The organism is Bacillus sp. FSL K6-3431 (genome assembly GCF_038002605.1).
Classification (GTDB): Bacteria; Bacillota; Bacilli; order Bacillales; family Bacillaceae_C; genus Lederbergia.
In genome coordinates, this window is record NZ_JBBOCT010000001.1 from 1,727,673 (window position 1) to 1,785,343 (window position 57,671).

At 35.5% G+C, this 57,671-nt stretch carries 54 protein-coding genes, 8 tRNA genes and 3 pseudogenes; 16 read left to right on the forward strand and 49 right to left on the reverse strand.

What is annotated here, in order from left to right; all coding sequences use genetic code 11:
• Positions 1–180 precede the first annotated feature (180 nt).
• The gene (locus MHB53_RS08800) at positions 181–324 is read left to right on the forward strand and encodes a hypothetical protein (RefSeq protein WP_340917317.1); all 144 of its coding nucleotides are present in this window, start codon (positions 181–183) and stop codon (positions 322–324) included.
• Positions 325–604: 280 nt separating this feature from the next.
• Here MHB53_RS08800 and MHB53_RS08805 read toward each other — a convergent pair.
• From MHB53_RS08805 to MHB53_RS08815, 4 genes and pseudogenes are all read right to left on the reverse strand, one after another.
• Positions 605–1,035 (reverse strand): annotated as a pseudogene (locus MHB53_RS08805) (IS200/IS605 family accessory protein TnpB-related protein); the annotation flags it as partial.
• A gap of 224 nt (positions 1,036–1,259) precedes the next feature.
• A complete protein-coding gene (locus MHB53_RS26325; RefSeq protein ID WP_445661509.1) occupies positions 1,260–2,213 on the reverse strand; it encodes a methyl-accepting chemotaxis protein in 954 nt (317 codons plus the stop codon).
• A pseudogene (locus MHB53_RS26330) lies at positions 2,205–2,972 on the reverse strand (HAMP domain-containing protein); the annotation flags it as partial. The gene MHB53_RS26325 and the pseudogene MHB53_RS26330, both read right to left, overlap by 9 nt.
• A 109-nt stretch (positions 2,973–3,081) precedes the next feature.
• Positions 3,082–4,008, reverse strand: coding sequence for a dipeptidase (locus tag MHB53_RS08815; protein ID WP_340917321.1), 927 nt, complete (start codon positions 4,006–4,008; stop codon positions 3,082–3,084).
• A 97-nt stretch (positions 4,009–4,105) separates the two neighbouring features.
• On the opposite strand from MHB53_RS08815, the gene MHB53_RS08820 reads away from it, so the two are divergent.
• From MHB53_RS08820 to MHB53_RS08835, 4 genes are all read left to right on the forward strand, one after another.
• Positions 4,106–4,429: a hypothetical protein gene (locus MHB53_RS08820; RefSeq protein ID WP_340917323.1), complete on the forward strand. Its 324-nt coding sequence runs from the start codon at positions 4,106–4,108 to the stop codon at positions 4,427–4,429.
• A gap of 164 nt (positions 4,430–4,593) precedes the next feature.
• The gene (locus MHB53_RS08825) at positions 4,594–5,490 is read left to right on the forward strand and encodes a DUF2628 domain-containing protein (protein WP_340917325.1); all 897 of its coding nucleotides are present in this window, start codon (positions 4,594–4,596) and stop codon (positions 5,488–5,490) included.
• A gap of 73 nt (positions 5,491–5,563) precedes the next feature.
• Positions 5,564–5,662 carry a YjcZ family sporulation protein gene (locus MHB53_RS08830; RefSeq protein ID WP_340917327.1) on the forward strand — a complete coding sequence of 33 codons (99 nt, stop codon included), beginning with the start codon at positions 5,564–5,566 and terminating at the stop codon, positions 5,660–5,662.
• Positions 5,663–5,767: 105 nt separating this feature from the next.
• Positions 5,768–6,067: a hypothetical protein gene (locus MHB53_RS08835; protein WP_340917329.1), complete on the forward strand. Its 300-nt coding sequence runs from the start codon at positions 5,768–5,770 to the stop codon at positions 6,065–6,067.
• A 305-nt stretch (positions 6,068–6,372) separates the two neighbouring features.
• Here MHB53_RS08835 and MHB53_RS08840 read toward each other — a convergent pair whose 3' ends face one another.
• Positions 6,373–7,782 carry a SpoVR family protein gene (locus MHB53_RS08840; protein ID WP_340917331.1) on the reverse strand — a complete coding sequence of 470 codons (1,410 nt, stop codon included), beginning with the start codon at positions 7,780–7,782 and terminating at the stop codon, positions 6,373–6,375.
• Positions 7,783–7,989: 207 nt separating this feature from the next.
• On the opposite strand from MHB53_RS08840, the gene MHB53_RS08845 reads away from it, so the two are divergent.
• On the forward strand, positions 7,990–8,247 hold the full coding sequence (locus tag MHB53_RS08845; protein ID WP_340917333.1) for a YhdB family protein: 258 nt from the start codon (positions 7,990–7,992) through the stop codon (positions 8,245–8,247).
• A 57-nt stretch (positions 8,248–8,304) separates the two neighbouring features.
• Here the strand turns inward: MHB53_RS08845 and MHB53_RS08850 are convergent, their stop codons facing one another.
• A complete protein-coding gene (locus MHB53_RS08850; RefSeq protein WP_340917335.1) occupies positions 8,305–9,843 on the reverse strand; it encodes a GNAT family N-acetyltransferase in 1,539 nt (512 codons plus the stop codon).
• A 137-nt stretch (positions 9,844–9,980) separates the two neighbouring features.
• On the opposite strand from MHB53_RS08850, the gene MHB53_RS08855 reads away from it, so the two are divergent.
• Positions 9,981–10,412: a disulfide oxidoreductase gene (locus MHB53_RS08855; protein ID WP_340917337.1), complete on the forward strand. Its 432-nt coding sequence runs from the start codon at positions 9,981–9,983 to the stop codon at positions 10,410–10,412.
• A gap of 3 nt (positions 10,413–10,415) precedes the next feature.
• Positions 10,416–10,883: a thioredoxin family protein gene (locus MHB53_RS08860; protein ID WP_340917339.1), complete on the forward strand. Its 468-nt coding sequence runs from the start codon at positions 10,416–10,418 to the stop codon at positions 10,881–10,883.
• Between the two features lie 35 nt (positions 10,884–10,918).
• On the opposite strand, the gene MHB53_RS08865 is transcribed toward MHB53_RS08860, so the two are convergent.
• Complete coding sequence (locus tag MHB53_RS08865) at positions 10,919–11,329, reverse strand: DUF5365 family protein (protein WP_340917341.1); 411 nt, start codon at positions 11,327–11,329, stop codon at positions 10,919–10,921.
• Positions 11,330–11,432: 103 nt separating this feature from the next.
• On the opposite strand from MHB53_RS08865, the gene MHB53_RS08870 reads away from it, so the two are divergent.
• Positions 11,433–12,344 carry an RluA family pseudouridine synthase gene (locus MHB53_RS08870; protein ID WP_340917343.1) on the forward strand — a complete coding sequence of 304 codons (912 nt, stop codon included), beginning with the start codon at positions 11,433–11,435 and terminating at the stop codon, positions 12,342–12,344.
• 41 nt (positions 12,345–12,385) lie between these two features.
• Here MHB53_RS08870 and MHB53_RS08875 read toward each other — a convergent pair whose 3' ends face one another.
• The gene (locus MHB53_RS08875) at positions 12,386–13,216 is read right to left on the reverse strand and encodes an aldo/keto reductase (protein ID WP_340917345.1); all 831 of its coding nucleotides are present in this window, start codon (positions 13,214–13,216) and stop codon (positions 12,386–12,388) included.
• A 161-nt stretch (positions 13,217–13,377) separates the two neighbouring features.
• Here MHB53_RS08875 and MHB53_RS08880 point away from each other — a divergent pair, with 161 nt between their 5' ends.
• From MHB53_RS08880 to MHB53_RS08895, 4 genes are all read left to right on the forward strand, one after another.
• Entirely contained in the window at positions 13,378–14,001 is a 624-nt protein-coding gene (locus MHB53_RS08880; RefSeq protein WP_340917347.1) for a DUF47 domain-containing protein, read from the forward strand.
• 14 nt (positions 14,002–14,015) lie between these two features.
• Entirely contained in the window at positions 14,016–15,020 is a 1,005-nt protein-coding gene (locus MHB53_RS08885) for an anion permease (RefSeq protein ID WP_445661412.1), read from the forward strand.
• A gap of 349 nt (positions 15,021–15,369) precedes the next feature.
• Positions 15,370–15,762, forward strand: a complete 393-nt coding sequence (locus MHB53_RS08890; RefSeq protein WP_340917349.1) for a thiol-disulfide oxidoreductase DCC family protein — start codon at positions 15,370–15,372, stop codon at positions 15,760–15,762.
• Between the two features lie 90 nt (positions 15,763–15,852).
• Entirely contained in the window at positions 15,853–17,151 is a 1,299-nt protein-coding gene (locus MHB53_RS08895; RefSeq protein WP_340917352.1) for an NCS2 family permease, read from the forward strand.
• A gap of 68 nt (positions 17,152–17,219) precedes the next feature.
• On the opposite strand, the gene MHB53_RS08900 is transcribed toward MHB53_RS08895, so the two are convergent.
• The 11 genes from MHB53_RS08900 to queG form a co-directional block, all read right to left on the reverse strand.
• The gene (locus tag MHB53_RS08900; RefSeq protein ID WP_340917354.1) at positions 17,220–18,017 is read right to left on the reverse strand and encodes an ABC transporter ATP-binding protein; all 798 of its coding nucleotides are present in this window, start codon (positions 18,015–18,017) and stop codon (positions 17,220–17,222) included.
• Positions 17,995–19,038: an ABC transporter permease gene (locus MHB53_RS08905; RefSeq protein WP_340917356.1), complete on the reverse strand. Its 1,044-nt coding sequence runs from the start codon at positions 19,036–19,038 to the stop codon at positions 17,995–17,997. Before MHB53_RS08905 ends, MHB53_RS08900 begins: the two co-directional genes overlap by 23 nt.
• Before the next feature lie 17 nt (positions 19,039–19,055).
• Positions 19,056–20,066, reverse strand: coding sequence for an ABC transporter substrate-binding protein (locus MHB53_RS08910; RefSeq protein ID WP_340917359.1), 1,011 nt, complete (start codon positions 20,064–20,066; stop codon positions 19,056–19,058).
• A gap of 215 nt (positions 20,067–20,281) precedes the next feature.
• The gene (yhbH, locus tag MHB53_RS08915; RefSeq protein WP_445661413.1) at positions 20,282–21,448 is read right to left on the reverse strand and encodes a sporulation protein YhbH; all 1,167 of its coding nucleotides are present in this window, start codon (positions 21,446–21,448) and stop codon (positions 20,282–20,284) included.
• Between the two features lie 202 nt (positions 21,449–21,650).
• On the reverse strand, positions 21,651–22,058 hold the full coding sequence (locus MHB53_RS08920; RefSeq protein ID WP_340917363.1) for a GyrI-like domain-containing protein: 408 nt from the start codon (positions 22,056–22,058) through the stop codon (positions 21,651–21,653).
• 19 nt (positions 22,059–22,077) lie between these two features.
• Positions 22,078–22,395 carry a zinc ribbon domain-containing protein gene (locus MHB53_RS08925; protein WP_340917365.1) on the reverse strand — a complete coding sequence of 106 codons (318 nt, stop codon included), beginning with the start codon at positions 22,393–22,395 and terminating at the stop codon, positions 22,078–22,080.
• A gap of 70 nt (positions 22,396–22,465) precedes the next feature.
• Positions 22,466–23,380: a helix-turn-helix transcriptional regulator gene (locus tag MHB53_RS08930; protein WP_340917367.1), complete on the reverse strand. Its 915-nt coding sequence runs from the start codon at positions 23,378–23,380 to the stop codon at positions 22,466–22,468.
• A 372-nt stretch (positions 23,381–23,752) separates the two neighbouring features.
• Positions 23,753–25,648, reverse strand: coding sequence for a PrkA family serine protein kinase (locus MHB53_RS08935; protein WP_340917369.1), 1,896 nt, complete (start codon positions 25,646–25,648; stop codon positions 23,753–23,755).
• A gap of 706 nt (positions 25,649–26,354) precedes the next feature.
• Positions 26,355–26,828, reverse strand: coding sequence for a tRNA (uridine(34)/cytosine(34)/5-carboxymethylaminomethyluridine(34)-2'-O)-methyltransferase TrmL (gene trmL / locus MHB53_RS08940; RefSeq protein WP_340917371.1), 474 nt, complete (start codon positions 26,826–26,828; stop codon positions 26,355–26,357).
• An 89-nt stretch (positions 26,829–26,917) separates the two neighbouring features.
• A complete protein-coding gene (locus tag MHB53_RS08945; RefSeq protein WP_340917373.1) occupies positions 26,918–27,787 on the reverse strand; it encodes an amidase domain-containing protein in 870 nt (289 codons plus the stop codon).
• An 83-nt stretch (positions 27,788–27,870) separates the two neighbouring features.
• On the reverse strand, positions 27,871–29,019 hold the full coding sequence (queG, locus tag MHB53_RS08950; protein ID WP_340917374.1) for a tRNA epoxyqueuosine(34) reductase QueG: 1,149 nt from the start codon (positions 29,017–29,019) through the stop codon (positions 27,871–27,873).
• A 141-nt stretch (positions 29,020–29,160) separates the two neighbouring features.
• Between queG and MHB53_RS08955 the strand changes: the two genes are divergently transcribed.
• The gene (locus MHB53_RS08955) at positions 29,161–29,832 is read left to right on the forward strand and encodes a B3/B4 domain-containing protein (RefSeq protein ID WP_340917376.1); all 672 of its coding nucleotides are present in this window, start codon (positions 29,161–29,163) and stop codon (positions 29,830–29,832) included.
• Between the two features lie 75 nt (positions 29,833–29,907).
• On the opposite strand, the gene MHB53_RS08960 is transcribed toward MHB53_RS08955, so the two are convergent.
• The 17 genes from MHB53_RS08960 to MHB53_RS09040 all read right to left on the reverse strand — a co-directional run bounded on the left by MHB53_RS08960 (position 29,908) and on the right by MHB53_RS09040 (position 47,136).
• Positions 29,908–29,981, reverse strand: a tRNA-Gly gene (locus MHB53_RS08960).
• Positions 29,982–30,363: 382 nt separating this feature from the next.
• Entirely contained in the window at positions 30,364–30,900 is a 537-nt protein-coding gene (locus MHB53_RS08965; RefSeq protein WP_340917378.1) for a DUF1572 domain-containing protein, read from the reverse strand.
• A 916-nt stretch (positions 30,901–31,816) separates the two neighbouring features.
• Positions 31,817–33,238: a type VII secretion protein EssB/YukC gene (locus tag MHB53_RS08970; protein WP_340917380.1), complete on the reverse strand. Its 1,422-nt coding sequence runs from the start codon at positions 33,236–33,238 to the stop codon at positions 31,817–31,819.
• Between the two features lie 176 nt (positions 33,239–33,414).
• On the reverse strand, positions 33,415–34,338 hold the full coding sequence (locus MHB53_RS08975) for a serine/threonine protein kinase (protein ID WP_340917382.1): 924 nt from the start codon (positions 34,336–34,338) through the stop codon (positions 33,415–33,417).
• Positions 34,339–34,344: 6 nt separating this feature from the next.
• Entirely contained in the window at positions 34,345–35,286 is a 942-nt protein-coding gene (locus MHB53_RS08980; protein WP_340917384.1) for a PP2C family protein-serine/threonine phosphatase, read from the reverse strand.
• Positions 35,287–35,292: 6 nt separating this feature from the next.
• On the reverse strand, positions 35,293–36,954 hold the full coding sequence (locus MHB53_RS08985) for a DUF6382 domain-containing protein (protein WP_340917387.1): 1,662 nt from the start codon (positions 36,952–36,954) through the stop codon (positions 35,293–35,295).
• Between the two features lie 50 nt (positions 36,955–37,004).
• Positions 37,005–37,529: an A24 family peptidase gene (locus MHB53_RS08990; protein WP_340917390.1), complete on the reverse strand. Its 525-nt coding sequence runs from the start codon at positions 37,527–37,529 to the stop codon at positions 37,005–37,007.
• A 14-nt stretch (positions 37,530–37,543) separates the two neighbouring features.
• Positions 37,544–38,119, reverse strand: a complete 576-nt coding sequence (locus MHB53_RS08995) for a TadE/TadG family type IV pilus assembly protein (protein WP_340917395.1) — start codon at positions 38,117–38,119, stop codon at positions 37,544–37,546.
• A gap of 141 nt (positions 38,120–38,260) precedes the next feature.
• Entirely contained in the window at positions 38,261–38,875 is a 615-nt protein-coding gene (locus tag MHB53_RS09000) for a DUF4352 domain-containing protein (protein WP_340917397.1), read from the reverse strand.
• A 137-nt stretch (positions 38,876–39,012) separates the two neighbouring features.
• Positions 39,013–39,687, reverse strand: a complete 675-nt coding sequence (locus tag MHB53_RS09005; protein WP_340917399.1) for a DUF4352 domain-containing protein — start codon at positions 39,685–39,687, stop codon at positions 39,013–39,015.
• Between the two features lie 25 nt (positions 39,688–39,712).
• Positions 39,713–41,926, reverse strand: a complete 2,214-nt coding sequence (locus MHB53_RS09010) for a DUF5702 domain-containing protein (RefSeq protein WP_340917401.1) — start codon at positions 41,924–41,926, stop codon at positions 39,713–39,715.
• 51 nt (positions 41,927–41,977) lie between these two features.
• A complete protein-coding gene (locus MHB53_RS09015) occupies positions 41,978–42,607 on the reverse strand; it encodes a TadE/TadG family type IV pilus assembly protein (protein ID WP_340917403.1) in 630 nt (209 codons plus the stop codon).
• Positions 42,608–42,625: 18 nt separating this feature from the next.
• Entirely contained in the window at positions 42,626–42,814 is a 189-nt protein-coding gene (locus tag MHB53_RS09020; RefSeq protein WP_340917405.1) for a Flp1 family type IVb pilin, read from the reverse strand.
• 33 nt (positions 42,815–42,847) lie between these two features.
• Positions 42,848–43,711, reverse strand: coding sequence for a type II secretion system F family protein (locus tag MHB53_RS09025; protein WP_340917407.1), 864 nt, complete (start codon positions 43,709–43,711; stop codon positions 42,848–42,850).
• 6 nt (positions 43,712–43,717) lie between these two features.
• Complete coding sequence (locus MHB53_RS09030) at positions 43,718–44,662, reverse strand: type II secretion system F family protein (protein ID WP_340917409.1); 945 nt, start codon at positions 44,660–44,662, stop codon at positions 43,718–43,720.
• A gap of 124 nt (positions 44,663–44,786) precedes the next feature.
• Positions 44,787–46,019 (reverse strand): CpaF family protein, encoded by a 1,233-nt coding sequence (locus MHB53_RS09035; RefSeq protein WP_445661510.1) that lies wholly within the window; start codon positions 46,017–46,019, stop codon positions 44,787–44,789.
• Positions 46,015–47,136 (reverse strand): AAA family ATPase, encoded by a 1,122-nt coding sequence (locus tag MHB53_RS09040; protein ID WP_340917414.1) that lies wholly within the window; start codon positions 47,134–47,136, stop codon positions 46,015–46,017. The genes MHB53_RS09035 and MHB53_RS09040 overlap by 5 nt, the downstream gene beginning before the upstream one ends.
• A gap of 856 nt (positions 47,137–47,992) precedes the next feature.
• Here MHB53_RS09040 and MHB53_RS09045 point away from each other — a divergent pair.
• A complete protein-coding gene (locus MHB53_RS09045; protein WP_340917416.1) occupies positions 47,993–49,423 on the forward strand; it encodes a TcaA second domain-containing protein in 1,431 nt (476 codons plus the stop codon).
• Positions 49,424–50,065: 642 nt separating this feature from the next.
• Here MHB53_RS09045 and MHB53_RS09050 read toward each other — a convergent pair.
• Together MHB53_RS09050 and MHB53_RS09055 are read right to left on the reverse strand one after the other, a co-directional pair.
• A complete protein-coding gene (locus MHB53_RS09050; RefSeq protein WP_340917418.1) occupies positions 50,066–50,917 on the reverse strand; it encodes a DegV family protein in 852 nt (283 codons plus the stop codon).
• 57 nt (positions 50,918–50,974) lie between these two features.
• Positions 50,975–51,133, reverse strand: a complete 159-nt coding sequence (locus MHB53_RS09055; RefSeq protein ID WP_340917420.1) for a hypothetical protein — start codon at positions 51,131–51,133, stop codon at positions 50,975–50,977.
• A 334-nt stretch (positions 51,134–51,467) separates the two neighbouring features.
• Here MHB53_RS09055 and MHB53_RS09060 point away from each other — a divergent pair.
• Positions 51,468–51,551 (forward strand): annotated as a pseudogene (locus tag MHB53_RS09060) (VOC family protein); the annotation flags it as partial.
• 124 nt (positions 51,552–51,675) lie between these two features.
• On the opposite strand, the gene MHB53_RS09065 reads toward MHB53_RS09060, so the two are convergent.
• The 11 genes from MHB53_RS09065 to MHB53_RS09115 form a co-directional block, all read right to left on the reverse strand.
• Positions 51,676–52,941: a mechanosensitive ion channel family protein gene (locus MHB53_RS09065; RefSeq protein WP_340917422.1), complete on the reverse strand. Its 1,266-nt coding sequence runs from the start codon at positions 52,939–52,941 to the stop codon at positions 51,676–51,678.
• A 2,058-nt stretch (positions 52,942–54,999) separates the two neighbouring features.
• A complete protein-coding gene (locus MHB53_RS09070; RefSeq protein ID WP_340917424.1) occupies positions 55,000–55,548 on the reverse strand; it encodes a hypothetical protein in 549 nt (182 codons plus the stop codon).
• A 439-nt stretch (positions 55,549–55,987) separates the two neighbouring features.
• Positions 55,988–56,257 carry a tyrosine-type recombinase/integrase gene (locus MHB53_RS09075; RefSeq protein ID WP_340917426.1) on the reverse strand — a complete coding sequence of 90 codons (270 nt, stop codon included), beginning with the start codon at positions 56,255–56,257 and terminating at the stop codon, positions 55,988–55,990.
• Between the two features lie 171 nt (positions 56,258–56,428).
• The gene (locus MHB53_RS09080) at positions 56,429–56,932 is read right to left on the reverse strand and encodes a tyrosine-type recombinase/integrase (RefSeq protein ID WP_340917428.1); all 504 of its coding nucleotides are present in this window, start codon (positions 56,930–56,932) and stop codon (positions 56,429–56,431) included.
• A 131-nt stretch (positions 56,933–57,063) separates the two neighbouring features.
• A tRNA-Leu gene (locus MHB53_RS09085) sits at positions 57,064–57,147 on the reverse strand.
• A 9-nt stretch (positions 57,148–57,156) separates the two neighbouring features.
• Positions 57,157–57,230 (reverse strand) — tRNA-Cys (locus MHB53_RS09090).
• A 14-nt stretch (positions 57,231–57,244) separates the two neighbouring features.
• A tRNA-Gly gene (locus MHB53_RS09095) sits at positions 57,245–57,316 on the reverse strand.
• A gap of 5 nt (positions 57,317–57,321) precedes the next feature.
• A tRNA-Gln gene (locus tag MHB53_RS09100) sits at positions 57,322–57,393 on the reverse strand.
• A 20-nt stretch (positions 57,394–57,413) separates the two neighbouring features.
• Positions 57,414–57,488 (reverse strand) — tRNA-His (locus tag MHB53_RS09105).
• Between the two features lie 10 nt (positions 57,489–57,498).
• Positions 57,499–57,572: transfer RNA gene (locus MHB53_RS09110), tRNA-Trp, on the reverse strand.
• Between the two features lie 7 nt (positions 57,573–57,579).
• A tRNA-Tyr gene (locus MHB53_RS09115) sits at positions 57,580–57,664 on the reverse strand.
• Positions 57,665–57,671: the final 7 nt, after the last annotated feature.

Genomic DNA, 57,671 nt, shown 5'->3' on the forward strand with positions numbered 1-57,671 from the left:
GCCCAAATGGCATAAATGTTAGTACATAGGAAATAATTGCTTCTATATCCATTAATAATTGACATGATTTTAGCAGTTTAGGAAGGAATTCTGGCTTTTTTATCTCTTTTTTTACTCAAACCTATTTCATGGGCATATAATCCTGTATAATGGATAGTAATTTAGTAGGGGGTTATTTAGATGCCTGATACGGATGAAATATTAATACTTATTAGAGAGCTAGGTAGGTTATTCGACGAGTACAAACGTTCACCAGAACAATTTAAACCGGCCATAATTGAAGATATTTATTTACTTGGTATTGCTATTAGCTCCCAAGAATAAATACTTTCATTTTCAGTTATTTTCGAACGCATATGCAATCATCTTGTACTATATCTATAGGTTATATATTAGTCTTATTTTTTAAAAAAATTCGTTTGACCATCTATTACTTTAATTTAGGATTGCAAGTTTCTATCTCCTTTTGGAAATCGCTTCCACATCCATCTTCTGGAAAGGCTACGAAAAATAATCCACACAGCTTGTTTTGTAGCCTGCCATGAATACTCCCCCACCGAACGCTAGCGTTTTTCGGAAGGGGTTTCTAGCGTATCGAACGAGGTTATCGCACGTTTAACGCTAGTGGGGTTGACACATTGGTGGAGTGGTTACCGCCCAACCCCTCTAATCCGTCGGCAAAGGCGTTCGGAACTACTTTTCGGATAATATTGTATGCGCCATTGACATCTGCGTTCAGGAAAATGCCCGTGGCAGATCGATAGAGACCCCGGTTCATCCTTTTCCCGCTGAATACAAAATTCGTTCTTTCCTTTTCTTTATAGACAGGGAGAGGATCGTGATCAAGGAAACTCGCTTTTGATGTGTAAGACTCTGTTTTGGTGACCTGAATCCCAACTTTCTTTGCTTTGTAGGTGATCATAGAAATCAGATAGAAAACGGGACGGACACAAAATGCTGATTGTTCCTTTTCCCTAGATTGACCCGTTGTTTCCAATCTTGATTCGTTCCAATCACGATTGTGTCTACCTGTTCATGTCACGTCTGAATGTGAAAGAAGGAGGAAGGCAGGGATAGGGTTTTGGCTAACGCCAACCACCATTCATCTCCCACCTACTCATTGGGCTACGCCCATCACATTCCTTGAGGTGGGAGTTTTCTGGCGGGAATTTGATAAATAAAAACGAAGCAGGAAGTATCTCACCTCCTGCCTCCTGTCTTAGGAATAATCTGTTTGATGTTTTAGAATAGACAATTTCCTAGGCTAGCAGTTTAAATTTATTTACTCGTGCCTGTAGTTCCTCAGCCATATAAGACATTGATTCCATCAAGGATGTAATTTCCTCTATTGAAGCCGTTTGTTCTTCCGAATGTGTAACTATTTGGTTTGTATTTATCGTATTTTCATTAGCAGTGTGTTCAATATTGCCCATTGCAGTTGCGATCTCCTGGATACTTACATTAATCTGTATCACTTCCTTATACATACCACTAATATCCGTTGACACATTTGTAATGGAACTCTTTATCCCAATAAACGCCGCTCCCGCATTTTCAAGTAAATTCGTACCAACTTTAACAGCTTTAACACTGCCAACAGTCACTTTAGCCACATTTCTAGTATCTTCTTGAATTTCATGAATTAATATACCAATTTGTTTCGTAGATTCTGCTGACTGTTCCGCAAGTTTTCTAATTTCCGACGCCACTACAGCAAAACCCTTACCATGTTCTCCTGCCCTTGATGCTTCTATAGCTGCATTTAAAGCAAGCAAATTTGTCTGATTAGAGATCGTAGTTATCACAGCTAAGATTTGATCGATTTGTTTCGATTTTAATGTTAATGTTTCCATAGAAGCGACTAAATCCGAAGTTCTTGTATTAATTTGACCCATTTGTGCAATAGCTTTTTCAATTGTAACATCTCCATTTTCTGCTTGTTCTAGTGTTTCTTTCGCCTCTTCATTAAGTGACTGAGCTCTAGTGCTCATCTCATTCGTTTTATTGGAAATACCCGTCAGCGTTTGATTTGCATCTTGAATAATATTAAGTTGTACCTGAGAACCTTGTTGTACTTTTTGAATATCCACAGCATTTCTTTCCGCTGCAACACTAATTTCTCCCGTACCTGCTGCAAGTTGTTCCGATGACGATGCAACTTCCGCAGAACTTGCTGATACTTGTCCGAGTACTTCCCGAAGATTATTCACCATTTTATCTAAATCCTGTGACAGCTGACCAATCTCATCCTTGCTGGCAAGCTTAAGGTCACTAACCGTAAGATCCCCTTCGGCGACTTTTCTCGCATGATTAATAATTTTTCTTAATGGATCTGTTGCCCTTTTAATTAAGAAAATCGTGATTATGCCCGCAAGTAATATTGGAATAATTGAGAATAATAAGCTACCTTTTACCATTTCCCATGTTCGTTCATGTAGAATGCCCGCTTCAAAGTCGATTGCACTAATAGCTATAATTTCATTATTTGGATCATGGTCACGAAAGATCGGAGCATAACCAGTCAAGCGCTTCATCCCTCCAAATTCATATACTTCTGAATATGATGGGCCTTTCGTTTCCATTAGCTCAGAAATAGCCTTTTTATCGATTTGAAATCTATCACCTGCAGAAAACCCCTTTGTTTCCATATGTTTATCTGCAGCTAATATTGTACTGTCTACATTAATAATATAATGACCTTCGAAAATATGTTTATGTTCAAGCGTCCATGCAATTTCCTCACTCACTTTTTTAGAAAGACTTTTATCACCTGCAATTATCTTTTCAAGATCTGTCGGATCCACTAAAGCTGTTGTAATATTTGCACAACCATATAATTCGATTCCCGCGGCCTTTTTAATCTCCTGATAACTAGATCTGTACATAGACAACGAGATAACAACTAAACAAAATATTAAAATCCCCATAATTACTGCGCCAAGTTTCCATGTAAGGCGATTGCTTTGTTTCATTTTGAACTTCCTTTCAAACTCCCAGTATTAAGCAGCTTTGCTTTAGTTCTAATATCGACTAAAGTTTGCATTTATTCAGCCATTAATATGGGTGTTCGAAACTTTTTTGCTATATTGGTCTACTCTTTAAAAAGTTTCCGCTTGCAAACCCAAATACTTGGTCTTCGGAATAATACTTCAACAACTCGTTTATTAAATACTGCTGTTTTGAAGCATTTTCTAAACCAATAATATAGCTTGTGATTCCGTCAAAATCAGAACCGAAGCCAATATGGTCAACCCCTCCAAGAGAACAAAAGTGATCAATATGCATGATCAGATCGGAAATCGTTGCAGGAATTTTCCCAGAAACAAATTGTGGAAAATAAACAACATGAATCATTGCTCCTTTATCAAATAGAGCAATTGCCTGTGCATCCGATAAATTACGTCGGTGTGAACAAATTGTTTTCGCGTTTGAGTGACTTGCAATTGGATAGTGAGATAACTCCATTACGTCCCAAAATGCTCTTTCGCTTAAATGAGAAACGTCCGTAAGTATCTTATGCTCATTATTAAAGCGCACGATTTCTCTTCCAAATAAGCTTAGACCAGCCCCACGGGGTTCACCAACTCCATCTGCCGCTAAGTTAGCATTGTTCCAAGTCAAACCCACTGAGCGGACGCCTAGATGATATAAAATACTAAGTTTATGTACATCATTTCCAATACAATCCACCCCTTCTAATGTAAGCATTGCTCCTATTTCATTGTCTTTAAGGTGATCAAAATCATTCCATGACTTAATATGCTTGATATCGTCGTTATTTCCAATAACATTTGTGTAAAAATAATCTATTTGATCAAGAGCGGCTTGGAACTTTTGCTCTGCTTTTAATTCTGGAGGTATGAAAATGGCAAAGCACTGTACTTTCACCTCTCCCATTTTCAAACGTTTCAGGCTTGTATCTAGTTTGGCGGAATTTTTGAAGTTTAGGATACCTTTACTGTCCCATATTTTATATAATGCATCACAATGAAGATCAATTATTTTCATATCATTCTCCTATTTTCATCTAAATTTATTTAAACGGTTTACAACCCGTATAGAATAGGTATAAATTAAGTATATGCGATAAAAGGGGTGGATTTGCATGCATTACAGCCAATCTTTCGAGGAAATGGAAAGTTTCGCAAAAAGGGCCTATTCAAATAAAGCTATTGGTACTTTTTATGTTAGTCAAACAGAAACGGCGCCTGATAAAATGTTCTTTGGTGATGAAGATACAGGGCGGGCTAGCGTGCATCAAATACTCTCTATACTTCTCGAAACTTCAGAAGGATCTACTTTTTATGAATATAGTTTTTTTAAACCATATGAACTAGAAGACGCATTTGAAATGATCCATGAAGTTTCTAAACTATTTCCGAAAACGGTTTTAGATAAGGATGAAATGGAGAAGAAACTGAGTGAATAAAAATAGCACACACATTTGCAAACGAATAGCTCAATTTCAATTGGGCTATTCTGTGATTAATTTTTCTTTCATGTACTTTTACGAATTTGACATCATTTTTTTGAAAATTATGATATTATCTTAAGGGGTGAATAACATTTTTATTAGATTGGGGAAGAAACAATATGAAGCATTGTCATAGATGTGGAAATAATCTGGATGAAAACAAAGATTTTTGTAGTAAATGTGGAGATCAGTTCAATGATGATGGATCAACAATAAATATTGATATTAACGAGCTAGCACAAAATGATGCAACTGTTTTGCCAAAATTTGATTCCGAACTAGATTTATCTATATTTGTAGGAAAGAAATATCCTTATTACAATAGGAAATGGATAAAGAACAAAGAAAATAAACCTACATGGAATTTCGCTGCATTTTTCTTATCGCTATTTTGGTTAGGTTATCGAAAAATGTATATTCCGATAGTTATTATTATAGCTACTTTCTTTTTTATTGACTTTTTATTATACATAAGCGATTACAAATATAGTACGGTTGACAATTCCATTTCATTTGCTATTGCAATTTTGCTAGGGTTGTATGGTAATCATTTCTATTTACTAAATGCAAAAAAGAAAGTATCGGCCATTAGAGAAAAAGGGTTATCATCTGAAGATAAAAACGTTGAATTACATAAAAAAGGCGGTACAAGTTGGCTAGGTGTGTTCATTGCTTTGGTTTCCCTCCTACTTTATGCGTTTGCCTCCAGCGCACTTTTCCCTACAGCAGAAGACAAAGTTTCAGGACTAAAAGATGGTACCTTCTATGATTCTGCGGCTCAAACTGTTGGAGAAACAATGGACAATTTTTTCTTGCATCCTGAGTGGAAAGTGATCAAAAATGATGCAGGTGAAGAAATTATTCGTTTTACTGGAAAAAAAGAAAATTCAACGATTAAAATTGACTTTATTTCTGATGGTGAATTATTTGATGTCCACAATGCTGAAATCGATGGAGAACAACTTGATGAAGATGAGATGAATGAGGTATTGAATCTTATCATTACCGAAAATTGACTCTTCGTCCAATAACCAAAATAACTTCCTTCACATAAAATAGGTTAGATCCTTTTAAGGAGGTGTCCATTTTATGGGTGGAGAAGGCGGTTTCGGCTTCGGCAACAACTTTGCATTGTTAGTTGTGCTGTTTATTTTATTAATTATCATTGGCTCGGCTTACGCATATTAACTTTCTTTTTGAGGCGTCTTTTTGGCGCTTCTTTTTTTTATAATAATATTGCGTTTATTGGAGAAAATAGATACGGATAAAGAATAAATGTCAGGTGGTTAAAAAATGGAACATTTTCCGATTATACATACGAATTTCTGGGATGCCGTTATTGCCGTCCCAACTGTTTTGATATTAACACAAATAATTAAGTTGCTAACACCCATCCCGCGGGCTTTCATCCCTACAGTTGCATCCGTACTCGGCTTAATCTTCTCTATTTTCATTGCTCATAGATTTAACTTTTGGGCCGGAGTTTTCATGGGTTTTTTTTATGGAAATGCAGCTGTTGGTGCCTATGCTTCATTGAAAACAGCTATAGCCGCATATCGACAGTCCGATGAAAGATTTTCAAATAAAACATAATTTCACTTTTTACATATTTGTAATGGATTCTTCATAGTCTGTTCATAATATTGGGGTATATTTATCAATATAACGTTATCTCCCCCCTTAAGATAACATAAAAGGTCTGAATTCCATGTAAAATTGGAATCAGACCTTTCTTTATTTACATACAATTAATATCTTTTAACATCTACTTAAACTTTCGCATCCAGCTACGACGTACTAGTGTCGCGTCTCTTACGGATGAGCCAATTGATTCCTCGACTAATAACCGCCACACCATGTGTCAATGTTAAAGTCCACAACATACAGCATTATCTTCATTACAAAAATTTTCTTAGCATGTTTCTACCATCGAATGTAAAAAGTACTGGTCTATTTTCAACGCTACTTTCCATATGGACGGGGCGTCCCCATAGCTGATGGATATATGGTAACACTTTCTCCAAATATTTTAAGTCCAACTCCATTCCCTCATATGAATGCTTTAAATAAAGTTCTCCATTTTTCATATAGTCGCCATCATTGACAGTGATGTATGGAAACCCACCATTGACCCGCATATTAACGAGTTGATCACGTACATCAGTCCATTTTTTATCAACTATTTTATAATCGCGCCCTTGTTTTTGAAAAAGGTACATATCTTCACGCATGACAAGATCCTTTGTTAAATAATTACGCAAAAATGATATATCTGATTCGATTTCTCGAACTTCAAACATTTTCTCTCGACCCGAATTTTCCTCCACACCTTGTGCTTTCATTTCATCACTAGGATTATTCCAGCGTTCTTCAATATCTTCGAACATTTTCACACCGAGATAATATGGATTAATATTCGTCCTTGATGGCTGAACTACACCGGCATTCAATTTTGCAAATTCTATCGTTTCTTCGCTTGTGAGATTCATTTCTCGGAGAATCCGCTGATGCCAATATGATGCCCAGCCTTCATTCATAATTTTCGTTTCAAGTTGTGGCCAGAAATATAGCATTTCCGATCTTATCATCGTCATGATATCTCTTTGCCAGTCTGAAAGTTCCCGACTATACTGTTCGATGAATAACATAATGTCCTTTTCAGGTTGTGGTGGAAAAGATTTTTTTGACTTTCTCCGATCGATCCTCTGCTTTTTCTTACCATCTAGCGACCATAAATCATCATATTCTGTCGCTGCAGGTACATCTTCTTCTACATCATCATCTTCCGCTTTCCATTGTAAAGTTGGTCGCACGAGTGATGGGTCAATATGTTCCTCAATGGCAAGCACGGCATTAAGAAAGTCTTCTACCTCCGCTTTACCATACTCAATTTCGTACTCCCGAACCCTTTCAGCTGTCGCTGCCATACTTTCCACCATATCGCGGTTTGTATTCCGAAATCTGACATTATTTTTAAAAAAATCACAATGGGCAAGTACGTGCGCGACAATTAATTTATTTTGAATAAGTGAATTTGAATCAAGCAAAAATGCATAACATGGATTGGAATTAATGACTAATTCATATATTTTACTTAAGCCGAAATCATATTGTAACTTCATTTTGAAAAATTGCTTTCCAAAACTCCAGTGTGAAAATCGAGTAGGCATACCGTATGCACCAAACGTATAAATTATATCAGCAGGGCAAATTTCATAACGCATCGGATAAAAATCGAGCCCAAAGCTGCTCGCTATTTCAGTAATTTCACTAATAGCATATTCCAATGCATTTGCATTTGGTTTCATTAAAAATCCCCTCCCTTTTTACCTCAATGTATGTGAAAAAAGGGATTTTCATGTGGACAGATATTTTTATTTTTTACTTATTTACACTTATTTACTCATTCCAATTTTAGAATGTATTATTCTGATCACACTGTCAATTATTACACCGAAAGTATTATCGACTTGCACATATACTAAAAACAAGCTCCAAAAAGGAGGCTGCGTTAAATGGATATCGTGGATTACGATCGTGCACTTTACTATACTCATCGGTCTGAATGGGATAATTTAATTATCTTAATGGTGCGAACGAAAGATAATTTGCTATCCAAGCGAATTGAACATTTCATGCATGCTTATCAATTTTCAAAGGATTACTCATTGATTGAGCGTCGCTTATATTCTTTACTTCGGTATTTAGAACACGCGAATGAATCAGTTGGTAGTGCCCCTGCTATGATCACAGAGCCTTTCATCACAATATAAAAAATCCCGGCGGTCAAACTATTGGCCCCGGGTATTTGTATGTATCAAATATATTGCCTATTGTTTATATTTCACTTCATACACATCTCTCCGTCTATCCTGTAACTGCATGACCGTCCCATCTTGCCTCTGGCGACGAAGAATTTCTAGATCGACATCACCAATTAAGACCATTTCGATATTTGGATTTGTTTCTCCAACAATTCCATCACGTGCAAACTCAAAATCAGATGGTGCAAATATAGCTGATTGTGCATATTGAATATCCATATTATCGGTTTGTGGTAAATTTCCGACCGTACCTGAAATCACCGTATAAATCTGATTTTCAACTGCTCGTGCCTGTGAGCAATAACGGACACGTAAGTAACCATGTCTATCATCTGTACAAAAAGGAGTAAAGATAATATTAGCTCCTTTCTCAACAGCAATACGTGCAAGCTCAGGAAATTCAATATCATAGCATATCTGGATTGCTATTTTGCCACAATCTGTGTCAAATACTCGGACATGATCACCTTGACTAATCCCCCACCACAAACGCTCATTTGGTGTTACGTGGATTTTGTATTGCTTTTCAATCGTACCATCTCTTCGAAATAAAAAAGAAATATTATAAATCTCTCCGCTCTCCTCAACAAAATGGGATCCACCAATAATATTAACGTTGTATCGAATCGCTAAATTAGTAAACAATTCAATGTATTGTTCCGTGTATTCCGTTAGTTTTCTAATTGTTTGTGAAGGCGTTCTTTCATTTAAAAATGACATTAGCTGAGATGTGAAAATTTCAGGAAATACGACAAAATCAGAAGATGCATCTGATGCCACATCTGTGAAGTACTCCACTTGATTAGCGAAATCCTCAAAAGAGCTAATTGCACGCATCATATATTGCACTGCGCATATCCGAACAGGATAGCTCGTTTTATAATGGCGTTTACTAAGTGGCACATAATCAACATTATTCCATTCCATTAGCGTCGCATATTTATTAGACTGCTTATCGTCAGGTAAATAATTGGGATTGATTCTCATCAGTGTGAACCCATTTAGTAATTGAAATGATAAAACAGGATCATAAATTTGATGCAGCGTTACCGCATCAACATATTCCCGAGGCGTCATTTCCTCTTTGTATTTATAGTAATTTGGGATTCGTCCACCAATAATGATACTCTTTAAATTATTGCTTCTTGCCAATTCTTTTCTAGCTTCATACAGTCTATGCCCTACTTTCATCCGTCTGTATGCAGGATGGACCATGATTTCAATTCCATATAAGTTATAACCTTCAGGATGATGATTTGTGATATAACCATTATTTGTTACATCGTCCCAAGAATGTTTATCATCATATTCATCAAAATTAATAATTAAGCCGGAACATGAACCAATAATTTCACCGTCATATTCCGCAATTATTTGCCCTTCTGGAAATAACTTCAGATGGCTCTCAAGCTGTTCAATCGTCCAAGGCTCCATTCCTGGAAAACAGTGCGATTGTAAAGTCAAAATCGCTTTTATATCTCGATGCTCCAATGGCCTCACAATCATTTTCTTTTCAAATTGTGTTAAATCTAATTTATCTGGCATCATCAAATCTCCTTTTACATTTTACAGTTTTGTGAATAGAGCTGTCCCTATTTACATTCTTTATGACTTAATACTATAATCGAGAAGATACTGCAAGCGAACATATATAAATAATTTAAAGATATGTGAGGTATAACATGGATAAACAAAAGGACCACCGCGAGAATTTACTATTTTATGCTTGGGCTGTTTCCGTTATCGCTACACTAGGCAGTTTATACTTTTCCGAAATTAAACAATACATTCCATGCGAGTTATGCTGGTATCAAAGGATTTTAATGTACCCACTCGTAATTATACTTGGTATCGCTGCTGCAAAAAAGGATTATAAAATTGCACTGTATTCTGCCGTTTTTTCAGGAATTGGCCTACTTGTATCTACGTATCATTATTTACTTCAAAAAGTAACTGTTTTTGCTGAGCAAGCACCAGCTTGTGGCATCGTACCATGTACAGGTGCGTATATTAACTGGCTTGGATTCATTACAATCCCACTCCTTGCCTTAACTGCCTTTATATTCATTTTTACCACTAGCATCATTATTTATAAACGTTCCAAGGAGGATTAATTAATGAAAAAAATTATTATTTTCTTAGTTATCATTATCGGAGTTTTCGCAGCCATCGGGCTGATTACAAAAATGCAACAAAATGAAAAAGTGGAAGGAAATAAATATAAGAAAAATGACCTTCAAGCAGCGACAATAGATCAGCTGGATGACCCGCTTTATCAAAACCTTATCTTACCCGATGATTTGAATAAGAAGCTTAAAAATAAAGAAGATGTAACAGTATATTTCTATAGCCCTGAATGCTCTTATTGTAAACAAACTACACCAATTGTAAATCCAGTTGCGGAAGAGATGGATATCAACCTTCTACAATATAACCTGTTGGAATTCGAGCATGGATTTAATGATTATGGGATTACACACACACCTACCTTGATTCATTTTAAAGATGGTGTGGAATTGGACAGGATAGTTGGAGCTCATCCAGAAGAGGATTTCAAAGCATTCTTCAATGAAAATGTAAATTAAGAAAAAACCCTTCAAAAAGAAGGGTTTTCTCATTTTTAAATTGATAATGTATTTGTTGGATTTGCGAATTTACTTAACATCATACTTTTTTTCTTTTTTGAAGTATCGAGAAAGTATTGATAGGAAAAGGGAAAAAATAATTCGCATCTGTTTAAGTTACAAATGTTTTTCTCTAGTAACTTTTCACAATGTTCCATTTCATCGCAAGCAAGAGGCTTTTCTAATATAGTGATTACTACTTGTAAACTAGACATTGCTTGAAATGCAGTTTCTAATGTGTGCAGTCTTTCAAGCCCCTGTGCATCGATTTGCAAAACACATAAATCATAAAATTCCATGATTTGTTGATCATTGAAATAGATTGGAAAGATAGAGGTATACATATAATCGATTAATTCTACTAACGTTTTCTCTTGCTCAACCGTTGAAGCAAATACACATTTCATTTCAAATACCTGCCTTTTGTATTTCTTATAGTAAGGATAACATAGGCATATACTTCATTTGCATGGGAAAATCATGAAAAATTATTTACGTGGAGGCGGGAATATGTTGAAACAGCAACAGGAGTGCACAATCAACGTTCATGTATATGATCAATGGTCAGGAATGTCCATTCAGTCCTTATTTCGTACACAGTGGCTTGCTCCAAAAAAACTTGTTCATCAACTCAGAATGGAAAAAAGAGTTTCCGTTAATGACTCACTAGCGATTTGGACCGCGCCACTGGAAGCTGGAGATGACATCTTTATCACTTTTCCAAATGAGTTAAATAATACAATTATCCCTTTCAAAACCACAATACAAATAGTCTATGAAGATGAACATTTACTCATTGTTAATAAACCTGCCGGTATGGCAACACATGTTAATGAACAGAATGAAATGGATACACTTGCAAATGCCGTTGCTTTTTATTTACAGGGCCAAAATGATAATCGAAAAATCCGTCACATTCATCGACTGGATAAAGAAACAACAGGAGCCATCATATTTGCTAAACATGCTTTAAGCCACGCAATATTAGATCAAATGCTTGAAAACAATGAAATTGATCGTACATACTTGGCTTTGACAGATGGATTAATGAAAAAAAGTACATTCACGATTCGTGCACCAATCGGAAGAGACCGTCATCACCCAACAAGAAGACGTGTTTCCGAAACTGGCCAACAAGCAGTTACACATTGTAAAATACTTAAAACAATCCCCGAAAAACAACTATCATTCATTGAATGCAAACTAGCTACAGGAAGAACACATCAGATTCGCGTGCACATGGCCCATATTGGCTTTCCTTTAGCAGGTGATCAACTATATGGGGGGAGGCCAATTTTTCAAAGACAAGCGCTACACGCTCGTAAATTAGCTTTTGTACACCCCTTTACCTTAAAAAGAATAGATTGCACCGCGCCTTTTCTTGACAAACCGTATATATTTGAACCATTTGTGAAAAGGTAGCTACTACATACAAAAGGAGCCTGCATTGCAGGCTCCTTTTCTTAAAAATCAAAGTTATCTGGATCAGGACCAAAACGCTCATTTAAATTGAGTGTATCTATTTCTCTCATTTCATTCAACGTTAGCTCAAAATCAAACAGATTTGCATTTTCTTGAATCCGCTCTTCATGGACTGATTTTGGAATAATAATTATTCCGTTTTGTAAATGCCATCTTAAAATAATTTGCGCAGTCGTTTTATGATGCTTTTCAGCAAGATGCTTAATCGTAGGTTCTTCAAGCAAGCGCCCTTGACCAAGTGGTGCCCATGCTTCCACAGCAATCCCCTGTTCTAGACAATACTCTCGAAGTGTCTCTTGCGTTAGACGAGGATGAAGTTCAACCTGATTGACAACTGGTTTTTCGTTGCTATGCGCAGCCAAATCCTGCAAATGATGGACTTGAAAATTACTTACTCCAATTGCACGCACTAATTTTTCATCATATAATCTTTCTAACGCGCGCCAGGTATCCCGATGTTTTTCTTTTACCGGCCAATGAATTAAAAAAAGATCAACATAATCCATTTTCAACTCATTTAAGCTTGCTTCAAAGGCTTTTAAAGTTGAATCATAACCTTGATTCGAATTCCAGACCTTCGTTGTAATAAATAAATCTTTCCGATACACATCTGATTCTCTTATTGCTTGCCCGACGATATCTTCATTCTCATATAATTGGGCAGTATCAATAGACTTATAACCATGTTGAATCGCAGCTCTAATAACATTTTTCGATTCCTCATGTTCTTTCATTTTATAAACCCCTAATCCTAGATAGGGCATTTCAACACCATTATGTAGTTTAATTGTTGCCTGTAAATTTTTAACCATCCTTTCCCATCTCCTCCTTTTCTTTATTGTACTCTTTAATTTTGACTAAATGGAATAGCTTTATTAAAATAAATTTCGACAAGTTCTTTTATTATTCCACTATATAAGATAAAATAAGAACGTTTGGTATAACTATGCTTCTAAAACAGGAGGTTTTAAAGTTGGTCTTTAAGAATAACAAAAAAGATAAATTTGCTAAGTTGCTTGAGGATAATGCAGCAAACTTAAAAGAAAGTATGAATTTCTTTGTAGAGTACAAATTATCAAACAAAGAGGATACAAAGTTATTTGCGGCAAAGATGAAGGAGTATGAATCAAAAGGGGATACATATGTCCATGAAATTATCATGGAATTGAACAACTCATTCATTACACCGATCGAAAGAGAAGATATTCTAGCGCTTTCAATGATTATGGATGATGTCCTTGATGGCATGGAACAAACTGCAGCACTTTTTGAAATGTATTCTATTTTTCAGTCAGATGAATATATGCTTCGATTTGTAGATGCTATTGCTAAATGCGTAGATGAAATTGACATTTCTATCGGCTTAATTTTCAGCAAAAAACTTCCGGATATCCGCCCACATGCGATTAGAATTAAAGAGCTAGAGTCCATGTGTGATGATAATTTACGCGAGTCTATTAAAAACCTGTTTGCAACGGAGACGGATCCAATCCGACTTATTAAATACAAAGAACTTTACGAAAGTCTAGAAGAAGTAGCAGATAGCTGCCAAGGAGTGGCCAACACACTTGAGAGCATTGTAATGAAAAATGCTTAAGGGAGTAATGCAAAATGGGAATTGATACAGTTTTTATTATTACAATCTTAATCGTCATTGCCGCCTTGGCATTCGATTTTATTAATGGCTTTCACGATACAGCCAATGCTATTGCAACTTCTGTATCCACTAAAGCTTTAAGACCACGTCCTGCCATCATAATGGCAGCTGTTATGAACTTTCTTGGTGCATTGACATTTACCGGAGTGGCACAAACAATAACAAAAGATATTGTTGATCCGTTTACTTTAACAAATGGTTCGGCTGTTATTTTGGCAGCATTAATTTCAGCCATCGCATGGAATTTAATCACTTGGTATTATGGCATTCCAAGCAGTTCCTCGCATGCTCTTATTGGGTCTATTGCTGGAGCAGCGATCGCAGCAGCAGGGTTTTCCGCACTTAATTACAAAGGTTTTTTGAAAATTCTTGAAGCTTTACTCATATCACCATTAATTGCATTCACTTTTGGCTTTATCATTTACTTTATTTTTAAGATATCGTTGAAAAATTTGAATTTAGCCAAAACGAATAAACGCTTTCGATATATACAAATTGCTACAGCAGCATTACAATCTTATACACATGGAACAAATGATGCGCAAAAAGCGATGGGGATCATTACGATGGCATTGATCGCGAATAATTACCATACCACAACAGATATCCCATTTTGGGTTCAGTTTTCTTGTGCTTTGGCAATGGGATTAGGTACATCTATAGGGGGTTGGAAAATAATTAAAACGGTAGGCGGAAAAATCATGAAAATCCGTCCGGTCAATGGAGTTGCAGCTGATTTAAGCTCTGCTATCATTATTTTTGGTGCAACGCTTATTCACTTACCTGTAAGCACGACACATGTAATTTCTTCATCTATACTTGGTGTAGGGTCATCTCACCGCGTTAAAGGCGTTAAATGGGACACAGCTCAAAGAATGCTGATTACATGGGTGATTACACTCCCTATTACAGCTACCCTTGCAGCAGGTTGTTATTATATATTGAATTTAATTATGTAATGCTATAAGAGGATGTTCAAAAAGTCACCAAATGATAAACGGCGAATTTCTTTTTCTTCGTTGGCAATTAGGTACTTCTACTAAGGCAACAGAGGATCCTCTGTTAAGATCGCTCACGTCTTGTGCAAGTCCGATCCTCAAAACCTTCTTGCCTCGAACTTCTTGTTTCTATTTTGGCATCTTTTTGAACACGCACTATTAGAAAATCTTCTTTTCAGGAGATTTTTTTCTTGTTTTTAACGCATGGAGTTTTAACTTATTTTAGCTTCTGTGAGGGTACTTGCTTTCAAATTAGCCCCAGTAAATATGATAATATGAATAAAGCATTATTTTTAAGGGGAGTGTATTTATGAAACCAGTCATATTGTTCGATGGTGTTTGTAACTTTTGTGATTCTAGTGTGCAATTTATTATAAAGCGTGACCCTAACAGTTATTTTCATTTCACTTCTCTACAAAGTCCAATCGGGCAATCCTTATTAAAGGAATATAATGTGCCAGCTAATATCGATAGCATGGTTCTCATAGAAAACGACAAGCTATTTTATAGAACATCTGCTTCATTGCGTATTTGTGGCCGTTTGACCGGCCTATGGAAGCTATTATATATTTTCCTTCTCATTCCTCCACCAATTAGAAATATTTTCTATCATATTATTGCAAAAAATCGTTATAAATGGTTTGGAAAAAAAGATAGCTGTACGCTTCCGTCTCCGGATATCAAGAAACGTTTCTTATCATAAAAAACTAACTGAGAAATACTTGCTATTAAGACAAAAAACGAATAATATATTAAATGTAATTAATATCGTTCGCCTTTTGGAGGTTTTTTTATGTTTAAATTAAAAGAAAATAACACGACTGTTAAAACGGAAATTATTGCCGGGATTACAACGTTTTTAACAATGGTATATATCGTTGTCGTAAACCCGATCATTTTGAAGGATGCCGGGGTACCGTTTGACCAGGTATTTACCGCTACAATTATTGCCACCGTCATTGGTACACTATGGATGGCACTTGCAGCGAATTATCCCATTGCTATCGCTCCTGGTATGGGATTAAATGCCTACTTCGCCTACTCTGTTGTTGGTACACATGATATCAGCTATCAAGTAGCTTTTTCAGCCGTATTTGTTGCTGGTATTATTTTCGTACTTTTATCTTTAACACCTTTTCGGAAAATGTTAATTGAAGCTATCCCTGATAATTTAAAACATGGGATTACGGCGGGAATTGGCTTATTTATCGCTTTTATTGGTATGAGACTAACGGGATTAATCGTCGCTCATCCTTCAAATCTTGTAGCACTAGGGGATTTACATTCGCCTGGAGTACTACTTGCCTTACTGGGGCTAGCCGTTACATTAATATTGATGGCACTTAAGGTACATGGCGCATTATTTTTAGGGATGATTGTAACTGGTGTCGTGGCATTATTAACAGGTCATCTTTCATTTGACCAAGGGTTTGTCGAATTGCCATCTCTACCTGAAGGGATTATTATTGCTAATCCGATTACAGCATTTGCTGAAGTATGGGATCACGCTCTTTTCGCTGTTGTCTTCTCCTTTTTACTTGTTACGATCTTTGATACAACAGGCACAATGATTGGCGTTGCCCATCAAGCGGGTTTAATGAAAGGTAATTCAATGCCGCGTGTACGCCAAGCACTTTTGGCAGATTCGGTAGCTGCCACTGCTGGTGCGATGTTTGGAACAAGCCCGACGAGCGCTTATATCGAATCATCATCAGGTGTTGCAGCAGGTGGCCGCACTGGCTTAACAACTGTCACTGTTTCCGTTCTCTTTATTATTGCGGCATTTTTTGGCCCGCTCGTTAGTGCTGTATCAGGGCTTTCTGCAATTACTGCACCAGCACTCATTATTGTAGGCAGTTTAATGATGGGTTCTATTGCACAGATCAAGTGGGATGAAATAGAAGAAGCATTCCCAGCATTTTTAATTATTTTGAGTATGCCACTTACATCCAGCATTGCAACAGGAATCGCCCTAGGATTTATTTCTTACCCATTATTAAAAGTTGTTACAGGAAAATGGCGTTCTGTTCATCCGATCGTATACGTTTTTGCTGTATTGTTCTTTTATCAACTCGCATTTCTACCACATTAAATTCAACAAAAAGGTCCGATTTTAAAAATCAGACCTTTTTGTTTTGCCTTTTATTAGTTACAGTCCATTCAAACAGATAATAAAGCTCTGTCATTCGTTAACTTTTCTCCACGAATACGTTGGAATTCAGCCATTAGCTTATCAATCGTTAATTTCTTTTTCTCTTCTGCTTCTACTTCAAGGATTATTTGTCCTTTATCCATCATAATAAGTCGATTACCTAAATCTAAGGCCTGCTGCATATTATGAGTAACCATTAACGTTGTTAATCGATCCTTTTCAACTAATTGCTTCGTTAAATTTGTAATCGTCTCTGCTCGCGTTGGGTCTAATGCTGCTGTATGCTCATCTAGCAATAGAATAGAAGGCTGGGTAAAGGTGGCCATCAATAATGACAAAGCTTGCCTCTCTCCCCCTGAGAGCATGCCTACTTTTGCGTTTAAGCGATCTTCAAGATTCAAATGAAGTGTGGCAAGTGACTCGCGGAAAAATGCGCGTCTCTTCTTATCTACCCCTTTTCTCAAACCTCGCTTTTTACTTCTTGAGAATGCCATCGCTAAATTTTCTTCAATTGTCATGGAAGGAGCAGTACCAGCCATAGGATCTTGAAACACTCTCCCAATTAGCACAGAACGCTTATATTCTGGTAATTTTGTAACATTCTTACCTGCTATTTTAATATCGCCAATATCTGGAGTAAGCGCACCGGAAATCATATTCATCATTGTTGATTTTCCGGCGCCATTGCTACCGATGACTGTTACAAAATCCCCTGACTTTAGCACTAGATTAATTTGATCAAGGGCAATTTTTTCGTCAGGTGTTGCTTCATTAAATACTTTATTAATCTGTTCGAGTTTCAGCAACAGCTTCACCCTCCTTATTTAAAGCATGTTGAGCTAAGCGATCGGCATGCCGCTTCGCTTTTCTGCGCTTTTCCCTTCTTTTTTCAAAAAACTGTGGCATGATCAATGCAATGATTACAATGACAGCTGTAATCAATTTCATATCGCCTGTATCTAACAATTCAATTCTGAGTGCTAGTCCTAAAACAATTCGATATATAATTGCTCCGATAATAACTGCAACCGTTGTTCGCATAATTGATTTCGTGCCAAATATCGCCTCACCAATTATAACAGAAGCTAATCCGATGATGATCATTCCAATTCCTAAACCGATATCGGAAAACTTCGCATATTGAGCAATTAATGCTCCTGAAAATGCGACAAGCGCATTAGATATTCCAAGGCCGATAATAACTAGATTATCTGTATTAGCTGAAAAACTTCTAATCATTTTCTTATTATCACCAGTTGCCCGAATCGCAAGGCCAACTTCTGTTTGTAAAAACCAATCTGCTACAAACTTAATTAATAAAGTAATGATTATCATTAAAAATAAAGTTCCCCAAGTAGACGGCAAATGTTTCATTCCGATCGTTGCCAAAGCTTGATTAATAGCTTGATCGATACCGAGTGAACTCCAAAATACTTGAAATTTACTGAAAAGCGTCTCTGCATTTAACAAAGGAATATTCGGTCTTCCAACGGAATTCTCCGTTGTTAAGCCCATAATCCGCAAATTAATCGAATATAAAGCAATCATCATTAAAATCCCTGAAAGCAATGGATTTATCTTACCTTTCGTATGCAATAATCCTGTCACACAACCTGCCATAAAGCCAATAATTAATGCTGCGACAGTAGCTATCACGGGATGATAACCGAAGAAAATCATCGTCGCTGCAACTGCAGCACCTGTTACAAAGCTTCCATCTACCGTCAAATCAGGAAAATCGAGCACTCGGAACGAAAGATATACTCCAAGTGCCATAATTGCATAGATGATTCCTTGCTCAACAGAGCCAAATAAAGCTAAAAACATTTAGAATCATCTCCAATCTATTTACTAAATTCAGCTTTCCACTCATCTTTAATTTCTAGGTCAATCGCTTCTGCTGTTTCTTTATTCATCACAAACTTTAAGTTTTGCGGTTCTTGAACAGGCATTTCCGCTGGTTTGCTTTCACCTTTTAAGATTTTAACAGCCATCTGGCCTGCTTCATAACCAATATCATAAAATTCAAATCCGTAAGAAGCTAATCCGCCACGTGCGACTGAATCGAATTCGCCAACCATCACAGGAAGTTTATTGTCTTTTGCTACTGATACAACAGACTCTAATGCAGAAACTACAGTATTATCCGTTATGATGTATAATGAGTCAACTTTTCCTATTAATGATTCTGTCGCTTGCTTTACATCTGCAGAAGTGGAAACAGCAGCTTCCTTCACCGTCATATCCATACTTTCAAGGATTTCTTTTACTGCATCTACTTGGGCACGCGAATTTTGCTCTCCAGAGTTAAAAACCATTCCCACATTTTTTGCTCCAAGTTCTTCTTTTAAAAACTTCAAAGTATTCGGAATAGCATCTGGGTGATTATCAATAGTTCCAGTTATATTCCCACCCGGATTTTCCATTGAATCAACTAATTCAGCGCCAACCGCATCAGTCACTGATGTAAAAACAATCGGGATATCCTGTGTCGCACTTGCTACTGCTTGTGCGCTTGGCGTTGAGTTAGCAAAGATCAAATCTACACCTGAGTTAACAAGATTTGTTGCAATAGTAGTATTGGCACTCTTATCGTCTTGTGCATTTTCTACTTTATATTCTGCATTAATCCCCGCATCTTCTAACGCTTTTTTAAAGCCGTCAAATGCAGCATTTAGAGACGGATGTTCAACAATTTGCGTTACACCGATTTTAAATTTCTTTGTCTCCTCGGTTTTCTCTGCTCCCTTGTCTTTGTTAGACTCTGGTGTTGAAGTATTTCCCCCACCACAAGCCGCGAGTATTAAAGCGGCACCGAAGATAGCAATTACGCTTCTTTTCCAACTAATATTCATTCCTTTTCCCCCTATATCTCATTCATCGCCTATTTATTTCGTTATTCTTCGGCAATATTTTATCGTAATGGTACACCGACTAGCCTACTTAGTCAATAAGATTTAAAATGTTTAGACAGTTTCATGCTAATAATTGCATTTTTGACAGTATTTTGTCGAATATCATTTAGATTAATAAAAAAAATCCAGGAGCATATTCCCTGGATTTTTTCTCTTTATGCAAATTGTCGATCCACTTCTTTTCGAAAAAAGCTTTTCATCGCATGAAATACATCTGATTTTTGCTTCAATATATAATAATAAAATTTTTCGTCTTTAATATTTTTATAAGCTGACATTAACGTAGAATTCCGCTGGTATTGGTTCACTTCACCATAGCCAAACATATTCGACTTTTCCATTAGCTCATTTACTAGCTTCGTACATCTTACATTATCAGAGGTTAAATTATCCCCATCTGAAAAATGAAAAGGATATATATTAAAACGAGCGGGTTCATATTTCTCTTCAATAATCTCTAATGCTTTTCTGTATACAGAAGAACAAATCGTCCCACCACTTTCACCTTTTGAAAAGAACTCTTCTTCTGTAACGACTTTAGCTTCCGTATGATGCGCGATAAATTCAATTGTTACTGTCTCATATTTCGTTCGCAGAAAACGAGTCATCCAGAAGAAAAAGCTGCGTGCCATATACTTTTCCCAGACCCCCATGCTTCCACTAGTATCCATCATTGCAATAACAACTGCACTTGATTCTGGCTTCTGAATTTCATTCCATGTCTTAAACTTTAGATCCTCAGGATAGATTGGGTAAAAACCAGCCTCCCCTTGCATCGCATTACGCTTAAACGCTGTCATCATTGTTCGCTTTTTATCAATATTACCCATTAACCCAGTTTTGCGAATATCATTATACTCAATATGTTCTATTTGATTTGTATCCAATTCTTTTCTTTTCAGATTAGGTAATTCCAATTCCTTAAATAATGCTTCTTCTAGATCAAGCATGGATACTTCAGCTTCATAATAGTCTTCTCCAGCCTGGTCTCCTGCTTTCTGACCTTTACCAGGTCCTTTTTGCGAAGCACCATCACGGGCAACTACATCTCCAACCTGGCTGTCCCCACCACCTTGACCAACATGTTTGTTTTTATCATAATTATAACGGATCTTATACTCATCCAATGATCTAATTGGGATTTTCACAACATCATTTCCATCAGACATAATGATGCTTTCTTCTGTAATTAAATCAGGCAGATTATTCCGAATGGCCTCCTGCACTTTTTCTTGGTGGCGTTGTTGATCATCATGTCCTTTGCGATGGAGGGACCAATCTTCTTGGGAAATTGCGTACTGTTGGTGATTTGAATTTGCCATACTCATGCCCCCCTAAAAAAATAATCACAAATTTTCACTTTTTGCATATATTAAGTTGAATGTTATTTCTATATTTATATGCTACTTCTTCTAATTACTCTATCCTATGCAAAGACAATAAAATATTTACTAATAATTAAAAGAATAGGACAAAGATATTCACAAAAAGGCTTGCATGATGCAAGCCTTTTTGATACGAATTTTATTTAATTGCAATATAAATGTCCACTTGTGTTTTGTTAGGATCTTTACTTCTTCGATCATAGCATTCAAAATCGCCACTATAGGTCCGTTCCAGGTCTTTCCTTTCAAACCAGTTCCAAATTTGGTACCACGCTTTCGGTACGATTTCTGTAATAGGGCCTATTTCTGTTGTAAACACAGCGTATTTTGCAGCAGGTACCTTCATCATCATCATATTCTGCGGCATATTATTAATATCAGTGACAATTTTTCCAGTCGAGAATGTGTATTCCCCAGTAACATCACTTTCATAATTAGAATATAATCCAAGTGTTTGCGATGGATCTTCCTGATGTAGTATTTTCTGCTCTACCCCTTCTTCATAGTATTTCCCCCATAAATCCGGTATTTTACCCCTATTTGTCATTTCAACCACATTCGTTGTTCTAACACCTATTCCTACAAAGATAAAGCCTTCCTTTGATTATGTATGTCGGTTCTATTAGGTCTGCTTGCCTCCATCTATTTAAATATGGAATAGAGTTCCTTAATAGCCTTCGCGCTTCTTCTTCCTTCATTCCCTCTTTTGTTAAAACTCCGGTACAGAGATCTATCATCTCCTCCATTGTTACATCGGATTGTAAAAAAGCTCCTTGCTCATAACAATACATACAATATTCTTTACTTTTATTACCATTCGCTTCCGTTCCATATAATCCCGCTTCTATCATTGGCATGCTGCAACTTTGACAATATGTTTGCATTGTATACTCTCCTCCTTTTTTTCCATTATACGAAGTCTAATATGACAGCTCTATGTCATATTGGAAAAGATTATCTATATCTATTCATCATGCTAATTGACAGTTCTTTCAGCTTCGTACGGACATGAGCTGGTTCTATTACTTCAATTTTGTCTAGAAAACTTAATAAAAAACCGTACATCCAATCATCCTCTGGCATTTCTACGACTAGCTGACAGTTTCCGCTTTCATCACAAGTAATTGTTTGCAGATCAAAGATTTCCTCCATTGTTTGCTGAAACGCACGATCAAAAGTAATCTTTAATAATACGGTTCTTGAAGGATGATACCATTCTTTATCCCATGGTGACTCTTCTAATTTTACTTCTTTTCTTTCAAATTCTGTTTCACTTAAAGACAATTCTTTCATTCTCGACAATTTAAACAATCTAAATTGCGTCCTCAATAAACAAAAACCATATAGATACCATGTCTGTCCTTTTAATATCATTGTATGTGGTTCAACTTCTCTTACTGTTGTTACTGCATTACTATTCGAATATGTAAACCGCACACATAATGATGCATGTATCGCCGTTTTTAATAATGTTATTTTTCCTTTCAGTTTCGGATTTCCTCCCCACGGACTAAAATCAATAAAAAATGTTTCAGGATGATGATCACTTGATATATTTTTTATTTTTTCCAAAATCTTTGTTGTATGTATGTCATCATAAGAGGTCGAAACACTTTTTAAAGCGATAGAAATAGCATTAAGTTCTTCTTTTGTCAATACGCTTTTATCTAGCCTATATCCTTCAACAAGCCCAATTCCTCCGTTTGTTCCTTGAAAGGTTACAACAGGAATTCCAGCTTGACTAAGTGTATCTATATCACGATAAATGGTACGAACTGAAACAGAAAACATTTCCGCTAATTCCTGAGCCCGTACTCGTTTTCTATTAATCAATATCATTGTCATCGCTAAAAGCCTGTCTAATCTCACACTAATCTCCCCTTCTTGTGCATCTATTAAAATAGTTTATCGAAGGTTTGGTCGAGAAGCTATCTTAATTATTTAAACAATTATTAAAGTTTGAATGAAATGAAGCTTAACACATTATTATATGAACATATATACATATAAACTCGAAGTGAAATTAAAAATATAAACTAGGCCTACAAGAAATGAATAAATCATCCATTCTTTATAGGTAAAAAATGATTGAAGTTGGAGATCCGATTTTCGGCCTACTAGAATGAAAGGAGAACTACTCCTCTATTGCATGTAGCTGATGATGCTAAATTGAATTTAGCAACAAAATCTAAGCCTTTCTCCTTTGAGAAAGGCTCAGACCGAAGATATGCTTTACTTCTCTTACCGATTTAATAAACTACCGACATACCTCAGCAGATCATTTGCAGATGTAGAATTATATCCATGTTCATCTACTAGACGAGCAACAACTTCATTGATTTTCTTCAATTGCTGCTCATCCGGTGTCTTGGCAGATGTAGTGATCTTTACAACATCCTTTAGATCAGCAAATAATTTCTTTTGAATCGCTTCACGCAAACGATCATGTGAGCGATAATCGAATCGTTTTCCCTTTCTTGCAAGTGCTGAAATTCGAATCAGTATTTCTTCACGGAATGCTTTTTTCGCGTTTTCGGATATACCGATTTGCTCCTCAATCGATCTCATCAATTTTTCATCTGGATTAATTTCATCACCAGTTAATTGATCACGTAATTTTGATTTATTGCAATAAGCCTCCACATTGTCCAAATAATTATCCATTAAGGTTTTAGCAGACTCTTCATAAGAATACACAAAAGCTTTCTGAACTTCTTTTTTGGCCATATCATCAAATTCTTTTCGAGCTAGAGAAATAAAATTTAAATATTTCTCTTTAAGCTCTGCTGTAATAGACGAATGCTGATCAAGCCCGTCTTTCAAAGAACGTAATACATCAAGGGCATTAATCGTCGTAATTCCTTTGCGAATAATCGTTGAGGATATACGGTTAATCACATACCTCGGATCTATTCCACTCATGCCTTCTTCTTGGAATTCCTTTTTTAATTCCTCTACATCTGCGGAATTAAAACCTTCTACGTTTTCTCCATCATAAAGACGTAACTTTTTCAAAACGTCAATATCTCCACGTTTAGGTTCTTTAAGTCTCGTTAAAATTGAAAACATTGCCGCTACCTTTAGAGTATGGGGTGCAATATGAACATCGGCAACATCACTTTCTTGAATCATTTTTTCATATATTCGTTCTTCTTGCGACACTTTTAAATTATAAGGAACTGGCATAACAATAATCCGAGAATGTAGCGCTTCATTCTTTTTATTAGCGATAAAAGATCGGTATTCTGTTTCGTTTGTGTGAGCTATAACAAGTTCATCAGCGGAAATTAATGCAAATCTTCCAGCTTTAAAATTGCCCTCCTGTGTCAACGAAAGTAAATGCCAAAGAAACTTTTCATCACATTTTAACATTTCCTGAAATTCCATCAAACCGCGATTTGCCTTATTTAGTTCGCCATCAAAACGATATGCCCTTGGATCCGATTCGGATCCATATTCTGCTATTGTGGAGAAATCAATACTACCTGTTAAATCTGCGATATCTTGTGACTTCGGATCTGATGGACTAAACGTTCCAATCCCTACCCGCTTATCTTCAGAAAAGAATATCCTTTCTACGAGTACATCTTCGATTCTTCCTCCGTAATCCTGTTCCAATCTCATCGTATTCAGTGGAGATAAATTCCCTTCAATCCTAATACCATACTCTTCATAAAATTCCTCACGCAAATGCAGCGGAATCATATTTAATGGGTTTTCGTGCATCGGGCAACCTTTAATGGCGTAAACCGCGCCTCTGTCCTTTCTAGAGTATGCCTCTAAGCCTCTCTTCAGCATCGTTACAAGCGTTGACTTTCCGCCACTCACTGGACCCATCAGAAGCAAAATCCTCTTTCTGACATCTAACCTTTTGGCTGAAGGATGAAAATATTCCTCGACTAATTTTTCTAGTGCCTCTTCAAGCCCAAATAATTGATGATTAAAAAACTGGTATGATTTACTTCCACTTTCTTCTTCGACTCCCGCGTCCTTAATCATATTATATAAACGGGAGTGGGCAGACTGTGCAACCCATGGCTGTGATTTGAGTAAAAGTAAGTAATCTAAGAAGGTACCTTCCCACTTTAACTTTTCTTCCTCTGTTCGATAATTTTCAATTCTTTTTAGAATATCCATATGAACCTCCCTAGCGGCATTTTGAGAGATATTTACTTAATATATGCAGGCGGACAAATAAACATGATTGATTCAATCCTTCTAAACATGTCCTTTAAGTACGTGTTCAAAAGGTGCCAAATTAGAAACAAGAAGTTCGAGGCGAGAAGGTTTTGTGGATCTGACTTGCACAGGATGTGCTGGTTTCTGTGTTGCTCATAAGACATGAGCGAACTTATCAGAAGATCCTTCCTATAGCTACGTGAGAACCGGAAAAACCGAGCAACGAAGAAATTCGCCGTTTATCATTTGGTGACTTTTTGAACATCCTCTTTAAGAAAACATATTCCAAATATTAAAGCTTATTCACGTAGTTGCCATATTCTTTTTTATCGAAAAAAGGAGCATTCACATTTCTTATAAAATAGGATATACTATGATGAGGACAGGACATGAGTTTAAGGAGGCTTACATATTATGAGAACAATTTTAGTCATTGGCGTCAGCATTGCCTTTTTAGCTGCCATCTTCACTTCTGGGTATGAGGATAAGCCAGGCGTTAATAAAAAGTAAAAGAACAAGCGCGCATTGAACAGCGGAAGGAAGTTCTTCCGTCTCAAGCGATTAATTCTAGTAGTAAATGATTCATAAAAAAAGCGAACCCTTTTTCTGTATGGCAGAAGAAGGGTTCGCTTTTTTTATACGAGTATAAGTTAGTTTAAGGTAATTAATGTAAATCTAAATAATCTTGCTGCCTTAATGCTTCATACACTAGAATAGCTGCTGTATTGGAGAGATTTAATGAACGAACATTGTCATTCATAGGAATTCTTAGGCATGTGTCTTCGTGTTTAGCAATCACTTCCTGTGGTAAGCCCTTCGTCTCTCTTCCAAATATAAAATAATAATCAGCTTCAATATCATCGTATTGGAAAGATGTGTGTGGTTTCTTCCCAAACTTAGAAAGAAAGAAGTATTTTCCACCTTTACTGGCAGAAAAGAAATCCTCAAGAGAATCATGATAAACAATATTTACATGTTTCCAATAATCAAGTCCTGCACGTTTTAGCATTTTATCATCTGTTGAAAAGCCTAGCGGCCTGATTAAATGTAGAATTGTACCTGTCGCAGCACAAGTTCTTGCAATATTACCTGTGTTCGCCGGTATTTCCGGTCGATATAGCACTACATGGATTGGCACTCATGTCACCTCTAACGTGAAATTTCTTCAGTGGCTTTTTCCCCACTGTGTGCCATTATACCACTTTCTCACGATGAGAAAAACTGCTATTATCCATCTATAATCGTAAACATTTTATATTTCATGTTTGGCGTATAAGCGCTTGAGTCTTCATATGCCCAATACCGCATTCTGCTATTATATGTGTGTGCATTAACAAGCGGCATTCCTGCAGCATCTTTGGCAGTAACGATCGTATTATGATCGAAACGGCCATCACCTTGAAAATCATAACAAATGACATCACCAAGTTTTAATTGGAGCGGATCCGTGACTTCCTTGGCCTTTAGACCTGTTTTAGATCCTTGTAAATATACTTTTAAAGCATTTGCCACAGACCAACTATAACTCCAATTTTTATTTTGATACCACCAACCTTTTGATCTGTTGGGATAAGCCCGCATCGGTGCTCCACCAGCATGAAGGCATTGCGATATATAATTCGTACAATCTACATCAAATTTTTCATAAGCTGGATTGTACGTATTCCACCATTTCTCGGCATAACGTACAGCATCCAAGCGATTATAAACAAAGTTTGCCCGTTCCTCTACTTCAAAGTCTTCCTCTAGCATCAGCAAATCCTCTTCGTGATTATTGGCTATGAACACAGGAAGTTCAACATCTTCCAACAATTCACCTTTATAAAAAGATGCTTTTCGCTGTTCTATCTCTTCCTCGATGTACATCCCCTCACAAGTTTTTATTAAATATTTCAGGTGGACATCATAATACACTTGATCATGTTCATTCATTTCTTCCTGCTTGGAAATTTTTCCTTTAGCAATGACTTTTACTATTTTCGCATTCCTATTATTAATAGATTCTAGCTTTCTAACGATTTTTTCTTCCTTTACTTTCTCTTTTCTAACTAATCCATCAACTCTTTTTTCCAAATTAGCCACCAATTGTTTCTTCACGCAATCCCTCCTCACTTAAATATATGCAAAGGAGTAATAATTACGTAAAAAAAAGACGCGGTTATTCCCCCCCATCTTTCACTTTAAGTGTGTGTAACATCCTTTTTAAAAAACTTTAATCCTTTTTCTATTTCTAATAACACATCTTCATCTTCTTCTACTAACTGTGCTTTCTCCAAGGCATCCTGTGCTTGCTCACCACCAATTTTCCCTAGTGCCCACGCAGCAGTACCTCTTAGGACTGGCCGAACATCCTGGCGAAGCACATCAATTAAATCCTCTACAGCCGACGCTTCTTTAAAATGAGCGAGCGCTAAAATGGCATTACGTTGAATCGGCTTCTTTCCTCGCCATGACCCAGATAATTCACCATAATTTTCTTTAAATTCACGATTTGAAATATTCAATAATGGTACAAGTAGCGGCTTTACAACATCGGGAGCTGGCTCCATTTTTGGATGCTCGCGGAAATCCATTCCTTTATTTTTCGGACAGCTTGTCTGACATGTATCACACCCATAAAGCCTATTTCCAATTTTACCGCGAAACTCATCAGGCATAAATCCCTTTGTCTGAGTCAAGAAAGCAATACAACGCTGGGCATCTAATTGGCCAGGCTGAACAAGTGCCCCTGTTGGACACGCGTCTCTACATTTATTACAATCGCCGCATTGATCATGCAATGGCTCATCTGGTTCAAATGGAAGATTGGTAATCATTTCGCCAAGATAGACGTAAGAACCAAACTCAGGAGTAATAATGGAACAATTTTTCCCACTCCAACCAATCCCAGCTCTCTCAGCCACTGCTCTATCAACTAATTCCCCTGTATCGACCATCAGTTTGAACCTCGATTGATCTACACGCCCCTCAATATATCTAGCCAATTGTTCCAATTTCTCACGTACAAGGACATGGTAGTCAATACCCCAAGAAGCTCGACAAAATATCCCACGACGTTCACCTTTTTTCCCTTTTGGAGCATCAGGCAGTTTCGACGGATAAGCAAGCGCGATCGCTATAATCGAACGTGGTCCTTCAAATATAAGGTCAGGATGTGTGCGTTTATCAATATCCTTTTCTTCAAAACCCGATTGATAACCAAGTGCTTGCTGTCTAAGCAGTAGATTTTTCATTTCAATAAAAGGATCAGAACCAGCAAAACCAATTTTATCAATTCCAATGCTTTTGCTATATGAAATAATATCTTGCTTTAGTTTACCGTAATCCATTACCGCATCTCCTTTCCAACTTAATATAGAGTTATATATCTATTGTTGCTTATTTATTTCATCTACTTACTAAAGTCTGGCCAACGTTTCCTGCAATTATATATGTTACACTAATATCAGAAAGCTACGGAGGTGGAGTAATTGGAAATAATGATACATCCCGAATTGAGCAAAGCAATATCCAACCTATCAATCGGTATTATCAAATATGATAATATCATCGTCGAAGATTCCCCGCAAATGTTAAAAGGTCGACTACAATTATTTCAAGAATCTCTATTTTTTGATCTTGAAGATAAAAACATTAATGATATTAACGAAATTAAAGATTGGCGAGCAATTTTTAAGCAATTAGGAAAAGATCCAAATCGCTATCGCCATTCTGCTGAATCTCTTTATCGCAGAGTGAAGAAACAAGACTTTCTTCCAAGCATGAATTCCGCCGCTGATATTAACAACTTTTTTTCACTTCAATATCGTGTTCCTATTGGAATATATGATACATCCTTTATTAAAGGTAATGTGGAACTACGTAAAGGCAAGGCAAACGAAACATATGTAGGTCTAAACGGGAGAGAAAATCAGTTGGAGAACTTGATAGTTTCTGCTGACAAGAGAGGCCCATTTGGAAGTCCCTTCGTCGATTCTAGGCGTACAGCTATTATGTCTAAAACAACAAGCGCACTACAAATTGTTTATTTAACTACAGCAATAAAACAAGATGACGCAATGAAAATGCTTGAATCATTGAAAATAATGTTTACTCAAATCAATGGTGGCCAAGGACAAGTCTCTCTCCTAGGCTATAAATAAGTTTTCATAAAAGTAAAACGCAGCGCCCCGTTCATCTAAGGAACGAAACACTGCGTTAGTGAGAAAACATATGTATGGAGCGGGTGATGAGAATCGAACTCACATCATCAGCTTGGAAGGCTGAGGTTTTACCACTAAACTACACCCGCATTCGATAAGACCACTACGTCAGTATACATAAAATATCGAATCATATCAAGTATTGTCACAAATCGTCCACTAAAAAGCGTTTTCATTAAATTTCACTCTTTATATTTCCAAAAATTCTTGACTAATGGACCTTGTCATCAGACTAGAAGTTTAATTAACCTTACGAACATCGCATACATTATAGCTCCACAATCGCAAATAACTATCTATCTATATAACAATCTGTATTTGGCAATTAGACTATGTATGAAATGCAGTATATTTTTTGAATAAAGAAAAGACCTTAAATAATAAAAGATGTATAATCTACTGTATATTTAAGGTCTTTCTTAATTTAAGGTGTTCAACTAAAGCCCCGTTTATTGAGCAAGGTCTAACACTTTATGACTCATGCCTTTTCAGCATTCGTTGTAAATATTCTTCCGATTTTCCTTTGGGGATACTAAGGCTTCCCCAGTTCTCATCTCTTAATTGCTTACCAATAAAAACTATTTGTCCTATATGATAAGCATAGTGAGCCATTTGCCTTTCAATGGCTTCCAGTACAGTATGACTTTCACCACGGATGTATACACTTTTTAATAAATCCTGACCATCTAATCCATTTAACGTCTCAAAAAGACTGTTCCAACCCCTTTCCCAAACTGTTATCAATTCCTGTTTTGACGATATATCATCCTCAAATTCTTGTTCACGATTCCTGTAGGGCTTTTCCCCATCTGAGATTAAAAAGTCAGACCATCTAGACACCATATTTCCACTTAGGTGTTTTGCTATAGCAGCAACACTATTTGAGGCTTCATTTAGTTTCCAGTGAATGTCTTCTTTCGACAATTGACTAATTGTCTTATCCCCAAGACCCTTTACATCTTTAAATCTTTCTCGTACAACTCTCAAATATTCATTTCCTAGATTCATTATAATCCTCCTCACATAACCTATTAACAAGTGATTAAATTAATTTCAGTCGCTTAACGAATATATCCTTTAAAGGTCTTTAACACTAGGAAAGGGCACAATTCATGCTGAGGAAATGCGCCCGATTACGGAAGATCATTACTGATTTTTTATTGAAGGAAGACACCTATTACTTCAAGTACATTTCATCACAATTAAATTATTTTCGAATTCATTTTAATTTCTTTTCTTGGTGGAATTATCTTATTTCCCATTAACCACCGACTAACGCAGATAATCTTGCAATAATAACAGAAGTGAAAAGATTAGAATTAGGAATTAAAAACACAGAAATGACTACCCCAACAAATTGCACCCGTCAATAAAGCCCTTCTCTTCAATTAAATACAATCATCGTACAATGCTACGCTTTTTTTCATCAACAAAGCGTAGCATTCCTTTTCCAACTGATATAACAGCATCCTTATAAATATAAAAATTCTCCATATACAATGACTATATACTTTAATTATACATAATATCGAATAATCATACTGCCAAACCTTACATACGTTTAATGCCATATACAGAAAATCACCAACGATCCGCTGTAGCAACAATGTTTCTTACTCTTTTTTATAAAAGCATAAGCACCTTATTGCAATATTCTAGTTGATTCTTGACTCATATGGCTATTGACTTCTTTCAGCATAGATGAAAGGCGAGGCGAGGAAACCAATGGATTTTTGAGAATAACCCAAATCTTGTTCCCTTAACATACTTCTTTGCTGTAAATGGGAAGCATATAAATTCTTATCTTTCTTACACAGTAATGTTGTCTTAAATCCTTACCAAGAGTTTTTATATACTAAATTAAAGGAGTGGCTTATCAGGATAATAAAAAAGCTGTCGAAGTATCTCGACAGCCTGGGCTTTCTTAAGATGGCTTTGATTCATTTAATTTCTTGATTTCTTTTTTGATTTTCTCTATCTCTTCATCTTTATTTTTTTTTGACTTTTTTGTATCCTTCTTAATCTTATCGATTTCTTGATTTTTTGCCGCTATCTGTAGCGGTATGTCCCCAACTTGTTTTGCTAAAGCTTCAGCTTCCTTTGTTTTTTCTAGTTTGAGATAACTTTTCACAGCCAAGACTTTTGCTTTATTATCCTCTTTTAATTGTTCATTGGCAATCGAAATAACACGCTCATACTCTTCCTTAAGCCAGGCTTGTTCAATTTGAACTGAAGGGGAATCAGATTTCAATGACATTAATATAGCATTTGCCTCTTTTGAGTTTAATCCTACCAGCTTAGCAGCAATCGTAGAATGAAGCTCGGAATCAAGACTAGATGCTTTTTCTAAGCTTTCAGGGGTATTTAGTTCAACATATTGTTTAGCAAGGACTTTTTGTTCTTCCATTGAAAGGTTTTCTACTGCACTAAATACCTGTATCGCTTTTTCATGTTCCCCGGCAAAAATAAGTTTGTATCCTGCTAAAATGCCGCCTTGATTGTTATTTGTCTTTACTGCCTTCTCCAATTGATTGGCTAATTCTTTCTTTTCTTTATTACTTGAAGTTAGCGCGCTAGCTTGTGGCTTAACTTGCGCTACATAACTGACAAGTCCACCAATAAGCAAGCCTATCATTAAAATACCAAGAGCATACATCCAGTTTTTATTTAGTTTACTTATTGCGCTGTCCATCTTATTTACCTTATGGTCTTCTTGCTTATACTTACTTTGTGTTACACCGGAATGCAATGAAGTATTTTTTTTATTTTCTGGCTTAACTTTCATTGCCGCGTTCGGCTTATTCACTGCCGTTGTTTCAAGCTTATCACTAGATAAGATATCTCTTATTTCCATTAACGACTTGGCTTTTCCTAGCTCTTTAACAAATGGTTGTTGAATCGGAATATCAGTTAATCGTTTTTTTAATAACTCGAAAAAAGATTCTCCCGTAAACAAGGAGATAATCAGACATTTAATTTGAAAGATAAATTCTTTTCCATCTTCCTGCTCAGGAGGGAGCAAAGACCTTATCCCTCTATGCACAAATTTTACATCTCCCGCGCTATTACAGTATATGTTGTCAGGATGGATATAAGTTGTAAATTGTGTGCCTTGAATATTATTAATATTTAATATTTTCTTAGCGATGCTTTGCTTGGTTTTTAATGATGCCTTTACCCAAGATTTTAAAGGTTTATACCCTTCAGGTAGATGAAAAAATAAATTTATAGTTTCTTCTTTTACCTCTTGCTTCTTACAAGTGAGAAATAACGAATCCACTTTTGTTAATTCGCTTAATTGTTCTTCCTCCTGAACATTTGTAAATGCTGCTTGTAATTCTACCACTACCTCGGAGCCTTTTTCCCGTAGCACTCCATGAGGTAGATGAACTGGATTAGTCATCATCATGCCTCCTATCTATATGCGAATTTTAATAAACCTCCGAAAAAGTCTGTACAAAAATGCTTCCGATGTTAGAACAATGAAACTAAAAATAGCAAAAGTAATATAGACGACAATTATCATTTTAATTGATCGATTACGATATAAAGAATGACACCAATGAAAAAAAGTATCGAGACAATATATTTCGTAATTAGCCAGCTTTTTCTATTTGATAGAGAATTAGATGTTGGTATTTCAACTTTAGCTGCTAGAAGATATTCTTTTACCTCTTCTGCAGTCTGAATTCGCTCTTCAGGGTTTGTTTTTACTAGCAGTCGAATACATTTTTTCATACTTTTTGAGAGATGCTGCCGAAAAGCTTGTACTGGTTTTTGTGCGATATATACATATCTTCCGCCAGTCAACAAATAATACAGTAAAGCGCCTAACGAGAAAAGATCCGTTCTTGTATCGGATTGCCTCTTTTCAAATTGTTCTGGGGCAGCGAAACCTACCGTACCGATTTGCAATGTATCCTTTACTTTTTCGTGTACATACTTTCTAGCAATTCCAAAATCAATCAACTTCATATGGCCATCGTGTGTAATCATAATATTAGCTGGCTTTATATCTCGATAAATGATTGGGGTTGGTTTCAAAGTATGTAAGTATTGAAGCACATCGCATAATTGAATCCCGATATCTGCAATTGTTGCTTCTTCTAATAAACTATCATTTTGTTCAAAGATTTCATAAAGAGATTCCCCTTTAACATATTCCTGCACTAGATAAAAATAGCGTTCATCATTTGAAGAGAAAAAATCAGCAATCTTTGGTAAAGCTGGATGGTCTAGTTCACTTAATATTTTCGCCTCTGAAAAAAGTCTTTTTGAGATTCTATTTTCCATATCTGCAACCTTTATAGCCCACAATCTGTCTTCATTCATGACCTCTTTAGCTAAATAAACGACAGACATTCCCCCTGAACCGATTTTGCTGATAATTTGATAACGATCCTTTAAAACTTCTCCATCTTCTATATGAATATTATGTTTTGCCATGTTCATCTAACTCCAGCGCTTTTTATTCAAAAAAGAGAAGATATTCGTATTATGTTGATTTTTTATTTCTTCCTCTTTTTTAATGATATTTCTTAATAAAATCACCGTGATATTATCTCGGGTTCCCGAATAATTAGCCAGATTTACTAAGTAATCGCTCAATGTTTGTAGATCTGTATATTCTCTTTCTAAGCCTAAAATTGTTTCAGTAATTTCATCATTTGAAAACATTGAATAAAATCCATCACTACATAATAAAAATAGATCACTTGATTGATAAAAGCCCATTTGTTCACATGGATCCACACCATTCTCAATTCCTAGGCATTGAGTTAATACATTACGCTTGCGATGGTGACGGGCCTCTTCTCTAGTTAATCTACCTTTCTTAATTTCTTGCTCAACCCAAGAATGATCCTCTGTTAATTGCTTGATTTCGACATCTAATTCTAATGCCTCTGTGTGTTGATGATTTAAAGAAGTAAATTCTTCCTTTCCTCCCTTTGCACGAAAAAAGTTTTGAAAGCCGATCTGCCCACCATTTATTTGGTAGATTCTGCTATCACCAACATGGCATATCGCATAATTCCCTTTATATAGAATGAGAACAGATAAAGTTGTCCCTATCTTGGGACCAAATTGCAATAATTTTTGATTTATATTTATACAAATACGATTCATTTCTTTAACCATTTTTTGCAAACAATTTTTCTTTTTAAGAAACTTTTTGATATTTTTACTCCACCACTGATCTAACATTTTTACTGCAATTTGACTCGCAACATCTCCCGCTTGATAGCCACCCATTCCATCTGCAATCGCTACAAGCATAAGTTCCTGTCCGTCCATATCTTCATCGGTTTTAATGAAATAATAATCTTCGTTTCTTTTTTTGATAGGACCAGTGTCAGTGGAAATACCAATCTGCCAATTTTCATTAGAAATCATTCATCTCTACTCCCACTTGAATTGGTAATCAACTTTTCCTATCGAAATGATATCATCCTGATTTAATGCATATATTTTATATGGAACTAAAGATTCATCATTTAGTTTTGTACCATTTCTCGATCCCAAGTCTTTTACACCATAACTATTTTCAATTTTAATAAACTCTATATGAATTCGTGACACTCCAACACTGTCCTCAGAGTAATTGACCGCAGTTTCATTTCTACCAATCGTAAAGTGGTTTCCTGAGAGAGTGATTTTTTCAAGTTCGCCAGCACGATCAATTTCTAGGTAAGCTTCCGTTCTTTGATTAAGATGAATGTCATCTTCTCCACCATCATCTAATAATACTGTGTCATCATTTTCAACTAATAAATTTGTATCTAAAGAAAAGGTTGATGATTTTTCAGAATTAACATTAGATTGTTTATGCTCTTTTATCATTTGGACTGGTTGTTGAACAGGTACATTTTGCATCTGTTGTTCCATATGTTGTTGTACTTCCTGTACTGGTTGTATTGTTGGTGTAGCTTTTAATTGTGACATAGCTTCCATGCCAATAGGATAATGATTTTGTTGTCCCCCATAGGGATTAGCATGAGAATGATTTAGCTGGTTCGCCATTGTCCCCATACTACCTTGATAATGAACAGGATTATCCGTTTGTTGATTTGTTGCAGCTATTTCCGTCTCAGCCAACAATTGTTCTTGTGGGCGCTTTATGAATAAATAAACGACAGCTACTATAGTAAGAAGAGACAATACTCCACTTGTATACAGCATGCCCTTATTAGGAAGTGCCTCATAAACTTTCCATATAATCGTTAGTGTAAGTAATGCAATGACAATAATATAGAGCTTTTGCCTTTGGGTAAATGCAAATCCCGTCTTTTTTGTTTTTTTCTTTTGCTTCTTTCCTGTTGTCTTCTTTTCCGTATTCTTCGTTTGAGCAGACTCTTGTTGGTAACCATTCACTTGTTGGTTTTGATTACCTTGAAATGGATCTACTGGATGTTGATTCACACCAGTATATAATGGTTCTTGATAATGAGATGTTTGATAACCATTATACGGCGTTGGACGTAGGCGCTGTAAATCAAGAAACAGTTCTCTTAAACCAACAAGATTAAAAGACGGATCCTCCACATATTGTGAAATATGTTTTTCTTCACTTCCTTGAAGACTTTCTACTTCATTCACGACTTTCTTGATTAAAATTTTCAATTCCTCTAATGTTGTCTCTTTTTTTTCAAATGAATGGATCGGCATATAAGTTAAATATAATTCTTTCGAATCTTTTCCGATAAAGATAAAATCTTCATTTAATATGTAATGACGTTCATTTAACATATATAGCTTACTCTGTTCCAGAGTTGTAGCAATATTAATAAAGAGCTGATAAAATTCAAAGGATGATAATGTATGTTTTTCTAAATAAGTGGATAAGCTCCGCTTGGATGTAATATCGTAATATAAACGAATCTTAAAATCGATCTCTTCGATTGAAAGTGGTAGCAAATTAGGAATTTGATTTGACTCCATCATCCGTACCTGCAATGGAATAAGCAAATCCCCTAATAATTGTTCCCCCTGTTTTTCGTGAAACATTAAATAATGGCCATTTTTCTGGTGAAAATCATATCCAATCCCATAGATCGATTCCATGTACTTCTCCCCCTAAAGATAATCAATTATAAATACATTTTCTCAGTTCATTATGTAAAAAAGTAGTAATAATAGGTCGTAATTGCCGCTGGAATAACCGCATACATAAATGGAAATCTTGTGCTTTTCGTCGCCTTAAAATCTTCCAATACACTAAAATCTCTAGATATAGCGGTGCCCAATATAGCAAAAAATGCATTCGTCAGTTTTCGTAAAATTGTTTTAGTAAATAAAAGAATAATAGCGCCAATAATAGCTGCATATACAACAGAATACATGGATAAATATAAAGAAATTTCCATGCCAACGATGGATCCTATGGCTGCAAATAACTTTGCATCACCTGCTCCAATTGCTCGAAATATATATAAAAGAATAAATATAAATCCGACTACTAATAATCCTACGATGGAGAAAATCAGACCATCTATTCCACCTGTAATTAAGTGATAAACTAACCCAAAAGCCATACCAGAAACAGTTAACCAATTTGGTAATTTACTATATTTCACATCTAAATAAAGAGCAATAAGTAAATAGACGAACAAACAATAATCATATATCTGTAACTGCACGAAACAACATCTCCTTATGCTCCTGACCATAGACGTTCATACGCCTTTTTCTGCAATGTAATTTTCTTATTTACAAAAGGTGCGGTAATACCAATTTTATAAGTTGCTATAATTCCAATATATGAACCTCCAGAAAAACTTGAAGGAGCTTCCACTTGTATATTCAAATTATCTTTTTTAAAAAATCCATCTTCTGTAGATTGTTCGAATTTAGACCTCACAACAGGAGTTAAAGCTTTTCCAGCTATCCCGTTTACACTGTCCATTATATTAATACCAAATTCGGCTAATATTCCATTTGCCAAAGTCGATGCCTGCCCTAAATCCATGGTATCTTTTGTATAAGCTTTGACCTTATCATCCAATGCAGCTTTTCCCGCTTGTTCAACTAATGTAACAGGATAAACATGTGCTGCAATAACTTCTGCTGTATCATTCACAGCATTTCTTAAGGCCATGTCTGCAACAGATATTCGAATAATGGTCGCTAAAAATACAACGAATAAAAGAAAAAAAGGCATTACCATCGCCGCTTCCAATGTCAAACTCCCATCCTCGCCTTTTTTAAACTTTTTGATCATATTCCGCATAGGGCCTCCTTTAAATCTTTTACTTTATATCATAGCTATTTACAAACTTTGATTGTCCGGAAGACCTAGCATAAATCTTCCAGACAACTTAATATTTTGTATTAATTATTTTGCTTCATTCTTATCAAACTTCCAGATTGTTTAGTTTTTGACAGCTCCTGCGGAAATTAGGCCATCTTTTGTTCGAATATAATAGGTTTCTGAATCTTGACCTTGAAAGACAGTTTCACCAGTTATAGTATCACCTGGTTCAATTGTCCCTTCAAAAGCTTTTATGCTATCATAAAACTTCGAAAGACCCCCTGCACCAACGCCTTCTAAACTCTTCGCAAACTCTAGGTTATCAATTATATCTTTCACATCATATGATTTGTCTCCAATATTTTCTACTGTGATTTCAGTAACAAAAAAGTGATCAAGTGTAGAAGATTCTCCATCTAGTTCATCTAACATTTTCACTGAGTTTACTGTAACTTTATATTTACCAAGTGTACTCTCTGTTTGACCCGTATCACCTATTTTTAAGTCTGTTTGATCTGTAAAATCTCCCGAAAATATATCATCTTCACTCTTATCTTCTTTCTTTTCATCACCATTATCTGATGACTGTGTCGCTCCATTTGTATTCTTTTGTCCATCTGTTTCTTTGCTTTCCTGCTTATCAGAATTGGTGGTACAAGCTGTTAAAGCAGCAACGATTAGAACTATGATTCCTATAAAACCATCAAATTCTTTTTCATAAAATGTTACCCCCATACATGAACTATCTTCTGTTCATTCTTTTTATTTCATCTAAACAAACGATTAGAACTCATTTGCTTACATAAAACAAAAATTTTTTTGATTGTCTGGCAGAACTTACATCTCATCTGCCAGACAACATATTTCACTAATTATTGCGTTTCACTTTTCTCAAAGATCCAAGTTGTTTTATTTTTTACAGCACCAGAAGCAATTAAACCACTTACTGTTCTAATGTAATACGTATTTGCTTCACGCCCGTCAAATACAGCTTCCCCCTTAATAGATTGTCCCGGCTCAATTGTTCCTGTTAAAGCTTCGATACTGTTAAAAAAACTAGAATCATCTCCAGATCCCGAGCCTTCTAAATCCTCTGTAATCTCTAATGAAGCTATTGTATCTTCTGCATCTATCGGTTTATCCCCAATGTTTTTCAAAGTTATCTCAGCAACAAAAAAATGATCAAACATGGCAGCTTCACCATCTATTTCATCTAACATCTTAACTGAATGGATTGTAATTTCATGTTTTCCTAATGTACTCTCTGCTTGTCCTGAATCACCAATTTTCAGGTCTGTTTGATCCTTGAAGTCTCCTGAAGATGTATTACTTTTTTCTTCATTATTTTCTTTATCGCCAGATGTTTCATTTTCATCTTTTGTTTGCTCATCCACATCTTTTGATTGGTTTGCTTCACCGGTACCCTCTCCAGTGTTATTTTCCTTAATCGGCTCATCGTTTTCTTTTTCATTGGAATTCGAAGAGCACGCGGCGAAGATAGTAATACTTAACAATAAGGTTCCTAGCATTATTAATATTCGTTTCATAACCATTACCTCCAAGTTTTGTAATTCAATAAGAATAATCGATTTTTTTATCAATAAAGTATCTATTATTTTCGACTTTTCCAGTGATTACACCAGTTTTTCCTAACATTTTGGTCACACCTGGCAAAAACCACAATTTAACGGAAGTCGTAGCTTCTCCACTAATATAGGTCGGGAGTGTTGTAAGGTCAGCTCCCGTATCATTCTCGATTAAAGCCATCGTACGTGCCATTTTATTGCCTTCCGGATGCATGAATAAAAATATACGTAAATAGTCAAAGTAACTAGTTGTAAATCTCATTGGCTCAAAGAATCTAATCGATTTACCATCATTAATATTCTTTAAATCTACTATCGTCTCCTCTAGAGCATAAACTAATGCTGCAGCCCACATCCATGGACCAAATGATCTTACATATTGTTTTGTAAATGCCTCTAGGAAATTCACAGCAAAACGAAAAGCGAATAGCTCTGTCATTGCAGCCCCATAGTTCGCACCTGTACTTTCTAGACCATACATGATGTATTCAACTTGATTATTTTCAAGTGCAAAGCCTTCGACCCCTTTTTTATTAAAGTCATGACTTTTAAATTTAGTTAAGATATATTCGTTAACATAAATTTTATCCCTTGAATCTATGAGTGCGTCTCCAACCGCACTGAAGACTTTATCGACAAAATTCATTGCATCCTTTGCTACTTTATCTGGATTTTCACGATTAAACTCATTTTTACTGGATTCGATCGATCCTTGGTATTTTTTAGCCAACTCGGCTATTTCTCCTAATAATGCATTGTCATTTGCATATTTATTTGCCTCGTCTAGCGCTTTATCCAATTGTTCATTTAAGTTATCTAATTCTTCTTCAGACTCTTTTTCTTTCTCTTTTACCTCATCATCTTTAATCTCCGGCCGATCACCAGTCATTATCTTTAAAGCATCATCAATTAATGTGTTCGCTGTCTTTTGATGACTCTGGATCTTCTCTGAGAGTGTTCGGATTGTACTAGAACTTTTATAAAAGTTGTCTTTTTTCACCGTGCTTTTAAATTGCGTGATATAACCTGCTAAGTTTGTAGTATTGTTTTCATCAACTTCTGTTAACGCAGTTTCCACCTTATTTTTCAAGTCCTCGAAAAACTTGGGATCAATGATATAATCATCCAACTTTTTGTTTGCTTCTTCAAGATCATCTATTGCCGCGTTTGCAGTACCAGTGCCTTTTTTACTCATATCGGCAGCTTGATTTGACTTATTATAAGTGCCTTTTGCTTCATTTCTTTTATCTTCGATTGTTTCTGTGATTTGATCATTTAACTTATCCGCTTTTTCAACAAGCTTTAATATTTCCTTTAATTCTTCTCTCATTGCATTTGATTTTAACTCAAAGTCTTCGGCAAGCTCACGCACTTGTTTCTCGTATGTTTTGACCTTTTTCTCGTCTTCCTTTCTTTTCTCGTCCTCCTCCTCCCTCTTCTCTTTTTCTTCATCGGTTTCATCTTCACCAGCAGGTGGCTGTTCTTCTCTTTCTTTGATTTCTTTATATGTAGTTAAATGTTTTAATAAATCATTTAGATTTTTCACTGTTGGAAATGAAGCTTCACTTGGATTGTTTACATACTTACCCAACTCATTACTTCTTTGTTTGGCAATTTCCAATTTCAGCTTAATTTTATCAAGCGATTCCTCTCTATCATCGACATCGTCTTGAATACTTGTTGCGATATCCACATATGCCGATGCTTCCTGCATACCCTTCGACACTTGGAGAAAACCTTCTATTATCGTTTGCCCGACTTCCATTGGAGCAATATATTTCATCTCTTCTAATATTTGATACTCAATCGTTGTTTTATTCGAGAGCATCCTCTCATCTTTAATGATGGTCTTTATATCCCCTTCTGGCTTCGTATCAATAAAGCGAAAGTAATCTCCATCTTCTTGCTTTAAATTTTCGCGGAAAACTTTTTCGAATATTTCATTTGCCTCGCTCTGTCCTCCATCAAAACCGAAAAGACCATATCCTTTAACATCTTGATTATAGGCGGACATCGTTGACCGGACAGCTGCTTTCATTGCCTGGTCCGTTTCGCGCTCAGCTGCCATGATTCGAATAAAATCAATTAAAACACCATTAAAAATAAAAAGGAGAAGCGTAATCATAATTGCATAAATGGACACAGCTCCATTTTCATTAATGAAAAATTTATGAAAACACTTTTTCATCCATCTAATCACAGCCATCTCCTTTCTATACTTACTTTCTCTCTATTCATAAATTTACTTTCACTACTTTTTGTTTTTTCTAAGCGTCTTAAAATCACTTATATAGCCACCATATGTTTTAATGTCGTTATAGAAATAAATGACAAAGTCAGTATTTCGGATGAATTCCACGGGTTCAGTAATAGAGCGAGTTGCCCGCGCCTTCATAATATCTATTCCAAACATATTCTTAACGAATGAAGGCAAATAAAGTGGTTGCTCAAGGTTTACGACAATTTTGCTACCAAACAATCCATTTTCAAACTTTATGTCACCTGATATCGGTCCTGGGATTTGCTCAATAAGTTCGGAGCGTGCTTTTTTCTGGACTAATCCTGAATCACCAAACATCGTTAAACCAAACTGTGATAAAAAATTATTCCCAGTTAGTCTCCAATATAATCCATCATCCAAATCGGTCGTGTATGTGTCAAATTCTCCCGTTTTTAAGTCCGAGGAACTATTACTCCAAGAAAAAGCTACCTGGTCTGCTATTCGATTCGCATCATATTGTAGAACAGATTTATAATAGATTACGAGACTAAAAAAGATTAATGATAATGTGATAATGAGAAGCATCGGAAAAATCAGCGATGCCTCAATCGTAAAACTCCCTTTATCACTTTTCAAAAAAACGTTCATTCTCTTCTTCATCGAAGACACTCCAGCCTATTATTCTTGTTTGAATTCATTTACTTTAGTATCACCAAAGCTTAAGAGATCATCTACCCATCCTACGATTTGTTTTCTAAATGCCAAAGCGATTACAACAATTACAGCAATAATTAGCATTATTTCAAGTGTTTGCATTCCCTCCTCATCTTTCCAAAACTTCTTAACCCAATTATTTAAAATGCTCATTCTTAATTCCTCCATTTTCTAAAGTGATTATATTTACATGATGGTTATTGCCGGATAACCGACAATAATCATCACAGCAACAAAGATTAAGATTAATGGGAAAACCAATTTAGAGGAAGCTTCTTCTCCCTTTGTCTTTGATATATTTTTTCGTTTTTCCCATAGATCATGTGATAATTCACGTAATGACAAGATTAAATCCTGTCCACCTTTTCGATAGTTAAGCAAAACAGTTGTAGTGAAAATAGCTACTTCCTGGATGGCACACTTTTTACTTAGCTCGTTCATAACATGTGGAAATGGTTCATTACTCGTCAACTGGTTAACTGTTTCTCTTAATTCTTTATAAAGAGGTGAATCATGATTATTATTTAGTTCCACACAACGAATCAATGCCTGTTGGACCGTTTCACCTGCATTAACTAGTAGAATTATTTTATTAACGACTTCAGGCAATTCCAATAATATTTTATGTTTACGTTCTTTTTCCATCGATGTTAATTGATTAATTAGCAACATTGGAATCATTATTGTAAACATAATCCCTACCCCAAATAATAAATGATCACCTGATGTAAGCAATGCGAGTACTAAAGACCCTATTATACAAATAATAATGATAGAAATAAGTTGGGCTATAAACATTCTTGAATGTTTTAACGCACTTCTGCTTCCATGTAAACTAATCATTTTTTGTTGGATAAAAGCTGCCTGAGTATGGAGTCGCTCCATTAATTTTAGTTTAGTTAAAATATGCAAAGATACAGGAGCCATAAACATTAGAGGATATATACCTGTAAATTCGTTTATCGCCTCGTCATATTTATTCCGAGAGGTAACAGAAAGAGCAATATAAAATGCAATACAGATAATAGTAAATGCTCCATAAATAACCAATGTCGATCACACCTTTATATTCATAATTCGTTGACTTAGCCAAAAGGCTAGACCAAGCAATCCCAAACAAAACGTCATGATAATTGGCCCTAAGTTTGCCCAATTATATAAAGGCGCTAAATAATCACCGGAACTGTATTTTAACAAGGCAATCATACCTATTGGCATAACAGTAAGTATTCTCGATTCAAACTTTTTTTGTGCGATCATTACTTGCACTTCCTGCTGGATATCAATTTTTTCACTAATAACATCTGCTGTTCTCCGAATGACTTCTACAAGATTACCACCTGTACGTTTACAAGTAATAAATATATCGGAAAAATTAATTATATCCTCCAAGTCAGATCTAATAGCAAAATCTTGAATCGCTCTCTCAATCGTTTCACCATTCTCAACACGACGATTAATGATTTCGAATTCCCGGATGATATATGTGTTTGGATCGGGGTATAAAAGTTTAAGATCGTATACAATCTCTTTAAAACTGTTTTCAATCGATCTTCCAGCAGCTAGTGAGGAGGAAAGGGAAGCAATTGCTTCTTTAAATTGCACAGATAGCTTTTCTTTTCTCTTTTCTAATAAGTTTTTTCTCTGAATCCTTGGATAGATAAAGCCAATTGTTGCTAATATAAGCGCAAAAATAATACTTTCATAAAATAAGTAGCCTATTAAAAAAATGACAATCATTGATATGCTCATATAAAAGAGATATTCTCGCATACTCAAATAATAGTTTGAATAATCGATTAAGTGACCTTCCACTTGCCTTATTTTTCCAATGGCAATCTCTTGCTTTTTTTCAAACGCTTTTTGTACTAAAGCACTTTGATTGGGTTGATTATCTTCTATCTGTCCAGCTTGTTCCTTTTTCTTTTTCCGATAATTTATAAAGAAATAAATACCAAATAGAAGAGGTAGCAGCAAGAGAATCAACATATCTTTATTCATTTAATCACCACCTCGTTTCTTATTTAAAGACGGCTATGTTATATGTAGCTGTTGATTTTCGACTCATTTAGCAAGTCATCATATCAATAATATTTACCACGTCTTAAGGACAAGCAGTCTAAGATTATACATTCGCTTGCTCATATATTCCTGCTTGTTTTAACTTTGAAACAGATTTTAGAGGATTTCCAGTTGGAAGTAATTGGCCAATAATCTTACCTGTAGGACCCTCACCCTCCTCAACAAACTCGTATAATGGATTAAGTTGTATTTCTCCCCCTTCCAAGCCAACTAATTCACTTATGGAGACAACTTTTCTCGAATTATCTCTCAATCGAGATAAGTGGATCATAATATCAATCGCCGAATTAATTTGTTGACGAATCACCTGAACAGGTAATGCTGCACCACTTAGGACCATCGTTTCTAAACGACTTAGCATATCTATCGTTGAATTGGCGTGTCCAGTTGAAAGCGAGCCATCATGGCCAGTATTCATTGCTTGTAGCATATCCAACGCCTCTCCCCCACGAACCTCTCCGACAATCACTCTATTAGGTCTCATACGAAGCGATGTCCTGATCAGATCACGAATGGTAATTTGACCTTTTCCTTCTGTATTTGCATTACGAGTTTCCAAGCTTACTATATTCGGTACATTTTTGATTTGGAGTTCCGCTGAATCTTCAATAGTAATAATCCGTTCTTGCATCGGAATAAAGTTTGACAGCACATTTAAAAAGGTTGTCTTACCTGAACCAGTTCCCCCGCCAATAAATATATTGTATTTTGCAGCGACTAAGTTTTGCAAAAACGATGCAGCTTCTCCTGTAATAGCCTTTTTTTCAATTAAGTCTTCAATCATTAACGGTTTTTCTGGGAATTTCCGAATCGTCATGACTGGTCCTTTTAATGCCAGTGGTGGTAACACAACGTTTACTCTCGAACCATCTTGTAATCTTGCATCAACGATTGGCGACGATTCATTGACCACCCTATCCACTTTTGAAACGATCGATTGAATGATGTCTTCTAGTTTTTGCTCACTTTCAAACTCAATATCTACTTGTGAAACTTCACCATCACGTTCTATAAAAATTTCCTTATGATTGTTTACCATAATCTCTGTAATCGACTTATCATCAATTAATGGTTGTAAAACATCGTAGCCGCGAAATGCATTAAAGGTTCTTTCAACAAGCCATTGGATTTGTTCGGAATTAATCCGATTTGTTTGTGCATATTCAAACACTGCAGTTTCCACATATTCAAGTAGCTCTCCATTTGGAATAGAGTGCATTAAATCCAATGTTTCTCTAAGCTTTTGAATAATATCCTTAACATCTTTTTCATCAATCAACTGTCACACCTGCCTGATCCCTTACTATGATATCTTCAATGATTGAAAGTAACTCCTGCATGAATAAAGGATGATAAAGTACTTGCTGTGTATCAATTACTTGGAACCACTCTACGATATTTGGTAAGTAACCGCGGATCGGTAAATTATATTTATGATAAGCCTCCGGAAACTGCCCAGTAAAATGATTCATAACAAAGGCAACCTTTTCAGCTAGATGATGTTCCGCCCCAAATACATCATCCATTCGCTCTAGCATCGCTGAAGTCTTATGAAAACTTTGTAGGTCATTATTTAGCAGCCAAATGACTTGATTACTTTCCTCAATAGCAGCTTCTATACGCTCATGAATGGCACTATCAAGATCTATTAAAATATAATCGTAATTTTCCGTTTCAATCAATGCTTGTATAAGTCTCTTCGTCTCATCTTTTGTAATGGACATCATTTCATCGGGACAAGGTGGCAAATCAAAATAGTCCACCTTTGACGCATCATCAAACTTTTTCAATGCTTCTACCTTTGCCAATAATTGATCTGGCCTTGCTTTTAAATAATAAAGAATTTGCAAAGAAGGTAAATCCCCCTGCGGCTGGAAATATAGTGATGTTGTATTTAGTAGTTCTAAATTTAAATAAAAAACCTTATTTCCCATTAAAGCCAACTGCCTACTCATATTGACGGATACGGTTGTTTTCCCAGAACCACCAACAGGCGAATAAAATGAAAGCACCTTCGTTTTTATCCCTTTTCTAGCAATCCCCGAAAAGGTTGAATGATTTTCATAATAGGCTGAGAGAATGCTAGATAACATTTTATTTAAAGGCTGATACTTATAAACAGAATAGATATCATTCTCCATGTTTTCTTTCGTTTCTTGTAAAAATACGACCATACTTTTCTCGTCGTTTTGCATTTCTTCATTATATAAATCTGGTTGAACTAATAAAATGTCATAGGACTGTCCTGAAGCTATATAATGATTCATACTTGTGGAACTAGAAAAAAGCTTAACATCAAATTTTGATTGTAAATTAGATGACATGATGTATTCGCTAAAAGATTTTAAAAAAAGTGAATCCGCCTCTACAATAACAAGTTGTAGCTTTTTCAATAACACCACCAACCTTCAAAAAAATATAATGCTAGATCAATTCCGCCTCGGAGGAATTGCGTCCAGATTTTATCGAGCTCGCTCGATAAACTTCCTCTAAAAATCTGTGACATCCGCCGGAGGCTTTCACTTCATTCAGCCGGAATTTGCACTCCCACTGAATTAGGTAAATCGCATTCATCTCGCCACTTATAAAAGTGGGGGACTTCTGCTGAATGAAGTTAAAATATATAATAAATACCTAAAATAAACTAAATCCTCGCAGTCACAGATATTTCATTAGTTGACGATACACTATATATCGATCAAGATGTACAAATGTGTTCATATTTCCGACAAAATAAGCCATTTGAACCATCATCTTATTACTAATATAAGTCAACATACCTATCAATCATCTATAGTTCCTAGGAGATTAGAGCTTAGTGATAATTAAATAAAGTATTAAAATAAAGAGTGAAATAAAAAAAATAACATATGGAAAAACACCGACACATCTTTCTTTTATACTGACTTCATTCAAATTTTTGTATACGACAATTTGATCTTTTATGCTATGTTCCTGTACATGTTCCTTTATTGTTTTTGTTTCCAATAATACTGTTTCATCTTGTTCGCCTATGTTTCTCACTCCTTAACTAATATAGTGTAGCCGCTTCGCTTGAAGCCACTGACAAACTAGTCTGTACGATACTTGTTTTCGCTAAATAGTATAATACCAAAACTTTAATAGCCTGCATTCAGCTAAAATACCTATGACTGTTGGCAGTGGAAATAAAATACAGTAATAGTAAAATAGATTGATGTATATCTTAAATTTGATATTATTCCAGAAAAGAAAAAGAGAGGTTTTTTAATGAATTGTACAAAATGTAAGACTTCATTAAACCCAAATGCAGTATTCTGTCAAAACTGCGGGGTAGCTGTTGAAGCACCACCTGCTAAAAAAAGGGCTAAACCCCCCTTTCTAAAAAAGTTAGTCATTATCTTATCTGCTTGTGTCACAGTTATTTTGCTAGGAATCGTTTTATATCAGATTGGCTTAAATGCCTACTCACCTGAAAAAACAGTAGCGACATTTAGAGAGGCAATAAATAAAAATGATGTAGATACAATTACATCTCTTTTAAAGTCAAATTCAAGCACATGGGATTTCAAGGAAGATGATGCAGACTTATTGCTTACATATTTTAAAGATCATCCAAATGATAAAGACAAGTTATTTAACAATCTAAATCATCAAGCGGAACAATATAAAGAAAACAGTAAATATATTGAGCTTGGAGAAAAGCATTTTGCTAATATTTCTTTACAGCGGGCAGGTAAAAAGTGGTTATTTTTTCATAACTATTCTTTATTAATTACTCCTGCAAACATTAGTGTAGCCGTTGACCAAGACGATGCCAAAATTTTCATAGGTGAAATGGAAGTAGAGGCTAATACCATAAAAAATGATTATCACTCGTATGGACCATTTTCAATTGGATCCTATGAAATAAAAGCTGAGCTCCTTGGTAAATACATCGATGCGGAAGAAACAAAAGAAGTAGATTTATTTAACCTAGAAGATAGCGAGGTAGAAGAAAATCTATCCATTAATGCTAGCAAAGTGGAGGCATTCACTACATATAATGATACTACCCTATACATGAACGGAAATAAAACAGACGCTAAAATTGGAACTAAACCAGAAGAGCTAGGCATGGTCCCAATAGATGGTAGTATCACTTTTACATTAGAGAAGGAATTCCCTTGGGGTGTTGCTACTTCCGATGACTTTTTAGTAGAACAACGAAATATAGATATGAGTAACTTTGTTGTTCTATCACCTGAAGAACGTGAAGAGATAATGATCATGCTAAACAAAAATTGGGAACAACATATAGAAGCCTTACAAACGTCAGATACGTCTAATTTGACGCTTGTCCCTAAGGTGTATAAAGATGCTGTTAAGAAGCAAACAAAAAACCTGCATGGAAAAAACAAAGAGTATATCGCTACCTTTATAAAGGCTCGTTATGATATCGACACTTTAAAAACTCCTATATATAATGAAGAACTAAATCGTTATGAGTTAAAAGTAGAAGCAGAGTACACACTTAACGAACCTCAACTTCATGCGTACGCTTTATTAAGACAAGGTGACGATGCAACCACTACATACTATATGACCCTTTATTATGACGAAGGTGATAGCGAATGGAAAATAGAAAATTATACTACCGGAAGCTTTTTCTTATCATCCTTACATGAAATAAAATCATATGATATTGTATCCAAAGACTAAGCAAATGATCTTTGCTGTAGGATTTATATAACATTAAAATTACATTTAAAGAGATAGCAATCTATAAAAATGTTTATTTTCCCCTCTAAACCAGACGTTCATAAGTCGCTCGAAATAAGAAAAACCATTGAAACTTAAAGAGCACTGAAAAAGTACAAAGAGAAAAAGAAGCTAATCACCTACTTTTATAGATGATTAGCCTTTTTTGTTTACTATAAGTTGATAAAATACAGATTAATTTCGCAATTAAATCCCTTTACATATTTCCCCCAATTTTATTCAATCCACCTAATGCGAAGATTGATAAGGTATTCGCACCTTTACTCGAACTAATACCCTTCTACTTGAAAAAGATAGTATTAGTTTGCCTCCTTGAATTTTCTTCATTCTTTGCCTTTCGCCAACGGAATATCATCATATGAGACCCAATCACTATAGTTTCCGGCATATAATAGCTTTACATCACGAAAGTTTGCCATTTTTAAATGAAGCTTGTTCTTATCCTTCTGTCCAAAATTTATTGATTTTACTAGGAATATGTCCGGCTACCTATATCGATTGGTTCCACTTCCCCTGAATAGCGTGCTTCCTCTCTTCAATCGATTAATATTGCTGATTTATTCTCAGATTCCATGTCCCTTCCTATCTTTCTAGTCCTGCTACTCCGAATCCGCCTGGTCCAGCGTGAGTGGAAATCATAGCGCCGGCTTGTATCCATTTGATATTGTTAAAGCCATATTCTTTAGCGATATCAATCATTCTATCCTTGATAACATCATCAAGGCCAATCGAGTACAATAAGTATAGTTGTTCTTTATCAATATCGTATTGATGTAAATACTCATGCAAAAGTTTTTCTGTAACGGCGCTCATTATCCCGCGGTATTTTTTGGTGGAAACGAGTTTTCCATCTATTAATTCAATGCATGGCTTTATTTTTAACAAAGCTCCACCTAGATAAGCTAGATTACTGACTCGTCCACCCGCCTTTAAAAATTCTAAACTGCCGGGAACAAAAACTAGTCTGGATTTCGGAACGATGGATTCAATTTTTTCTACTAAGCGTTCAGGTTCAATTGTAGGTTCTTTCTCTAATAAGTGAACCGCATACATCACGATAGCTGCTAATCCTCCTGTAACGTTCAAAGCATCAATCAGGAATATATCATCCAACTCTTCCGTTGCAATAATGGCATTTTGAAAGGATGAAGATGCTTTTGACGTATAACCAATATGTATTATGACACAATCCGGATAATCCGCTTTTATCTTCTTAAAAAAATGTTCATATTCATAAGCATTGGTCGCCGTTGTAGAGGGGACTTTTTTCGTCTGCTTATGATACTCATAAATATCCTCTACTGGCAACGAACCATCTAAATAATCTTTTCCACCCATGATAACGTGCATCGGGACCACTTGAACAGCATGTTTGTCAGCTACATCTTTTGGTAAATCCGCTCCACTCTCTGTTGTTAAAATAATTCTTCTCATTATATGTCCCCTTTATATCCCTATTATTCTAACTAAACATTTTCTTATTTGTCGTATCTATCCCTCTTGCTCCACCCTATATATTACCACTACATATGAAACTGTTTCTTTTGCAATTCCAGCTGTCTGAGACAATTCATCAGCATTTGCATTTTTAGCTCCAACCACAACCGGAATAAAGTTTTTGAGGCGAGCAGGTATCCGGAAACGAAGCATAATGCCAAATCTTTGATGAATGATTTGCTACAGTTCTAATATTGTTCGCGTATACTTTTCTCTTGAAAACGACAAATTAATGTGATTTTTGTTCTGGCTCATTTTGTTTTTAGCAAAAACATGTACATATTGACATTGTAAAGTGTTTGCTAGGCGTTGTGCAAACTCTGGTACAAGTTGGTAACAAGCAATACTAAATTAGCAACAAGCAAAAAAACACCTACAAACGTTGATATTTCAACATTCGTGAGTGTTTAATTAGTCTCTTAACCTGAATATGCCTAGATATTCCTGATTCATAAAATACATTGATTCTATTTTGCATTCTCATCTGGTTGCTTTGCCAAAATACGCCATACCGGATATGGAATGGCAGGGATATTTTATTGATACAGAAGGAAATATATTCAGCATTCATCTTATTAGGAATATCCGCTTCAATAGCATCCTTATAAAGCTCTTCACAGGTTTTTATAAATTCAATAAAAGTACTTATTATCCTTTAGCCACTTTTTGAATTAACTTCTGTATCTTTAACTTTTTCAATCCTTTTCCCTCACCATTACTTTTCTTTTTGATTCATCCACCATGGTTTTTAAGTCATTTCCTGATGGATTCTGGAACAAGTGAAGTCCAAACTCTCGTGCTACTGCTAATAGATGGTCAAAGATATCACCTTGAACTGATTCGTACACTGCCCATCTTACGTCATTTGAAAATGCATATATTTCTATTGGTACTCCATGTTCGCTAGGCGCTAATTGTCTAACCATTAAGGTCATTTCCTGATTGATTCCAGGATGCTTTTGCAGGTAATTGCTAATATACGCCCTAAATACACCGATATTCGTAAGAACTCTTCCATTCACTGGATTGCTTCGATTAATTTCATTCTTCTCATTATAATCCGCAATTTCATGTTCTCTTTTGATGATATAGTCCGAAAGATACTGGATATTTTTAAATTTCTCAATCATCTCCTCGGTACAAAATAAAACACTATTTGTATCGATAAATATTGAACGCTTAATCCGTCTTCCTCCAGACGATTGCATTCCCCTCCAATTTATAAAAGAGTCAGATATCAGGGCATAGCTTGGAACAAACGTAATCGTTTTATCAAAATTCTGTACCTTTACTGTATTTAAAGAGATATCAATAATATCACCATCTGCCCCATATTTAGGCATTTCAATCCAGTCACCAACGCGAACCATATCATTAGCTGTCAGCTGTACCCCTGCAACAAGTCCTAATATCGAGTCTTTAAAAACTAACATGAAAATAGCTGAGAGGGCACCGATCCCACTAAGAAGAATAAGTGGACTTTTCCCCATCATGTTCGCAATAACTGCGATAATTCCAAGAGTGATTACAACAATATTAATGACCTGAATATATCCTTTAATCGGCCTAGCCTTAGAAATTTCATAGGTTTGATAAATATCGTTAATTGCGTTTAATAGACTATTAATAATCATTAATCCTACAATAATTGAATAAGTTATTGCACCTTCTTCTATAAGATCTCTGTAGGTTGGAAAAGTGCGAGCGTAGTAATAAATGATTATTGCAGGAACCATATGAGATAATTTGCGAAAAACCTTTCGTTCCAAAAGAATATTACCCCATTGGATTTTATTTTTTGCCACGATATGTGTAATGACCCTGATTACGACCTTTTTCGTGATAAGATTCGCTACGAAACAGAGCAGCGCGATAAAAAGAATCATAATAACAGTAGAAAGATACCTAACTAAGGTAGGATTTATTTCAAATTCTAAAAGCTGGTTACTAATAAAATCCATATATATTTTTCTCCTCATATGTATTATTTCTCGACATTGCCATTTGGATAGCCAATTGACTAACTTTCTTCCGTGCTAATAATAACCCATTTTTGCCCGTTTCCATAGAAAATAGAGAATCATACTTAATAGAATAAACAGGAGCACTGAAGTAATGGTTAGAAAAACCGTATTTATACCACTTTGATTCATCTCAAGACAATTTTCCTTTACTTACTAAGCAAGTATACAAGAATATTAAAGAAATATTAATTGAAAAAGTAAACAAATTTTAAATTCCTTTTTTTCGCAATTTCTTCAGGGGTATAATACTTCATGAATTTCCCCTCCGTATGTAAATTAATGCCTATTCCCATCATCAGAATCGCCACTCATATCAACACAATAGAGTGCATGAAAAAATTCATGCGCTTCTCAAAGATCCGTACGTGAGTCTTTCTAACAATTTTATTCTTTAGTATTCGAGATGATTATTAGCTTTCATTCTTTATTCATATCATATAACTGAAAGATAAAAATAGAATTCTAATCTTTGCCATTCCAATACACTTAATTAGTTTAAAATCAACATTATATAAAAGTTTCAGAATTACCTATTCTTTATCGGATTTACGCTGTCCTGAATTGGATTGGTGTAACCCCTAAGGAAGTCAATTCAAAAATGAATTCTACTTCCTTAGGGGTTACTTAAGACAAATCACTTATCCTATTCTTATTTTGATTTTTACTACCGTATTATAAAAAAATATTCTCTCACCTTGGACAGAATATTTATAATCTTGGGCTGGTTTTTGTTCTTGTTTCGCTCTGTTTCTTTATTTTATTTGAAGTGGACCAAAACCGTTCTTATAACAAGTATTTAATATATTATATCACAAGGTTAACCCATATTCCTTCACCGTTTCTACTTCGCTAATAAACTCACCGGATTCATCTCATAAATAAAAAGAGCTACTGAAGGTCTACAATGTCGTCTCGTAAATCCACGTCTTGGGCCACTCTTACTTTAAGCGTCTCAGCAGTTACCTTTACCCGTTGCAAGTGTCGAAGTGATTCGGTAATAATGATGAGTCTCCCGTTGAAGTGTTTGCCTTTCCTTTAGAAAATGGTAAGAGAGAAACACCATCGCCAGGTATACTTAAAAATTTAGCTGGCCCTTTAAATGATGACCTCACATCTAAATTTAATGATCGCCGCTGGTCACATAGAAAGTGAAGGTTCAGATGAAAAAGAATTTCAAAAATTTTTTTAGATCCGACTTAAAACGTTGGCACTCAGAATTACCTAATTTTGATGAAGATGATTATTATTAAAAGTTGAACTTGATGGCGACGAATTAATGTTAATAAAAAAAGCAGTAGATGAATCACACAAAGAGCACTTTATCTTGGATAAGTATATATTTTCTATACTAAGTGTATTTGTTTTGGGTACATTTGAAACATATTTAAATCAGGCATTATTGAATTATTTATAAAAAATCCATCTATGCTAAAGACAGGAAAAATAGTTTTAATACTAATGAAATTTTGGATGATCTATAGGATCTTTTGAGTCTCCTAATTAATATTAATAAAGAAATGAATAAGGTTGGACATTTTATGTTAAATGATTGGTCGAGGTATTAAGAAAAAATGACAAACTACAATAAATCCAGATGTTTTGAAGATCTAAAAGGATTATATATCTAGTAAGAAATATTGTTGCTCATAAGACTGGAGTTGTAAGACCAGATCAATATCAATATGTACTAAGTGAGTTTGAAGTAATTGATATTGAGATAGTTATATCTAGTGAATTCTTATCACAAGCAATTGATATTATCAAAGAGGTTGTCTCAGAAATTGAAAATCACATTAAAAAAAATATTATAAATCCAATTAACAAAAGCCGTAGTGATAAACTTGAGCTTTCATTTAAGGACCTAAGTGGTCCATTTTGTTTTAATTTTAAAAAAGCAAGCATTAAGCCCAACTACAAGAAATTACTTTTAATCCGTATTTAAAATTCAATACAAGTCGTTAAAGGTACTTCTGGATCAACTTTAAAGATACTGGGTTATTGTTCAAGCCAATTGAACCGTAAGTATTCGGGCATATTTTTCTGTGCTTTATTCCAGTTTTCATTTCGATCTCTTTTACCGGCTTTCTTTTCAACTTTTATCAAAGCTGATTCTAGGCACCTTCTTAAATATGCTCCATAATTTTCAATGGAGTTTTTGTGTCTCCATTTGTTGTTATTGACTTCATGAATAACATTTAAGCATATCAACTTATTTAATCCCTTAGACATATATTCGGTTACTAACTTGTAGGGTGTTTCGTTTTCTAATTCTTTTTTATAATCATATTTGACTTCTTTGTTAACAGTATTGTTATCATTATTCTTTAGAGGTTTGTTAGAGGTTCTGTTTAAAGTCTTGTTTAAAGTCTTGTTTAAAGTTATATTTATATTATGTTGTTCAGATAGAGTCTCATATACTTGTTCTTGTGGATGCTCAACTGGTTGTTCTACTTGAATTTGTTCGATTATATAAATATTCGCGGATTGTTTGTTGTTTTTTCCCTTAGCAGCATTTATAGTCAGAATTCCGATATTTTGGAGCAAACCAAAAATTCTTCTTACAGACGATAAACTTATTTCACCTTAAATCTTTCCTCAAACATTTCTACAAAGGTGTTGTAGGCAATACTGAATACACCTTCAGCTTTTATTGCGAGGTCAGAGATTAAGTACGCTTGCCTAATTTGAAGATCTGTAAGCTCCAATCTGTTCTTGATTTCCGATATAAATAAATCCGGTTAGTATGAACCTTTGCTATATGTAACTAACTCTTCCATCCTACCATTTACTAACATTTTTCTTCTCTTCTTGTATTTCAAGTAAATGTATCTTATAATTAAAGATAGCGATTCCTTGTGAATTGTAGAGAGCCTTATCGTTAGGGTGTCAGCCCGTTGACCGATAGGCTTTTTATTTTTAGTTACACTTTAACACACTAAAGCAAGAATGTGCATATATTATTGGGATATTCTGTATAATCGTATCACAATTTTAACTTGCCTAATGTGCTAAAATTCCTCGCCTGTTCTTCTAAGTCTGTTGACCAAAAATTCACATAGCGACGAGTGATTGTAAGATCAGAATGCCCCAACAACGCCGCTAATGAAAAAGCATTGATTCCAGATAAAATAGAGCGTTTCGCGAAAGTATGCCGAAATACGTGGGGAGAAAGTTGTTGATTAAATTCAAGCAATCTCTTATACCCTTCAAATTTTCTTTGAATACTTCTAGGCTGAAGTGGTTCATTATCCATATTAATGAATTACTGATCACGATTCAGTTCACCTCGTAATTTAATATATTTGCTGATTTCTTCTTGAACCTTCTTCGACAAATATACCGTACATTCTTCTAAATTTTTGGTTTTTCTAACAATTAATTTATCCCCTTGAACATCTCCAACTTCAACCCCTGATAGTTCTGATTACCTGATTCCAGTATCAATCATTATTAATAAGATGTTATAATCACGTATTCCTACAAAAGTTTTTTGTTCTTTTATATAAGCCGCAATATTTTCAATATCTTTATCTTCTAAAGTTTCGATAATTCTTCTTCGGTCTCTAAGCTGTTTAATATTTTTCATAGGATTTGGTCTTACCAGTTTTTCTTTGTGCAAGAAGCTGAAGAAGGATTTCAGTCCCCTTATTCTGGTATTGATACTTACAATTTTTATTTTTTCTTTTAGGTAAATAATCATGTCTTCAATATCTTTCTGTGTAAGTTCAACAATTTCTTTATTGATACTTATCTCATCTAAGGTAGTTCTAGTTATAGACAACCTGGTTTTGTAGAACATTATTGAATCTGGTCGTAAATTTCTTATGTTGCAATCTCGCTCAAATTTCTTACAGGCTTCTTCATCTGTATTTTTTAATTTAAGAAAACTTAATTCCTCTGCTGGTAATTTATTTTTTCTTCTAGCCATTTTCTTCCTCCTATGCGTGAGACTCACCGCGTTGGATTTTAGCTTATTTCAGTCCAATAGAAAACAACAAAAAAAGACCTTCAACATAAATGTTGAAAGTCAGTAGTATCAAGGCTTCTCGCCTTTTATGATACCTGAGGTGGGATTCGAACCCACAAGCCCGTGAAGGCATTGGATTTTGAGTCCAACGTGTATGCCAGTTCCACCACTCAGGCTAAACTATATGGAGGCGGCAACCGGATTTGAACCGGTGATAAGGGTGTTGCAGACCCATGCCTTACCACTTGGCTATGCCGCCGTATTACTACTAAAAGCGGAAGACGGGATTCGAACCCGCGACCCCCACCTTGGCAAGGTGATGTTCTACCACTGAACTACTTCCGCATTTACTGGGCTAGCTGGATTCGAACCAACGAGTGACGGAGTCAAAGTCCGTTGCCTTACCGCTTGGCTATAGCCCATCAATGATAAATTATTAAAATGGGGCGACTAGTGGGGATCGAACCCACGATGTCGGAGCCACAATCCGATGCGTTAGCCATTTCGCCATAGCCGCCATAATAAATTGGCAGGGGTAGTAGGAATCGAACCCACATCAAAGGTTTTGGAGACCTCTATTCTACCGTTAAACTATACCCCTATAAAAATGGTGGTGGGGGGCGGATTCGAACCGCCGAACCCGGAGGGAGCGGATTTACAGTCCGCCGCGTTTAGCCACTTCGCTACCCCACCATATATT

What these genes read in the sequence shown, in the direction of transcription:
- MHB53_RS08935 (WP_340917369.1), bottom strand. Translation starts at nt 25,648, where the DNA reads ATGGATATTCTAAAAAGAATTGAAAATTATCGAACAGAGGAAGAAAAG.
- MHB53_RS08840 (WP_340917331.1), bottom strand. Translation starts at nt 7,782, where the DNA reads ATGAAACCAAATGCAAATGCATTGGAATATGCTATTAGTGAAATTACT.
- MHB53_RS08885 (WP_445661412.1), top strand. Translation starts at nt 14,016, where the DNA reads ATGGGAATTGATACAGTTTTTATTATTACAATCTTAATCGTCATTGCC.
- MHB53_RS08875 (WP_340917345.1), bottom strand. Translation starts at nt 13,216, where the DNA reads ATGGTTAAAAATTTACAGGCAACAATTAAACTACATAATGGTGTTGAA.
- yhbH (WP_445661413.1), bottom strand. Translation starts at nt 21,448, where the DNA reads ATGGCAAATTCAAATCACCAACAGTACGCAATTTCCCAAGAAGATTGG.
- MHB53_RS09080 (WP_340917428.1), bottom strand. Translation starts at nt 56,932, where the DNA reads ATGGCTAGAAGAAAAAATAAATTACCAGCAGAGGAATTAAGTTTTCTT.
- MHB53_RS08965 (WP_340917378.1), bottom strand. Translation starts at nt 30,900, where the DNA reads ATGAATCTAGGAAATGAATATTTGAGAGTTGTACGAGAAAGATTTAAA.
- MHB53_RS08820 (WP_340917323.1), top strand. Translation starts at nt 4,106, where the DNA reads ATGCATTACAGCCAATCTTTCGAGGAAATGGAAAGTTTCGCAAAAAGG.
- MHB53_RS08815 (WP_340917321.1), bottom strand. Translation starts at nt 4,008, where the DNA reads ATGAAAATAATTGATCTTCATTGTGATGCATTATATAAAATATGGGAC.
- MHB53_RS08925 (WP_340917365.1), bottom strand. Translation starts at nt 22,395, where the DNA reads ATGCAAACATATTGTCAAAGTTGCAGCATGCCAATGATAGAAGCGGGA.
- MHB53_RS09065 (WP_340917422.1), bottom strand. Translation starts at nt 52,941, where the DNA reads ATGGATTTTATTAGTAACCAGCTTTTAGAATTTGAAATAAATCCTACC.
- MHB53_RS09050 (WP_340917418.1), bottom strand. Translation starts at nt 50,917, where the DNA reads ATGAGAAGAATTATTTTAACAACAGAGAGTGGAGCGGATTTACCAAAA.
- MHB53_RS09075 (WP_340917426.1), bottom strand. Translation starts at nt 56,257, where the DNA reads ATGGATAATGAACCACTTCAGCCTAGAAGTATTCAAAGAAAATTTGAA.
- MHB53_RS09000 (WP_340917397.1), bottom strand. Translation starts at nt 38,875, where the DNA reads ATGGGGGTAACATTTTATGAAAAAGAATTTGATGGTTTTATAGGAATC.
- MHB53_RS08800 (WP_340917317.1), top strand. Translation starts at nt 181, where the DNA reads ATGCCTGATACGGATGAAATATTAATACTTATTAGAGAGCTAGGTAGG.
- MHB53_RS26325 (WP_445661509.1), bottom strand. Translation starts at nt 2,213, where the DNA reads ATGGTGAATAATCTTCGGGAAGTACTCGGACAAGTATCAGCAAGTTCT.
- MHB53_RS08920 (WP_340917363.1), bottom strand. Translation starts at nt 22,058, where the DNA reads ATGACAAATAGGGGTAAAATACCGGATTTATGGGGGAAATACTATGAA.
- MHB53_RS09005 (WP_340917399.1), bottom strand. Translation starts at nt 39,687, where the DNA reads ATGAAACGAATATTAATAATGCTAGGAACCTTATTGTTAAGTATTACT.
- MHB53_RS08860 (WP_340917339.1), top strand. Translation starts at nt 10,416, where the DNA reads ATGAAAAAAATTATTATTTTCTTAGTTATCATTATCGGAGTTTTCGCA.
- queG (WP_340917374.1), bottom strand. Translation starts at nt 29,019, where the DNA reads ATGGATTACGGTAAACTAAAGCAAGATATTATTTCATATAGCAAAAGC.
- MHB53_RS08985 (WP_340917387.1), bottom strand. Translation starts at nt 36,954, where the DNA reads ATGGAATCGATCTATGGGATTGGATATGATTTTCACCAGAAAAATGGC.
- MHB53_RS08975 (WP_340917382.1), bottom strand. Translation starts at nt 34,338, where the DNA reads ATGGCAAAACATAATATTCATATAGAAGATGGAGAAGTTTTAAAGGAT.
- MHB53_RS08865 (WP_340917341.1), bottom strand. Translation starts at nt 11,329, where the DNA reads ATGAAATGTGTATTTGCTTCAACGGTTGAGCAAGAGAAAACGTTAGTA.
- MHB53_RS09030 (WP_340917409.1), bottom strand. Translation starts at nt 44,662, where the DNA reads ATGAATAAAGATATGTTGATTCTCTTGCTGCTACCTCTTCTATTTGGT.
- MHB53_RS08870 (WP_340917343.1), top strand. Translation starts at nt 11,433, where the DNA reads ATGTTGAAACAGCAACAGGAGTGCACAATCAACGTTCATGTATATGAT.
- MHB53_RS08850 (WP_340917335.1), bottom strand. Translation starts at nt 9,843, where the DNA reads ATGCCAGATAAATTAGATTTAACACAATTTGAAAAGAAAATGATTGTG.
- MHB53_RS08890 (WP_340917349.1), top strand. Translation starts at nt 15,370, where the DNA reads ATGAAACCAGTCATATTGTTCGATGGTGTTTGTAACTTTTGTGATTCT.
- MHB53_RS08980 (WP_340917384.1), bottom strand. Translation starts at nt 35,286, where the DNA reads ATGATTTCTAATGAAAATTGGCAGATTGGTATTTCCACTGACACTGGT.
- MHB53_RS08835 (WP_340917329.1), top strand. Translation starts at nt 5,768, where the DNA reads ATGGAACATTTTCCGATTATACATACGAATTTCTGGGATGCCGTTATT.
- MHB53_RS08910 (WP_340917359.1), bottom strand. Translation starts at nt 20,066, where the DNA reads ATGAATATTAGTTGGAAAAGAAGCGTAATTGCTATCTTCGGTGCCGCT.
- MHB53_RS09055 (WP_340917420.1), bottom strand. Translation starts at nt 51,133, where the DNA reads ATGCTTCGTTTCCGGATACCTGCTCGCCTCAAAAACTTTATTCCGGTT.
- MHB53_RS08845 (WP_340917333.1), top strand. Translation starts at nt 7,990, where the DNA reads ATGGATATCGTGGATTACGATCGTGCACTTTACTATACTCATCGGTCT.
- MHB53_RS08825 (WP_340917325.1), top strand. Translation starts at nt 4,594, where the DNA reads ATGAAGCATTGTCATAGATGTGGAAATAATCTGGATGAAAACAAAGAT.
- MHB53_RS08855 (WP_340917337.1), top strand. Translation starts at nt 9,981, where the DNA reads ATGGATAAACAAAAGGACCACCGCGAGAATTTACTATTTTATGCTTGG.
- MHB53_RS09045 (WP_340917416.1), top strand. Translation starts at nt 47,993, where the DNA reads ATGAATTGTACAAAATGTAAGACTTCATTAAACCCAAATGCAGTATTC.
- MHB53_RS08905 (WP_340917356.1), bottom strand. Translation starts at nt 19,038, where the DNA reads ATGTTTTTAGCTTTATTTGGCTCTGTTGAGCAAGGAATCATCTATGCA.
- MHB53_RS08995 (WP_340917395.1), bottom strand. Translation starts at nt 38,119, where the DNA reads ATGCGGAATATGATCAAAAAGTTTAAAAAAGGCGAGGATGGGAGTTTG.
- MHB53_RS09015 (WP_340917403.1), bottom strand. Translation starts at nt 42,607, where the DNA reads ATGAAGAAGAGAATGAACGTTTTTTTGAAAAGTGATAAAGGGAGTTTT.
- MHB53_RS08830 (WP_340917327.1), top strand. Translation starts at nt 5,564, where the DNA reads ATGGGTGGAGAAGGCGGTTTCGGCTTCGGCAACAACTTTGCATTGTTA.
- MHB53_RS08895 (WP_340917352.1), top strand. Translation starts at nt 15,853, where the DNA reads ATGTTTAAATTAAAAGAAAATAACACGACTGTTAAAACGGAAATTATT.
- MHB53_RS09020 (WP_340917405.1), bottom strand. Translation starts at nt 42,814, where the DNA reads ATGAGCATTTTAAATAATTGGGTTAAGAAGTTTTGGAAAGATGAGGAG.